This is a genomic window from Limnothrix redekei LRLZ20PSL1, assembly GCF_043235035.1.
Taxonomy (GTDB): Bacteria; Cyanobacteriota; Cyanobacteriia; order CACIAM-69d; family CACIAM-69d; genus CACIAM-69d.
In genome coordinates, this window is the sequence record NZ_JAZAQF010000078.1 from 115344 (window position 1) to 173014 (window position 57671).

The 57671-nt window shown below is 53.3% G+C and carries 46 protein-coding genes and 1 other RNA gene (2 of these 47 cut by a window edge); 23 read left to right on the forward strand and 24 right to left on the reverse strand.

Features of this window, described 5'->3' with window-relative positions; translation table 11 throughout:
• Positions 1–500, reverse strand: partial view of a glycosyltransferase family 2 protein gene (locus VPK24_RS13210; RefSeq protein ID WP_393014010.1) — the 5' portion only. Its footprint begins 463 nt before the window's first position; 500 of the gene's 963 nt are visible here — the first part of the coding sequence; the start codon lies at positions 498–500; the stop codon falls past the left edge of the window.
• A 315-nt stretch (positions 501–815) separates the two neighbouring features.
• Complete coding sequence (locus VPK24_RS13215; RefSeq protein ID WP_393014011.1) at positions 816–1772, reverse strand: RNA polymerase sigma factor, RpoD/SigA family; 957 nt, start codon at positions 1770–1772, stop codon at positions 816–818.
• Between the two features lie 477 nt (positions 1773–2249).
• On the opposite strand from VPK24_RS13215, the gene glgA reads away from it, so the two are divergent.
• The 4 genes from glgA (at position 2250) to VPK24_RS13235 (ending at position 6390) form a co-directional block, all read left to right on the forward strand.
• Positions 2250–3701 (forward strand): glycogen synthase GlgA, encoded by a 1452-nt coding sequence (glgA, locus tag VPK24_RS13220; protein ID WP_393014013.1) that lies wholly within the window; start codon positions 2250–2252, stop codon positions 3699–3701.
• Positions 3702–4036: 335 nt separating this feature from the next.
• Positions 4037–4273, forward strand: a complete 237-nt coding sequence (locus tag VPK24_RS13225; protein WP_393014015.1) for a photosystem II protein, Psb35-related — start codon at positions 4037–4039, stop codon at positions 4271–4273.
• Positions 4274–4557: 284 nt separating this feature from the next.
• A complete protein-coding gene (locus tag VPK24_RS13230) occupies positions 4558–5571 on the forward strand; it encodes a hypothetical protein (protein ID WP_393014016.1) in 1014 nt (337 codons plus the stop codon).
• Positions 5572–5688: 117 nt separating this feature from the next.
• On the forward strand, positions 5689–6390 hold the full coding sequence (locus VPK24_RS13235) for a diacylglycerol/polyprenol kinase family protein (RefSeq protein ID WP_190355238.1): 702 nt from the start codon (positions 5689–5691) through the stop codon (positions 6388–6390).
• A gap of 57 nt (positions 6391–6447) precedes the next feature.
• Here VPK24_RS13235 and VPK24_RS13240 read toward each other — a convergent pair whose 3' ends face one another.
• Entirely contained in the window at positions 6448–6708 is a 261-nt protein-coding gene (locus VPK24_RS13240) for a Mo-dependent nitrogenase C-terminal domain-containing protein (protein ID WP_099532533.1), read from the reverse strand.
• Positions 6709–7896: 1188 nt separating this feature from the next.
• Here VPK24_RS13240 and VPK24_RS13245 point away from each other — a divergent pair.
• The gene (locus VPK24_RS13245; RefSeq protein ID WP_393014018.1) at positions 7897–8634 is read left to right on the forward strand and encodes an HAD family hydrolase; all 738 of its coding nucleotides are present in this window, start codon (positions 7897–7899) and stop codon (positions 8632–8634) included.
• Positions 8635–8668: 34 nt separating this feature from the next.
• Here VPK24_RS13245 and VPK24_RS13250 read toward each other — a convergent pair whose 3' ends face one another.
• The 6 genes from VPK24_RS13250 to VPK24_RS13275 form a co-directional block, all read right to left on the reverse strand.
• Positions 8669–8863 (reverse strand): hypothetical protein, encoded by a 195-nt coding sequence (locus tag VPK24_RS13250; RefSeq protein WP_099532535.1) that lies wholly within the window; start codon positions 8861–8863, stop codon positions 8669–8671.
• A 197-nt stretch (positions 8864–9060) separates the two neighbouring features.
• Positions 9061–9624 (reverse strand): peptide deformylase, encoded by a 564-nt coding sequence (gene def, locus VPK24_RS13255; RefSeq protein ID WP_393014021.1) that lies wholly within the window; start codon positions 9622–9624, stop codon positions 9061–9063.
• 129 nt (positions 9625–9753) lie between these two features.
• Positions 9754–10110: a hypothetical protein gene (locus VPK24_RS13260; RefSeq protein ID WP_393014023.1), complete on the reverse strand. Its 357-nt coding sequence runs from the start codon at positions 10108–10110 to the stop codon at positions 9754–9756.
• Positions 10070–10258: a hypothetical protein gene (locus VPK24_RS13265; RefSeq protein ID WP_393014024.1), complete on the reverse strand. Its 189-nt coding sequence runs from the start codon at positions 10256–10258 to the stop codon at positions 10070–10072. Before VPK24_RS13265 ends, VPK24_RS13260 begins: the two co-directional genes overlap by 41 nt.
• Positions 10259–10276: 18 nt before the next feature.
• On the reverse strand, positions 10277–10717 hold the full coding sequence (locus tag VPK24_RS13270) for an HHL1-like protein (protein ID WP_099532538.1): 441 nt from the start codon (positions 10715–10717) through the stop codon (positions 10277–10279).
• Positions 10718–10779: 62 nt separating this feature from the next.
• Positions 10780–11964 (reverse strand): anhydro-N-acetylmuramic acid kinase, encoded by a 1185-nt coding sequence (locus VPK24_RS13275; RefSeq protein WP_393014026.1) that lies wholly within the window; start codon positions 11962–11964, stop codon positions 10780–10782.
• Between the two features lie 156 nt (positions 11965–12120).
• Between VPK24_RS13275 and VPK24_RS13280 the strand changes: the two genes are divergently transcribed.
• Positions 12121–12924, forward strand: a complete 804-nt coding sequence (locus VPK24_RS13280; RefSeq protein WP_190355234.1) for a RecB family exonuclease — start codon at positions 12121–12123, stop codon at positions 12922–12924.
• On the opposite strand, the gene VPK24_RS13285 is transcribed toward VPK24_RS13280, so the two are convergent.
• Complete coding sequence (locus tag VPK24_RS13285) at positions 12921–14189, reverse strand: ferrochelatase (protein ID WP_393014204.1); 1269 nt, start codon at positions 14187–14189, stop codon at positions 12921–12923. The genes VPK24_RS13280 and VPK24_RS13285 overlap by 4 nt on opposite strands.
• A 359-nt stretch (positions 14190–14548) precedes the next feature.
• Here VPK24_RS13285 and VPK24_RS13290 point away from each other — a divergent pair, with 359 nt between their 5' ends.
• On the forward strand, positions 14549–15124 hold the full coding sequence (locus VPK24_RS13290) for a hypothetical protein (protein ID WP_393014029.1): 576 nt from the start codon (positions 14549–14551) through the stop codon (positions 15122–15124).
• 50 nt (positions 15125–15174) lie between these two features.
• Here the strand turns inward: VPK24_RS13290 and VPK24_RS13295 are convergent, their stop codons facing one another.
• The gene (locus VPK24_RS13295) at positions 15175–16209 is read right to left on the reverse strand and encodes a CHAD domain-containing protein (protein WP_393014030.1); all 1035 of its coding nucleotides are present in this window, start codon (positions 16207–16209) and stop codon (positions 15175–15177) included.
• The gene (locus VPK24_RS13300) at positions 16110–16922 is read right to left on the reverse strand and encodes a TIGR00297 family protein (protein ID WP_393014032.1); all 813 of its coding nucleotides are present in this window, start codon (positions 16920–16922) and stop codon (positions 16110–16112) included. Before VPK24_RS13300 ends, VPK24_RS13295 begins: the two co-directional genes overlap by 100 nt.
• Positions 16923–17070: 148 nt before the next feature.
• On the opposite strand from VPK24_RS13300, the gene VPK24_RS13305 reads away from it, so the two are divergent.
• From VPK24_RS13305 to VPK24_RS13315, 3 genes are all read left to right on the forward strand, one after another.
• The gene (locus VPK24_RS13305; protein ID WP_393014034.1) at positions 17071–17544 is read left to right on the forward strand and encodes a VOC family protein; all 474 of its coding nucleotides are present in this window, start codon (positions 17071–17073) and stop codon (positions 17542–17544) included.
• 202 nt (positions 17545–17746) lie between these two features.
• Positions 17747–19852: an ATP-dependent zinc metalloprotease FtsH gene (gene ftsH, locus VPK24_RS13310; RefSeq protein ID WP_393014036.1), complete on the forward strand. Its 2106-nt coding sequence runs from the start codon at positions 17747–17749 to the stop codon at positions 19850–19852.
• 263 nt (positions 19853–20115) lie between these two features.
• Positions 20116–20430 carry a hypothetical protein gene (locus VPK24_RS13315; protein ID WP_393014038.1) on the forward strand — a complete coding sequence of 105 codons (315 nt, stop codon included), beginning with the start codon at positions 20116–20118 and terminating at the stop codon, positions 20428–20430.
• A 27-nt stretch (positions 20431–20457) separates the two neighbouring features.
• Here the strand turns inward: VPK24_RS13315 and VPK24_RS13320 are convergent, their stop codons facing one another.
• The 4 genes from VPK24_RS13320 to VPK24_RS13335 form a co-directional block, all read right to left on the reverse strand.
• A complete protein-coding gene (locus VPK24_RS13320) occupies positions 20458–20973 on the reverse strand; it encodes a hypothetical protein (RefSeq protein WP_393014039.1) in 516 nt (171 codons plus the stop codon).
• 423 nt (positions 20974–21396) lie between these two features.
• Positions 21397–21493, reverse strand: an RNA gene (ffs, locus tag VPK24_RS13325) — signal recognition particle sRNA small type.
• An 82-nt stretch (positions 21494–21575) separates the two neighbouring features.
• Entirely contained in the window at positions 21576–23363 is a 1788-nt protein-coding gene (locus tag VPK24_RS13330) for a peptide ABC transporter substrate-binding protein (protein ID WP_393014041.1), read from the reverse strand.
• A gap of 24 nt (positions 23364–23387) precedes the next feature.
• Positions 23388–23561 (reverse strand): hypothetical protein, encoded by a 174-nt coding sequence (locus tag VPK24_RS13335; RefSeq protein ID WP_393014043.1) that lies wholly within the window; start codon positions 23559–23561, stop codon positions 23388–23390.
• Between the two features lie 338 nt (positions 23562–23899).
• On the opposite strand from VPK24_RS13335, the gene VPK24_RS13340 reads away from it, so the two are divergent.
• Complete coding sequence (locus tag VPK24_RS13340) at positions 23900–25918, forward strand: GAF domain-containing protein (RefSeq protein ID WP_393014044.1); 2019 nt, start codon at positions 23900–23902, stop codon at positions 25916–25918.
• Between the two features lie 67 nt (positions 25919–25985).
• Here the strand turns inward: VPK24_RS13340 and VPK24_RS13345 are convergent, their stop codons facing one another.
• Together VPK24_RS13345 and VPK24_RS13350 are read right to left on the reverse strand one after the other, a co-directional pair.
• Positions 25986–27371 (reverse strand): aminopeptidase P family protein, encoded by a 1386-nt coding sequence (locus tag VPK24_RS13345; RefSeq protein WP_393014046.1) that lies wholly within the window; start codon positions 27369–27371, stop codon positions 25986–25988.
• 199 nt (positions 27372–27570) lie between these two features.
• Positions 27571–32985: a trifunctional serine/threonine-protein kinase/ATP-binding protein/sensor histidine kinase gene (locus tag VPK24_RS13350; protein ID WP_393014048.1), complete on the reverse strand. Its 5415-nt coding sequence runs from the start codon at positions 32983–32985 to the stop codon at positions 27571–27573.
• 618 nt (positions 32986–33603) lie between these two features.
• On the opposite strand from VPK24_RS13350, the gene VPK24_RS13355 reads away from it, so the two are divergent.
• The 3 genes from VPK24_RS13355 (at position 33604) to VPK24_RS13365 (ending at position 38064) form a co-directional block, all read left to right on the forward strand.
• Positions 33604–34002, forward strand: coding sequence for a DUF2358 domain-containing protein (locus VPK24_RS13355; RefSeq protein WP_393014049.1), 399 nt, complete (start codon positions 33604–33606; stop codon positions 34000–34002).
• A 184-nt stretch (positions 34003–34186) separates the two neighbouring features.
• Positions 34187–35377 carry a TRC40/GET3/ArsA family transport-energizing ATPase gene (locus VPK24_RS13360; RefSeq protein ID WP_393014050.1) on the forward strand — a complete coding sequence of 397 codons (1191 nt, stop codon included), beginning with the start codon at positions 34187–34189 and terminating at the stop codon, positions 35375–35377.
• Positions 35378–35673: 296 nt separating this feature from the next.
• Complete coding sequence (locus VPK24_RS13365) at positions 35674–38064, forward strand: fused MFS/spermidine synthase (protein WP_393014051.1); 2391 nt, start codon at positions 35674–35676, stop codon at positions 38062–38064.
• 49 nt (positions 38065–38113) lie between these two features.
• Here VPK24_RS13365 and VPK24_RS13370 read toward each other — a convergent pair whose 3' ends face one another.
• Positions 38114–40123, reverse strand: coding sequence for a peptidoglycan D,D-transpeptidase FtsI family protein (locus tag VPK24_RS13370; protein WP_393014052.1), 2010 nt, complete (start codon positions 40121–40123; stop codon positions 38114–38116).
• Positions 40124–40308: 185 nt separating this feature from the next.
• Here VPK24_RS13370 and VPK24_RS13375 point away from each other — a divergent pair, with 185 nt between their 5' ends.
• Positions 40309–41247, forward strand: a complete 939-nt coding sequence (locus tag VPK24_RS13375; protein WP_393014053.1) for an NAD-dependent epimerase/dehydratase family protein — start codon at positions 40309–40311, stop codon at positions 41245–41247.
• Positions 41248–41333: 86 nt separating this feature from the next.
• Here VPK24_RS13375 and VPK24_RS13380 read toward each other — a convergent pair whose 3' ends face one another.
• Positions 41334–42821: a protein kinase domain-containing protein gene (locus VPK24_RS13380; protein ID WP_393014054.1), complete on the reverse strand. Its 1488-nt coding sequence runs from the start codon at positions 42819–42821 to the stop codon at positions 41334–41336.
• Between the two features lie 443 nt (positions 42822–43264).
• Positions 43265–44254 (reverse strand): LysR family transcriptional regulator, encoded by a 990-nt coding sequence (locus VPK24_RS13385; RefSeq protein ID WP_393014055.1) that lies wholly within the window; start codon positions 44252–44254, stop codon positions 43265–43267.
• A 76-nt stretch (positions 44255–44330) separates the two neighbouring features.
• Here VPK24_RS13385 and VPK24_RS13390 point away from each other — a divergent pair, with 76 nt between their 5' ends.
• From VPK24_RS13390 to gmk, 6 genes are all read left to right on the forward strand, one after another.
• The gene (locus VPK24_RS13390; protein WP_393014056.1) at positions 44331–44579 is read left to right on the forward strand and encodes a hypothetical protein; all 249 of its coding nucleotides are present in this window, start codon (positions 44331–44333) and stop codon (positions 44577–44579) included.
• Positions 44580–45111: 532 nt separating this feature from the next.
• Entirely contained in the window at positions 45112–45855 is a 744-nt protein-coding gene (locus VPK24_RS13395; protein WP_393014057.1) for an NnrU family protein, read from the forward strand.
• A 143-nt stretch (positions 45856–45998) separates the two neighbouring features.
• Positions 45999–46349: a thioredoxin family protein gene (locus tag VPK24_RS13400; protein ID WP_393014058.1), complete on the forward strand. Its 351-nt coding sequence runs from the start codon at positions 45999–46001 to the stop codon at positions 46347–46349.
• A gap of 145 nt (positions 46350–46494) precedes the next feature.
• Positions 46495–47643 (forward strand): quinone-dependent dihydroorotate dehydrogenase, encoded by a 1149-nt coding sequence (locus VPK24_RS13405; RefSeq protein ID WP_393014060.1) that lies wholly within the window; start codon positions 46495–46497, stop codon positions 47641–47643.
• Positions 47644–47914: 271 nt separating this feature from the next.
• Entirely contained in the window at positions 47915–48307 is a 393-nt protein-coding gene (locus tag VPK24_RS13410; protein WP_393014062.1) for a plastocyanin/azurin family copper-binding protein, read from the forward strand.
• A 349-nt stretch (positions 48308–48656) separates the two neighbouring features.
• The gene (gene gmk, locus VPK24_RS13415) at positions 48657–49238 is read left to right on the forward strand and encodes a guanylate kinase (protein ID WP_393014064.1); all 582 of its coding nucleotides are present in this window, start codon (positions 48657–48659) and stop codon (positions 49236–49238) included.
• Positions 49239–49538: 300 nt separating this feature from the next.
• On the opposite strand, the gene VPK24_RS13420 is transcribed toward gmk, so the two are convergent.
• Entirely contained in the window at positions 49539–50957 is a 1419-nt protein-coding gene (locus tag VPK24_RS13420; protein ID WP_393014066.1) for a tetratricopeptide repeat protein, read from the reverse strand.
• Between the two features lie 697 nt (positions 50958–51654).
• Between VPK24_RS13420 and VPK24_RS13425 the strand changes: the two genes are divergently transcribed.
• Positions 51655–53985, forward strand: a complete 2331-nt coding sequence (locus VPK24_RS13425) for a diguanylate cyclase (protein ID WP_393014068.1) — start codon at positions 51655–51657, stop codon at positions 53983–53985.
• Between the two features lie 121 nt (positions 53986–54106).
• Here the strand turns inward: VPK24_RS13425 and VPK24_RS13430 are convergent, their stop codons facing one another.
• Both VPK24_RS13430 and VPK24_RS13435 read right to left on the reverse strand, forming a co-directional pair.
• A complete protein-coding gene (locus tag VPK24_RS13430) occupies positions 54107–54442 on the reverse strand; it encodes a cupin domain-containing protein (protein WP_393014070.1) in 336 nt (111 codons plus the stop codon).
• Between the two features lie 143 nt (positions 54443–54585).
• Positions 54586–55605, reverse strand: coding sequence for a histone deacetylase family protein (locus VPK24_RS13435; protein ID WP_393014072.1), 1020 nt, complete (start codon positions 55603–55605; stop codon positions 54586–54588).
• Between the two features lie 438 nt (positions 55606–56043).
• Between VPK24_RS13435 and VPK24_RS13440 the strand changes: the two genes are divergently transcribed.
• Positions 56044–57671: the 5' portion of a M1 family aminopeptidase gene (locus tag VPK24_RS13440; protein WP_393014074.1), read on the forward strand. It continues 1033 nt past the right edge of the window; the window shows 1628 of its 2661 coding nt (coding positions 1–1628); it begins with the start codon at positions 56044–56046; its stop codon lies off the right edge, out of view.

A 57671-nucleotide genomic window follows, 5' to 3' on the forward strand; every position in this document is an offset into this window, starting at 1 on the left:
AAGTGCGATCGACGAGCGGCCAAACTCGACAGTTCTAAGATGCCATGCTTGCGATAAAGCCGGAAATAAGTGGCGTGATCTAGTTGCCCCGTTGGCTCTGAAAATGGGCCCGTATCGGACATAGACACCACTCGATCGGCACTGATGGAATAGTGCTCAGCGGCAGCCAAATAAAGCACATCGTTCGAACGACCCACTAAGTCTTGAATGCGCTCCAAGTGGTTTGGTTTCCACCAATCATCGGCATCTAAAAAAGCAACCCAATCACCAGTAGCGGCAGCAATTCCTGCATTTCTGGCTCCTCCGGGGCCCAGGTTGGGTGTGTGCAAAATCTTGGTTGGCACTGGGCTGCGACGAAGGCACTCGATCGAGCGATCGGTAGAACCATCATCAACCACAATGACTTCGCTAGCTGGAATGGTTTGTTCGGCAATGCTTTGCAAAGCCTGATTGATCCATTGTTCGGCGTTATAGCAGGGGATAACAACTGAGAATTTCATGAAGAGTCACCAAATGAAGACGTAGAAAAACATTTGGTTAAGTACCACTTGATCCCAATCATAGATTTTGAGACCTTTTTCGCCTAGTCTCTTCATCAACACTTCATAATGACGATTTAACCTGGATGAAACTCATGTAGATTTAATATTTCCTTCGGATTTTGCTTCACGCTAAGAAACCCCGAGGGAGTCGATCGTCCCGTTCCCTATAAGGCCAAAAAATACGCCGGATCAACCTAACCCAGCGTACTATAGTAATATAAATGGTCGATTAAGAAGCGAACTCAAGTCCAGCAACAGGTGAACATCAAGCCCTTAACTGGCAAGGTATTCACGGATGTCCGCCTTATGCTTACGGAGCTTGGTGAGGGCCTCGCGTTCAATTTGACGGACACGCTCACGGCTAATTTGCAAGCGATCGCCAATTTTGGCCAACGTGAGTGCCTGACCGTCACTTAACCCAAAGCGCAGGGAAAGCACTTCCCGCTGTTGGGGGGTCAAGTCGGCCATGATGGTTTCAATGTCGCCGCGCAGGGAAGACTGGGTGGCAAATTCCTCCGGGGAGGGCCCTTCGTCTTCGAGCAGCTCGCCGAGTTCTGTGTCTTGGTTGTCGCCCACTCGCAAATCCAACGACAGGGGCTGGCGGGCCCGTTCCAGGTAATCCCGAATTTGCTTGGGAGAGAGGCCAATTTCGTCGCCCAACTCGGCAATGGTGGCGCTGCGACCCAGTTGTTGCGACAGGGTGCGCTGGGCTTTTTTGATTTTGTTCAGTTTCTCGGTGATGTGGATTGGGAGACGGATAGTGCGCCCCTTTTCCGCGATCGCCCGAGTGATGGCCTGACGGATCCACCAATAGGCATAGGTACTGAACCGATAGCCCTTGGTGGGGTCAAACTTCTCAACGCCGCGCTGCATCCCGATCGTGCCCTCTTGGATCAGATCCAGAAGGTCCACATTTCGCTTGATGTATTTCTTGGCAACGGACACCACGAGACGCAGGTTTGCTTCCACCATCTTGCGTTTGGCGCGATCGCCCTCGCGAATGGCGGCTTTCAGCTCATCTAGGCTCAAACCGGTGGCCGCTGCCCATTCCGCCAGGCCGGGTTCATAGCCCAGGCGCATGGTCAGCTTGTCCTTTTCCTCTTGCAGAACGTTGAGGCGTTGTACCTGCTTGCCCAAGACGATTTCTTGCTCGTGGGTGAGCAGGGGAACGCGACCAATTTCACGAAGATAGGCGCGAACGAGATCCGTAGCTGTGGGGTCTTTTTTCATGGCAGTTCGGCTCCGCGAACGACCGCTGGGCAACTGAGGAAACTCTATAGTAACGAATTTTGAAGCCGTTTTGCAGCTTTGACGGCAAGTTGGTAAAGAAATATCAAAACTCGAAATCATTGCGTTCTCTAATTTTAGGATACCCATCTTTGGCGAGGTGGTCTGCATCTTGAATCACAAAATCCTGAATTGCCCGTCATTGCGAGGCTGGCCAGGGTTTGACAAAACCAGAGCGATCGGGGAAACCAGCGGCTGAGATCGGGCAAAAATGTGCTGATTTTCGCAATAAGCAAGATGAATGGGCGCACAAAATCCGGTTTGCAAAATTCGTGACTGTCCGATGAGGGCCCATGGGTCGATCGGCTTCAGGGGATCGGTGGGGATCGGCAGCAATAAGCACTCCCAAAACACCGAACGGCTGGTAAAACAGTTACAGCCCTGCATAGCATCTGATCTCTATATAGAAGCGATCGCCCCATGAGAATCCTGTTTGTTTCCGCTGAAGTAGCTCCCCTGGCCAAGGTGGGTGGCATGGGCGATGTGGTTGGCTCGTTGCCCAAAGTGTTGCGGGCCATGGGCCACGATGTGCGGATCTTTATGCCGTTTTATGGCTTCATCGCTGACAAGTTAGTGGACGCGCCCAAGGAGCCGATTTGGTGGGGCGATGCCATGTTTCAGCGGTTTGCCGTCTATGAAACAACCTTGCCGGGAACTGATGTTCCCCTATACCTAATGGGGCATCCGGCGTTTTGGCCGCGGCGTATCTACTCTGGGGATGACGAAGATTGGCGGTTTACCTTGTTTGCCAATGCCGCCTCGGAATTTGCCTGGAACTATTGGAAACCCCAGATTATTCACTGCCACGATTGGCACACGGGTATGATTCCGGTTTGGATGCACCAATCGCCGGACATCTCGACGGTCTTTACGATTCACAACCTGGCGTACCAAGGGCCCTGGCGCTGGAAGTTAGAGCAAATGACTTGGTGTCCTTGGTATATGCAGGGCCACAACACCTTGGCGGCGGCGGTGCAATATGCCGATCGGGTCACCACAGTGTCGCCCACCTATGCCCACCAAATCCAAACCCCCACCTATGGCGAGCAGTTGGAGGGGTTAATGTCTTGGATTGGCGGCAAGCTGTCGGGAATTGTGAATGGGATTGACACGGAGGTTTACGACCCAGCCACCGATCGCGCTTTGGTCAAACCGTTCACGGCCGAGACGATCGAGAATCGCCGGTTAAACAAGGTGGCCCTGCAAGAGGAGATGGGCTTGGAGATCAATGCCAATACGTTCCTGGTGGGGATGGTGTCGCGGTTGGTGGAACAAAAAGGGGTGGATCTGATCATGCAAACGATCGATCGCTTCCTGGCCTACACCGATTCGCAGTTTGTGCTGCTGGGAACGGGCGATCGCTACTATGAAACCCAAATGTGGGAACTGGCGGCCCGCCATCCTGGCCGCGTTTCAGTCTTTTTGCTGTATAACGATGCCCTCTCCCGTCGGATTTATGCCGGGTGCGATGCGTTCCTGATGCCGTCGCGGTTTGAACCTTGCGGAATCAGCCAAATGCTGGCCATGCGCTATGGTTGCATCCCGATCGTTCGGCGGACAGGTGGCCTGGTGGATACGGTGCAACATAACGATCCCGTGGGCCAAGTGGGCACGGGCTATTGTTTCGATCGCTATGAACCGCTGGATCTGTTCACCTGCATGGTGCGGGCTTCGGAAGCCTTCCGGTTCAAGGCGGAATGGCTCAAGTTGCAGCAGCGGGCCATGGGCCAAGATTTCAGTTGGGAAAAATCTGCGATCGAATACGTGAAGCTTTACGGCAACCTGCTGGGAATCCCAGAATCGGAACTGGGGATTCTAACGCCCGTGGCGGAACCGGCCGCCCACGATCGCCTAGAGGCGGCCTTGTCCTAGGGTCTGATTCCGCTTCCCAGGCTTGCAACGTTCTTTAACAATTGGAGCCGGATTCTCAGAATTTGGGCTTTTTTTCCTCAGCGATCGGTCATGGCCGGTCGCTTTTTGATGGGCTGCATTGGGTGGTTTGGCGTGAAAAACCGGACTCTGAAGGGATCAAACTCGGCCATTGCCGTAACCGAAAATCCTTGAATGAGCGGGATTAGCTGACTTTGGGAACGGTGAGGCAATTCGGGGAAAACCGTACCGAAGGATTCGCTTGACAGATCGTAAACATGTTGTTACATTTATTTACATAAAGCAACAAAGCGTTGCGATCACCCCGAGAGGTTGTCATGGTTTTACTCATCGCACTATTTGCGATCGGCTGGGTTGCAGCCGTCGTCCTCGGAACCCAAGCCTACTTCCTGGGCGAGCAGACCAAACCGATCCACTCGCGCAACTGGAATTCTCAAAAATTTGAAACCCTGGCCCAAGCGATCACGGGTTCCTCGATCGATTATGGCAAGCGCCGCCCCGCCTATGCCTACGCCATGGATGCGTATACCAGCAAGCAGGTGACCCAACAGTAGGGGCAGGTTTTGAACTGCAAGCTTCAAAAGCCTTTAGCTGAATTTCAGCCGCGTTAATCGTCTCATTTTTTTTCTCCTCTCTCGACGGCTTCAGTCTTTGTGCTGAGCCGTCGTTTTGCTGTTTTGCTGTTTTTAATCCTTGGCTGATCGGGAAGCGATCGGGCGATGGGGCGATCAGGACTCATCTTGCCGCAATAGCCGATCATCGGTCATCACTAATTTCCGCCATTGCTAGCCATCCCGAAAGTTTTGTAGAGTCGTGATGGTTGATTGATGTGGCTGCTATGGTTTCTCATTGGTTGTTGGCAGACTCTTTGGCTCCCGCTTGGTCTCGATCGCGATCGGTGGCCCTCCGTCGTTTCACTGTGCTAGCTTTGGCGATCGCCCTGGGGGGTGGTTTGGCGGCCTGCGGTGGTTCCGCCAACAATGCCAACAATGCCAACAATCCGACGAACAATGGCATCGTCAACCAAAGGGCCGCTGCGCCCGCGGTGGCGGGTAACTATCCCGTGCAGCAGGCCAGCTACAACAACAGCACTGGGGAATATACCCTCATGTTGTTGAATGCGCCGCCGGGCATGAGTCCCTATCGGGTCAGCAACTTGCAAATGGCTCAGATTCCGGAAGCTGAAGCCAAAGCGGGCAAAACCAGCTATCTGGCCGTCAGCAGTCCCACGAGTCCTCCGGTGCTGCATCTGCTGCCGACTTTCAAGATTGAAATGTTGAGCGGTGAACCGACCCAAGTGCAACAGGCGGGAGTGCAACCCACCTACTGGCAACCGATGCAGCACGGTGGGGAGTTGGAAATTGACCTCGATTTTCATCAGCCCTACTACTACGTGCCACCGCCCTATCGATCGGGATCGGTGCTGACGGGATTTGGGGGCTATGGCGGAACCTATGAACAGGCCGCCGGGCAATACCAACAGCGCTACAACGCTCCCCCAGCGCCCGTGCAAAATCGCAACTTCCGCACCACCCAAAATTTGCGACCTTCGCCAGCAAACAGCCCCACCCGCAGCCCTAGCCCCAGTCCCACTTCCCGATCGAGTGGCTTTGGTTCCAACACCAGTGGTTCATCTCCGGCCGCAACGCCCAGCACAACCCCTGACTCCACCACAACCGCCACGCCGTCCAGCGCCACTCGTTCCCCCAGCCGCGATCGCAGCCGATCGACCGGGGCCGGCTTTGGCAGCAGCACCTTTCGATCGTCCGGTTCTTCCGCGCGGGAGCGATCGCGTAGCTCAGGATCTTCCAGTCGGCGCAGTGGTTTTGGCAGCAGTGGCCGTCGCCGCTAACTGAGTGGCGAGCGAAGCTGACCACGCGGTCGGTCAATCCTCAGCCCCCAGCCGGGGAAATCGGGAGCGCCGCAATCCAGGCTAGAGTGGATCGGGTTCGGCTGTGTTGCAACTCCCATGTCTTTTCTTGATCCTCACCTCAACCTCACACCGTCCTTGCTGGGGTCGATCGCCCTAGTAGCCGCTTGGTTGGGAGCCACTATCTTCACCGCCGAATGGCTCTATCGCCGCCAGGTTGCGGGGCCCGAAGTGGGGCGCAAAGTGGTACATATCAGCACCGGCCATGTGTTGCTCTTGGCCTGGTGGTTACAAATTCCTGCCTGGGTGGGGATCACGGCTTCTCTGTTGGCCGCCTTGGGGGCTTGGCTGTCCTATCACCTGCCCCTACTCCCCAGCGTGAACGGCGTGGGTCGCCGGAGTTTGGGCACGCTGTTTTATGCCATCAGCATTGGTCTTGTCATTGCCCTTTGCTGGCCGGCCGATCGCCCCCAATACGCAGCGCTGGGCATTTTGGTCATGGCCTGGGGCGATGGGTTGGCGGCCTTGGTGGGGCAGCGGTTTGGCCGCCATCCATATCAATTAGGCGGCATCACCAAAAGTTGGGAAGGCAGCGCCACCATGGCCATCGTTAGTTTTCTGGTGGCCGCCAGTATTTTGTTTAGCACCCAAGGGTTCAGTTGGCCGGCTGGGGCGATCGCCCTGGGAATTGCCGGGTTGGCAACGGGGTTGGAAGCCTTCTCCAAGTGGGGAATCGACAACCTCACCGTGCCCATTGCGAGCAGCGTGATTGCCCTGTTGGGCGATCGGCTATGGCTTTGATTGTTGGCTAGTTGGTGCGCTGGTTAGTTGGTGAACCGTTGATTAGCCCAGCGTTGGTTAACCCAAAGCCAGCAGATCCATGCCGCATTGGTCAACCAAATAGCAAGTGGCGCGGAATCGCAGCCCCATCAACTGTTCATAGAGCGGATTCAGCTTGCATAGGGGCGGAATCCGAAACAACAAGCGCCCAAACAACTTCACGTCCCGAGCGAAGGGGCATTGGCTGGGGATGAGGCGATAGATCAAAAGAGCCATTTCCCGATCGCGGATTTCAATGCGATCGATGCTGTCACGAAGGAATTGGAGAAGTTGGAACATCTGGAAAGTTGAAGAAAGCTAACAAATGACGCTGAAGCGTCGTGATTGCAGAGGGGGCACACCGAATTTGGGTGCTGTAGCCACCGACCAAAATTGACGAATGGGGGTAGCCGTTTTGGAAAAGCCGTTCAAGTCAGGTTGAGCAATGCTTCAGAGACTCAGCTTCAGAGGCTCAGGTGATGCCTCAACAGGTACAGCGGACAAGCTGCAAACCAAGATCCTGTTTGGCTGGGCACAAAAGCAACCGATTTGTTGCGAAAACCGATGAGGCTTTGGGGTAATTTCGCTTCGTGCGATCGAGATTTGACGTGAGAGCAGGCCATACTTCAAGGCTCATTGCAAGATACACTCCCCTTGCCTCGATTTCAGCTTAAAAAGTCTAAGCCAGACCCAGTTAAAGAAACGTATAAAATTTGCCGTTTTTGCGTAAAGACTTGGTGAAGTGGGGGTCTAAAAGCGTGACTTTTGGAGGGGTGCCCTGGAAATTGTTAAGGGCAACTTCATATTAGCATTATTTCTGAAATGTTTCGTAACAGTCCCGTCCATGACTCAAACGACCATCGGCCGCCCGATCGGGGCTGAGCCTCAAATTCAGGGGATCACGTCGGAGGAGCATCCCCCCGATCGATCATGGCCAAACGCGCAATATTTGGCCGTTTAGGGCTGGCTCCGCAGGTGCATTTGGGCAAATCAGCGCCAGACTCTGGGGGAGTTACTGCCAAATTGCCATTTCATTGAGTGCTAATTTATGCCAAATTTTGAACCGTTTTTAATAACTCGAACTCGATATGAATTTTAGTGATGAATGATCATCGTGGATTTTGAGCATCAGTGACCGTTGTGAATCGTGCTGCTGTGTTCGAGCAATCGGGGATGGCTGCAAGTGATTGTCGCGATGATCGGCAGTGGCAATCGGGAATCGAAGCCAGCCTATGATGCAGAAATTCTGTCGGGAACTGCTTAAAAATTAGGGTTATTGAGAATGAAAATAAGCAATCTTGGATCAAGCCATTGAATATTTCGATGAACGATCGGTGATCATAACGACCCTTTCAATTGACGAACGGGGTGAATTGTCATTAGATAGATTTCATTACAACTCTTAACAAACCTAAGGACGAGCCAAGGCAATCAGTTTGCAAATTGATTGCGAAATTTGCTTGTCCATCATCAGGTCACTAGTGGCATATGAGACTGATTACGGATTTCGACGGCCCGATCGCGGATGTTTCAGAACGGTATTACCAGGTCTATCAATACTGTTTGCGGGAAATTGCTCGATCGGGTCAGGAAATCCACCGTTTGTCCAAGCAGGAATTTTGGAACCTGAAACGGGCCCAAGTCAAAGAGGCTGAAATTGGTGTGCGATCGGGCTTGGATGGAACCCAAGCGGATCAATTTGCCCAACTGCGGCGGGACACGGTTCACCGTATGGAATATATGCCGCTGGATCAACCGGTTCCCGGTGCAATCCAAGCGCTGGAGCGGGCCCAAGGCATGGGCTGGGAACTGGTGGTAATGACGATGCGCCGGGTGCGAGAATTGGATGAAGCGCTGGAGCGGTGTGGCTTGGCTCGGTTCTTCACACCCGATCGCCGCTATTGCCTACCGAATGATTATGTGAAAACCCGCGACGTGGAAGACAAGCCCAAACTCATGGCCAAGGCCATGGGCGAGTTGCCGCCCGCAGCCCTGACCTGGATGGTGGGAGATACGGAGGCGGATATTGCAGCGGCTCGATCGGCTCAAATCCCGATCGTGGGTGTGCTCAGCGGGATCCGCGATCGGGATCGCCTGGAAGGGTATGAACCCGACGCGATCGCCCCAAACTTGGCCGGAGCGATCGACTACATCATTGCAAAAACGAACCGAGCCACCAAAACAACGCTCCCGCGCGAAGGCAGCCTGCCGAGAACTGGCTCTTAGGGGCTAGGGTTGCGGGCGATTGGACGGGCTAGCCCTAATCCTGCTGGGCGTTTTTGATGGCCCCAAAGAAACTGGCGATCGTGACAGGGATGCTCAGACCCAGAATGGTTCCTGTGGTGACGGTTCCTAACTCCGGTTCGCCAGACGTGAGTTCAAACACACAGCCCACCGCTGCGATCGCGGCAACGCAGGCGATCGCCAAAAATAAGCCACTCTTAGGAGTCAGCATGGGTTTTGATTTGCTCCGAATCTTTGCTGAAAATTTTGGACTGAATTAGCCTGAATTGGCTCGAAATCGCTTTCTTGAAATCGCCTTGCCAATACCCCCTCCAGCCTGAAGGCATGGGGGGATTCTGGCCCTAGCTCAGCAACTGAAGTTGCTCGACTAGACCACGGTGTGAAATCAGTTGGCGCGGCTCCTCCGCATTAGCGAACAGGACGCACATCGCCATAGGCAAAGCCTTTTTCCTTGAGGGCTGTGGTCAAGGCCAGCTCGTTTTCGACCCGATCGACAAACATCACCCCATTCAGATGATCCATTTCGTGCTGAATGGCGCGGGCCAAAAGTCCATCGGCCTTGAGGGTGCGCGGGCGGCCCGTTTCGTCTTTGTAGGCCACTTCAATTTGGGTGGGGCGTTCCACATCCAAATAGACTCCCGGGATGCTGAGGCAACCTTCTTGGTCGCATTCCAGGGGGCCGCCTGCGGACTTCACCACGGGGTTGATCAAAATTAGGGGTTCCACATCGGCCTTGTCTGGCTCGATGTCAATCACAATAATTTGCTTGTCGATCGCCACTTGGGGAGCCGCAAGGCCAATGCCATCAGCGCTGTACATGGTTTTCAGCATGTCTTCAGCGATTTTGCGCACTTCAGCATCCACTTTGGCCACGCGCTTGGCCGGACGACGCAGCACCCGATCGCCCAGGGTGTGGATTTCAAGGGGCGGATTCTTTAGCTTTTTCTTCTCAACCAATACTTTCGCGGTCATGGGTGGGGCGGTCTTTGGCGGTTACCTTTTTGCCTTCCCATCCTATCGAAAGATTGGATGTTTCCGTGGGCTGGTGCTCAGGGTTGCGGCTGGATCGCAATAGCACCTGATCCATACCCAAGCAGCCACCTAAGCGGCGGCCGGCGGATCAAAGCGGCCGCGACCACAACAGGGTTCAATGCCCATCCGATCGAGCAGTAGCTCACTCACCGCATTGGCGATCGCAAATTCACTGAAAAAGCTTCTGGAGAAGTCAAACCCCTGCATTTCCGTCAAAATCGCGATCGCAATGCCATCAATATCATCCTCGCCTTCCATGCGTTGACGGATATAGGCATTGGCGGCTACGCGGGCAATTTGGCTGTTCACGGCCTCGGGAATATATTCCGAGTCGAGGAGGTTTGCGAGGGACTGCTCCAGCCATTGGCGTTCGCGGTCTAAATCTTCAACGGGGGCCAAAATGACGGGCGGAACGGGTTGGGCCATGCCGATCGCTCTCCTGGTGAAAGAGTCCAATGCTTCTGTAGGCCACCATCTTAGCCAAATTGCGTTGATGGTCGATCCTGGGGGCGATCCCAGTGGTGGTCACTGCCCGATCGCCCCAGGTCGTGAGGCCGGTTTGAACCTGTGCCATAGGCTAGGAAATGAGGATCTAGGAGCGGCGGGCCGTGAACCGACTGACCAAACTGCCCAGACCTTCCCGCACTTGGTCGATCGCCCCTTGGAGTGGCCCAGGCAAAACCGATGTGGGTTGAACCGCAAGGGTAATCGGATCGTCCTTGTAGGCCTTAATCCGATAGCCATATTCCAAATTTCCCTGCTGTTTTTTCAGACGCGGAAAAAGACGGAACGCCCCTTGGCGCAGGTCATTTTCATTGGCAAAGATGGCCTGGTTAATTTGATTACTGCGGTTCACCGCCAAGGCCCCAACCGGGTACCAGGGTTTCTGGTCTTTGACCCGCACGTAAACTTCAAATTCCGGCATTCCCTTCGATCGCATCTCATCAAGCTGACTGGCGGCGGCGGCGCGGCGATCGTTCGATTTTGCTTTGGGTTGGGCTTTGGGCTTGCCGAATCCGGTGGGGGTTGCCAAGGGTGGGGCCTCCAGGGGAAAACTCAGATTTGAAATGTTTTGTTACGAACCTGCCATCGAGTTTACCCTGCGCTGGGGGCGGGCCACACCTCGCCGAGGGGTACGGATTGCCGTGCTCCCGTGGCGGCGGGCAGGTTGCCGGGGCGATCGAGCAGTCGCCAGTAGCCCAAAACCGCAAAGGCGATCGCCTCCTTGCTGCTGGCACAGAGTCCCCATTGATCCGTGGTTTCCAGCGGGATTGATCCCAAATGCTGTTGCAAACGGGCCCAGAGGGTGCGGTTGCGACTGCCGCCCCCACAGACCAAGACCCGATCGGGCAGTTGGGGCAAGTGGTTGCGGTAACTGTCGGCAATGGAACGGGCCGTCAGTTCCGTGAGGCTGGCTAACCAATCGGCATCGGACAGGCCCAAGGCGATCGCCGCTTGACGGCTGCGGCCCAACCAATCCGGGCCAAAGTGCTCGCGTCCTGTGGACTTGGGCGGCTCCTGACTAAAGAAGGGATCCGCCAGCCACTGGGTCACCAAGGGATCTGAAATTTGTCCTTGGGCCGCCCAGGCTCCATCGCGATCGAACGCTTGGGCCCCGTCCGTTAGATGTTGTACCGCCAAATCCACCAACACATTGCCCGGCCCCGTGTCCCAACCCCAAACGGCCCCCTCCCACGCCGTCAAATTGGCAAACCCCCGCCGAGCCGGGAGATAGGTCACATTGCCAATGCCGCCAATATTTTGCACACAACGACATTCCTGCTCATCTCCCAACAGGTAGGCATCCACCCGAGGCACCAACGGCGCACCCTGGCCCCCCATGGCCAAGTCACCCACCCGGAAGTTACTGATGGTGGTGATGCCGCTCCAGTGGGCGATCGCGCTGCCGCGACCCAACTGCAAGCTGTAGCCCAAGGGTTGTTCATCGGCCGCTTGGGGTGGGCGATGGAACACCGTTTGTCCGTGGGAACCAATGAAACGAATGGGTTGTGAATCCGGTTGGGCTGTTTGGATCGTTTTGGCGGCCGCCGCAAATTCCCGGGCGATCGCGTCGTCCAACTGGGCCATGGCCGCCATGGACAGGGATTCACCGGCACAAACCGCCAAAATTTGCGATCGCAAGGCCGCTGGATAGTCAAAGGTTTCGGAACGTAGCAACTTCACCTCCAAGTCCGTTTCCGTCCCCGACAGTTCCACCAATGCCGCATCGATTCCATCAACGGAGGTGCCGCTCATTAACCCGATCGCTCGCATTCCCATGGCCATTTTGGAGATCTTAAAATTGAAGCTATGCCTTAAATCTAAGCAAATCTAACCGAAATTAAGCATCAGCTCCTAATTCTTTTTACTCTATAGATTCTGTGGTAGATTCTGCGATCAAAAATTCCCGGTTTTTCTGAAGCCCTTTGAAGCCAAATGTCCTATCGACTCTCACCGGCCAAATTAACCACCTACCAAACCTGTCCCGCTCGCTATCAATTTCGCTATGAATATAAGATTCCGACGGCGGGTTTTGGAGGCGCGGCCCTGGGGCGATCGCTCCATGGGGCACTCACGCGAATTTACCGCGATTGGGACTATAGCTATCCCCAAAAACCAGGACTCAGTTGGATTGACGCTTGCTGGACTCAGGAAACCGCTGGCCTGACGGAGCGCCAAATTGCCGAGGGCTACGATATTTTGGTGCGCTATTTCCATCACTGGATTGAACCGAGCGATCGCTTCCTTAAACCCCTGGCCACGGAGGCAAAAATTCAAGGTCGATTACAAATCAATGACTTGGAATTTGCCCTCACGGGTCGGCTCGATCGCCTCGATTGGTTTGATTTGGATTCCCTTGAGCTAATTGAGTACAAAACCTCACGGCAATTTGTGGAGCCAGATTTCGATCAGCTCACGATGCAAGTGGGCCTCTATGCGATCGCCATCAATCAACAATGGGAACGAGAGTTGAAATACATCAACCTCATTTTTTTGCGGCCCGGAGAATCGGTGCGAATTCCCGTCACTGAAGAACGGCTAATCGCAGCCCAGGCGGTGATTGCAGACTTGGCCCAGCGATTACGAACCGATCGCGCCTGGGAACCCAATCCCGGAACCCATTGTGATCAGTGTCATTACAAACAATATTGCCCAGCCCAAACCACCAGCCCCGAGCCAATTCCAACACCAAATCATCCCGCTTCAATTCTGCAACTGTCGCTGAATTTGAAACCTTAATGACGGGAATGTTGATGATGAGCGTGATCATGGGAATGGCCATGATGATGGCTGTGGTTGCCACCATGATCATGACTGTGATTGTCCCCATGATCATGACCGTGATCATGACCGTGATCATGGCTATGGCTTTGGTGGTGATGATGCTCGGAATCGAGGCTGGAGCGATCGAACCCGGCGAAATGAATCACAGCGCTGGTTTCTGCCAATAAATCCGTAATTAGAGGATCGACCCAATCCGCTGCCATGGTCAAAAACTCAGGGTGATCATTCACGCAGGGTAATTGTTGATAAATCACCTCAGGATATTGACGCTGGAGCGCTAGGAAAATATGGTCCACATCCAGCAATGTTTCATGGTTTTCGGTAGCAAACCCGATCGGGGCCATCAAAATTGCCTTGGCCCCCAGTTCAATTAAATTGCGAGCAGCCAATTGAGCATTGGGCTGTGTCCAATCGATCATGGGCGTATCGTGATTGAGCCAGCCGATCGAAATCAAGGGATAGCGAGTGATCAGCTCCCGACGCACTGATTCATACAGGGCTTGGCTTTCGGCAATTCCTGACACAAACCCTTTGGCTTCGTGGGGACAACCATGATTCAGCAGCACAATCCCAATTTGCGACGGCAAAAAGTGCGATCGCCAGTCCTGATCAATTTTTTCGCTCACCAACTTCGCCAGCAGTTGAATATAACTAGCCTGGTCATAAAACGATGGGAAATAGCGCATCGATCGCACCCAATGGGTGTCGCCATCGGTTAACTGACTCAGGGCCCGGTTGACCTGCTCAATGGCAATCCCACTGGTAAAAATGGAGTCCACCACCAGTAAGGGATAAATCAGTAACTTGCTAAATCCCTGATCGCGAATTTCTGCCAAAACTTGCTCTGGCAAATGGGGACGACAAAAGTTAAACGCCTTAAACACCGACACTCGATCGCCCCAACGTTGCCTGAGTGCTTGCTCAATCCCCGATCGTTGGCGCTCAAAAATTGCATTGTGGGGGGAAATAAATTGACCATGTTGGTGACTCCACTCATGCAAATCAAAGGCCGCCAATAATTTCGCCAGGGGTGGATAAACCCATTGGGGAACCGGAGCAAACTTGGCAGTCAACAGGTTCAAAGCCTGTTCGTTGTAATTGGCAAAATCCGCGTAGGATTCCACTTCGCCATAGCCCATCAGCAAAACGGCTACCCGATCGTCGCCGGGCCCGATTTCGACTTCTGATGGGTCGATCGCGCTGATTGGGGTTGCCATCAGGGGGGATTGACCTTCAGCCTTTTGGGAAGACGCAGCCACAGCAAATGCCTCGTGGGGGGATTCATTTCTATTATGAAAGCGGAATCAGATTTCAGTTGGTCAATCGGAACCAGTTGAGGGAAATTCTTGAAAAGAAGACAAGTTTCTTTGGAGATCTTGAGCAGAGTCCTTCGCTTTTTGTAATGCTTAGTCATTAAACGCAAACATTAATGGAAAATTAAGTAACAATCTCAATGAAAAATTCAAATAAGTATGCAAACGCTTGGAGCGCTGGCAATCGTTGCAATGGGATAGATCAAGCCCCTGATTTTCAACTCCATGACCCTCAAAATGATGCTCCAGTGACTTGCGAGGCTCAAGTGCCAGGACATCAGCCCCAGCGCACCCAGGCCGCCATGCCAATTTGTTGCATTTGTCCCGGCTTTGCGGATCGATCGGCAACGGAACAGTTTTTAGCAGCCACCTGGAAACCCGCCTGGCCCCAGCCCTTGGTGATTTGGGACGCTACCTATCAGGGCGATCGGGTGCTGGAGGCGCTGCGGGCGATCGATCCCCAACGGGCGATCGGGCTAATTGGCTTCAGCGCGGGTGTGGTGGCAGCCTTGGGAGCCGCTCAGGCTTGGCAGCGACGCGGTGGGCGAGTGCGGGCGGTGTTTGCCTGGGATGGTTGGGGGGTGGCGCTGCCGGAGGGACTACCAATTTATCGGTTCAGCCACGATCAATGGACGCACCGCAGTTCCGCTTGGTTGGGGCCCGGGCGGGCGCAGTTTTGGGCTGATCCACCCTTGTCCCATCAGGCTTTTTGGCGATCGCCCGATCGCGCCTGGGGGTGGTGGTCTGTGCCCGATCGGGCCCCCAGCCGCACGACGGCCGCCGCCATGCTGCAAACCTATCTCCAAGGTTGGTATGGTCTGGGCGAGGATGGCACAGCTTAAGGGATCAATTCCTTGTGAGGCTTGAAACGACTAAGGCAGTCAGCCAATGGCTAGGAGTTGAGGCACGGACGATTTACTACGTCTCGGATGCGTTCCCGTTGATTGGGGCGATCGAACTGTTCCTGGAGCTTCAGCCAGCTTTCCCAGGCCCGATCGCGCTGTTGTTCCAGCAAGCCAGCCCAAACGGGCGCATCGGTGGCCCACTGAATCCCGATCGTTTTCACCAAAAAGTTTTCCAGCACCGCGATATCCTGCAAATCGCCCAACACGGTTTGGATATCACCAATCGTGCCGAGCAATTGTTCGTAATCACTGCCATAGAAATCGGTAAAAAGGGCCATTTGATAGCGCACCCGCTTGGCCACCTTGCGCAGGTCATGGATCACCGCCCACTCCAACAACGAAAGATCCGTGACCGATCGCCCTTCGGTTTGCACCAACCAGCCGGGATGCATTAACCAGTGGGACAAAATGGGCAACAGCAAATCGGGAACCACCACCACGGCGGGCCAATCGGCGGCGGGTCGCAAGCGCGGTTGGGCAATCCAACGATCGAGGGCCGTGTTGATGGCGGGCCATTCGCGTTTTTGCAGGGTTTTGCTGACGCGACCGAAGGCTTTTTGGCGTTGGCCGGCCAACTCTTCGCGAACCGTTTGCAAAAGGGGCTGCTCTTCCGGGGGCAGGTTTTGCAGGTAGCGATCGCGCAAGGCTTCGTCCATTACGTCCAAATCGCGCAGTTCCCCCAAAATTCTGGCCACTTGCCCCACGGCCCGCTCGCTGGCCCGTTTGGGCAGGTCAATGGCCACGGCAAAACCCACAATGGCCGATCGCAGCCGTCGCAGGGCCACGCGCATTTGGTGTAGTTCTTCGGGATCCTGGTCTTTGAGGACGGCGGCCTCGTGGCGACCGGCCTTAGCCCAATGCTTTTCGATCGCAGCTTGGGCCGTGGCCCCGAGGCTGCGGGAGTTGGGGTCGGCGGGCGAGTTTAGGGGCTGATCGGGCTGATCGCCGGCCACCCGATCGCGATCGCCAGCAGAGCCGCCAGCAGGGTTTGCAGACCGTTCACGACTTCGTTTGTTAACCATGGCTGCTGCTCCTGCCAAGTCGCGCCCACAATACTTTCCACTGTTGTAGCCAGGAATGCGGCGATCGCGCATCCCAAAATTCCGAAGGGAGAAATTAAGCCTGCACCCCAGGCCACAAGGGCTTGGGCGATCGAGGCGGCAAAACCGGCCAGGGTTCCTTCCAGGCTGACGGCTCCTTCGGTTCCCGGCGGCACAGGCTGGAAGGAAATCACTGAAAAGGTGCGCCGGCCATAGGCTTTGCCAATTTCACTGGCGCAGGTGTCGGAGAGTTTGGCGCTGAAGCTAGCGGCATAGGCCAAACTGAGAAGGGGGATCCAGGTTTGGGTGATCGCCTGGTCAGCGGCTAAGGACAACAGCCCGATCGCCCCGGCACAGAGGGCCCCACCAAGGGCCGATCCCCAAACGTTTTCCGGGCCCCTTGCGCCCGATCGTTTCTCGGCAATGCCAGCGGCTTCCTTGCGGGCCAAACCCACCCGAGTGACGGCCGACCCCGCCAAAAAGTAGAACCCCACCACGGCATAGCCTGGCCAGCCCATGCAACCCCACACCAGCACACCCAAAATCCAAGCATGGACAATGCCGGCCGGCGTGAGCAGTTTTTTGGGGGCGATCGCCACTAGGGTGAGCAGCAGCGTGTTCAGCACCGCGGCCGTGAGCCAAGGGTGTTGGGTCGCTTGCTGGGTAATGGGCGTTGCGATCGCGCTGAAATCCACGGCAGTCTTTTCCTTCAGACCTCTCCTGCCATGCTATCAGGTGGATGGTGGTTCCCTCTGGCTCTAACGATTTCTCTAAACCGTTCTCATCATGATCACTTCAACAGCGATAACTTCGGCAACCGGGGCTGCAGCTACTCCCACAAATTTGGAAGTAACTCCCACGGGTCAACCCTTCGGTTCCGAAAATCCCCGGGCGATCGCCCTGTTTCACTTAGCCTTTCCGGTGGCCGACCTGGCCCAAACCAAAGCCTTTTATATTGACGGGCTGGGTTGCACCGCTGGACGCGAGGGGCCCAACTCGCTGATTTTGAATTGCTATGGCAACCAAATTGTGGCCCACGTGAGTCCTGGGGCCTGCCAACCGCAAAAGGGGATCTATCCGCGCCATTTTGGGTTGGTGTTTGCGGCCTTGGCTGACTGGCAAGCCTTGATTGATCGAGCCGAGGCCAAACAACTCACCTTTGAACAGCCCCCGCGCCGTCGGTTTCCTGGGGAGCAATTGGAACATTACACGGCGTTTTTAGCCGATCCGTTCCACAATCTGCTGGAATTTAAGCACTATGTCCATCCTGAGGCGATTTTTGGGGCCGTTGATGACCAACGGGTGGGCGATCGCTAAAGGTCTGGGGATTGCGAACGCTTGCCCCGATCGAACGCTTGCCCCGATCGAAGATTGCCCCAATCAGTCGATCAAACGCAGATTAACGATCAAACGCAGATTAAACACTGACCTGGAGATCGAACCGGGCTGTGCTAACCGCCAAGGGCCTAGACGGAGCAAGCTAGACTAGAAACAGTCCACACCGCCAGCAGCTTTCAGCATGATGCGCTTTTTTGGAATGGGATCTCCCTCGGAATCATCGCACCACACCGCTAACCGATCGCAGGCCGATCGAACCGGTGGGGGGCATCCCGGTTCATGGATCCTACCCACCCGATCGCGCCCTCGTCGGCGACGGGCGATCGCCTCGGCCCTGCTGCTGTTTAACCTGTTGACGGTGACCGCGCCCGCCTTGGCCCAGAGTCAGCCGAGCGATCGCTCTTCCTCGGAAGCGATCCCCACGGTTGGCCAATCCGCCAACCAATCCGCCAACCAGCCTGCCAACCAGCGCCGCGGCCGCGTCCTCACTTACGGCGACCTGATGGAGAAGTTGGAGGCGGGCCAGGTCAAGCGGATTGATCTGTTTCCCGCAGAGCAACTGGCCCGGGTTTTTTTGGATCAAAATGGTCGCGCCAGCTCGCCCTACGAAGTGACTCTGTTTGAGCGCAACCCGGAATTGATCGAAATTGCCCGGGCGAAGGGGGTGGAACTCTCAGTGCAAGAGTCGGTCGATCGCACCGCGGCCCTGAGCCTCATTGCCAATTTGCTGTTTGTGGGGTTGGTGATTGCCCTGCTGGTGAACATTGTGCGCCGCACGGCCAACGCTTCGGGCCAGGCCATGAACTTTGGCAAATCCCGCGCCAAGTTCCAGATGGAAGCCAAAACCGGCGTGACCTTTGATGATGTGGCCGGTGTGGAGGAAGCCAAAGAAGAACTCCAGGAAGTGGTGACCTTCCTGAAGCAGCCGGAACGCTTCACGGCCGTCGGGGCCAAGATTCCGCGCGGGGTGTTGTTGGTGGGGCCACCGGGAACGGGCAAAACCCTTTTGGCCAAGGCGATCGCCGGAGAAGCGGGCGTGCCTTTCTTCAGCATGTCCGGTTCGGAATTTGTGGAAATGTTCGTGGGAGTGGGTGCGTCTCGGGTGCGGGATTTGTTCCGCAAGGCGAAGGAGAGCGCTCCTTGCATTGTGTTTATTGATGAAATTGATGCGGTAGGTCGCCAACGGGGCGCGGGTATTGGCGGCGGCAACGATGAACGGGAACAAACCCTCAACCAACTGCTGACTGAGATGGATGGGTTTGAGGGCAACTCTGGGGTGATTATTATTGCCGCCACGAACCGCCCCGATGTGCTGGACTCGGCCCTGATGCGACCGGGCCGGTTCGATCGCCAAATTACCGTTGATTTGCCCAGTTACACGGGGCGGCTGGCGATTTTGCAAGTCCATGCTCGCACCAAAAAGGTTGAAGAAGGGGTGTCGATCGAGGCGATCGCCCGGCGCACTCCCGGTTTTGCGGGGGCCGATTTGGCCAACTTGCTCAACGAGGCGGCGATTTTGACGGCCCGGCGACGGAAGCCGGCCATCAGCCTGGAGGAAATTGACGACGCGATCGACCGGATCACCATTGGCCTGAAGTTGGCTCCTCTGTTGGATAGCAAGAAAAAACGCTTGATTGCCTATCACGAGGTGGGCCATGCCCTGTTGATGACGCTGCTGAAGCATTCTGACCCGTTGAATAAGGTGACGATCGTTCCCCGATCGGGTGGCATTGGTGGGTTTGCCCAACAGGTTTTCAATGAAGAAATGGTGGATAGCGGTCTCTATACCCGTGCTTGGATTCTCGATCGAATTGTGATGACCCTGGGGGGACGGGCGGCCGAGCAGGAAGTGTTTGGCGATTCCGAAATCACCGTCGGAGCCAGCAACGATCTGAAGGTGGTCAGCACCTTGGCCCGCGAAATGGTCACTCGCTATGGCATGTCTGATCTGGGTACGTTGGCCCTGGAAAGTCAATCGGGCGAGGTGTTTTTGGGACGAGGTTGGATGTCGCAGCCGGAATATTCCGAAGAGGTGGCCGCCAAAATCGATCGCGCCGTGCGAGAAATTGCCGTCAACTGCTACGAAACAGCCTGTCAGATTCTACGTGAGCATCGAGAATTGCTCGATCGATTGGTTGATCAACTGCTCGACGAAGAAATGATTGAAGGGGATGAATTCCGCAAAATTGTTCGCGCCTATGTTCCGATTCCCGACAAGGATTACCCGGAGGATCGACAAATACGTCAAGCCAGCAATGTCGGCAACCCGGCTGCGGCCAGGGTTTAGGGCCGCGATCGCTCTGGATCGATCGCCCTGAATTGATCTCGATCTCTTTGGGTTGATCGCGTTGGGTTGATCGCGTTGGGTTGATTGCTCTAGATCGGTTAATCAAAATCGATTGCTTTGATTCGATCGCGTGGGTTTGATCTCGATTAATCGTCCCGACTTGCTTAGTTTGCTTGGCCTGAATGGATTGATTGAAATCCAATGCGATCGCTGCTCGACGCGATCGCCTCTCCTCGCTTCCCAATTCCCCTTTGCCAAGAACCATGCCGATCGAACAGCCTGCCCCGTCCCCGCAAACGTCTGTGCAAATTGGCCCCTACCAAGCCATTACCCAGCCGGGAGGGTTTCAACTGCAATCTTTTTCCACCGATCAGATCTATCGGTTTGCTGGAGCGGGAATGCCCACCAGCAGCATCAGTGAACCGATGGTGGATTTAGTGACCAGCTACATTGCCCAATGGGAACACCTTGTGTCACCCAACGAGCGATCGGAAACCATGTCATTTCGGGAAGTGTGGCAAGAGGCCGCAGATTACTTTGAGGCGATCGAGGGCATCGAAGAAGGGCGGCGCGGCTAAAGGCTCACCAATCGTTGAGGTAACCACTCAACGGGTTTCCCCTGAGCGCCGCCGATCGTGGGGCGCAGGCGGTGGCGCAGGAGCGGCGTTTTGCTCCAGTCCCAACAGAATTTCTGCCCATAGCGCGTTGGGGTCTGCGAGATCGGACGTTTCGGCCGCTGGTTCCATTCCTTGATCCAAGGGGTGATCGCGGTTGCTTTCCTCACCCTGTGCCACCTTGGAATTTTCAGAGCTTGCAGAATTCTCGGAATTTTCGGAATCTTCAGGATTAGCGGGAGCCTGGGGATCTTCGTCCTGTTGGTGCTGGCTGTCCATATAGCGCTCAATATCCTCGATCGCAGCCTCCAAGTCCTCCAGGGTAATTTCCTGGTTGGCGGGAGGTGCGGTTTCGGCTGCGGCCTGGGGGCTGGGGGCTGCTTCGGTTTCCACCGTGTCAAGGGCGGCCGCATCTTCAGGATCGGTCAGATTTTCCCGTAGGCGTTCGAGGGCCTCTAAGAAGGCCTGTTGGGCCGCCTGCCTGGCCCCATGATGCCGCTCCATCATTGTTAATTACGCTCCTAGTGGCTGTGCGATCGCGAATCCCCGCGCCCTGACACTGGTGATTGAACTGGGCTGCCGCTGAGATGCTCCCGATCGATCGGCTGCCAAAACCAGTACCTCAGCCTTCGCTAGGACTGTCTCGGTTTCAGTTCAACAGGCTGAATACTTCAATCCTATGCAATTCAGGTCTGTGGTTGTTGGATTCATCAACAACTCAGGAAATTCGCCCGTTGGTTTATGTATCCCGCGACTTATCCCGCAATGCGTCCCGAGATATATCCCGAGATATATCCGGCGATCCATCTCGCGATCGATCGGGGTACTTTACAAGATTAAATACGAACAAAAAATAAGTAGAAGCAATAAGTAGAAGCAATCAGCAAAAGCAATCAACAGAAGCAATCAGCAAAAGCAATCAACAAAAAAAGAGACCCGGAGACCGCGCCTATCTCAAGCATCCCTTAGTGCTGCTGCCTTCCGGCTCTGACACGGTTCGGGCGTTGGGATCGCGCGGGTCCAGGTCGCAATAACCATACCATGAAGGGCCCCCGTTAACGCAAGGGCAAGGAACCCGCCGGTTTCTGAACCCGATTGATAGACAGGAGTTAAGGACGCTTCCAGGTGGCGATGTTCCAGGTGTCGCTGTCCCAAGGGGTGAGATCCACGCCCTGCAATCGATCGCTGACGGCTCCCACTTTGGCCCGGGCAATGAGGGGAATCAGGGCCACATCCTGAATCAGTTGGTCATTGAGGGCAATCATGGCCGCCTGCCGTTTGATGGGATCCAATTCCTGGTCTGCTTTGATCCAAGCTTGGTCATAGGCTAAGTTGCAATAGCGGGTGTAGTTATTGCGGTTCCAGTCGTTGGCTTTGCTGGCAATTTCGGCGCAAGTCCACCACTTTAGGTGTGCGCTGGGATCCGGGGAGGTGTTGCCGGTGGTGTAGAGCTGCAAATCGGCTTGGAAGCGGTTTATGGTGTCGGCGTTGGCTGGGTCGCCGGAGAAGAAGGCTCCGGCATCCACGGACTTCAGTTCCACGCCAATCCCGATCGACTCCCAAGCTTGCTTCACAATTTCCTGGGTTTTCTGGCGCAGGGGATTCACCGAAGTGACAAACAGCACCCGCATTTCCACGCCGTTTTTGTCGCGAATTTGGTTGCCGTTGGTGTCTTTCCAACCCGCTTGATCCAACAGTTGGGCTGCTTTTTGCAGGTTGAATTCCACTTGGTTATTGGGTGAGGCAAACTGCTGGGGAGCGATGATCAGATTAGCCGTGGGATTGCCGGTGGGGCCATAGAGTTGCTGGGCAATGGTGGCGCGATCGACCGCGAGGGCAAAGGCCTGGCGCACGGTTTTATCCGTGAAGAAGGGGTGGGGAAACTGCACGCTCGATCGCTCCCCGTCGGCAGTGGCCCGGTTGGGGTCAGTGAAGTTAAAGTGAATCCGCTCTGATTGGGCCCCGGTCACGGCCAATAGTTTGCCCTTGCCACCGCTTTCCAGTTGTCTCAAAATCGGCGCTTCCACCTGCGGATTGTAGGCATAGTCGGCATCGCCGGTTTGCAGCACGGCCCGGGCTGCCGAGGTGGCATCGCCGCCGCCTTTGATTTCCACCTGCTCGAAGGCGAGGCTGGCCCGATCGCGGTAGCTGGGGTTGGGTTTGTAGACGATCGAATCACCCGGCTTAAAGGACTCCACTTGATAGGGGCCCGTCCCGATCGGCTTTAGGTTGGCCGGTGCTTCCTTGGCCCTGGCTCCCACATAGTCCTGAAAAATGTGTTTGGGTAAAATCATGCCGTTGTAGCCAGTGAAGGGCTGAGACCAACTGGCCGTGGGCGCTGTGAATTCAATCCGCACCGTTTGCGGATCGATCGCCCGCACTGATTTCACCAGGGCGTAGTCCGTGAGGGTGGCCGCGCCGGTTTTAGGATCGCTCAAAAACTCATAGGTAAAGACCACATCCTCAGCGGTGAAGAGTTTGCCATCGGCCCACTTCACGCCGGATTTCAGTTTCCAAGTGACCGATCGCCCGTCCTTGGCCACACCACCGTTGGCCAGGGTGGGTTCTTCTGCCGCCAAAAACAAAACCAATTTGCCCGTTTTGTCGTAGCTGGCGAGGGGTTCATAGGCCAGGCGCGCCCCGTCAAAATCCTTATGTCCTGTGGCCAGGTGGGGATTCAAAATGGTGGGGGCTTGCCAATAGAGCAACTTCAGGGTTTTATCCGCCGGGCCGCTGGCGCTGGGACGGTTGGCGGAGTTGGTGGATGCGCCGCCGCCACAGCCCCCCACTAGCAAACTGGCCACCAGCCCGATCGCCCCTAACGACTGACGCAACTGGGGCGATCGAGCCGGAGCGATCGCCCTTGTCCATTTCCGAGGCCAAAACAGGTTAGGCATGAATCGCCACCAGACACCACAACATCAATCGAAAACCACAATAACAGCCAACAATAATCCGTTCGCCTTGGTCTGTCTCGGGCGATCGATTAACGTCCCCGCCATGCTCCCGCAACGTCCCCGCAATGTTCCCACCGCTCCCATAGCTCCCATAGCTCCCATGGCTCCGTGGCCGGCCGCCGCCGCCGCCCAAATCATTTCCTGAAATCACTTCTAGAATGAGATTAGGGAAATAAAATTCTGCGAAAACCAATCCTAATCAACAGCATTTGAATCGGGTGAATCGCGAAACTTTTTAACCAAGCTCTTGATCACCGTGGACTGACCCGGAACAATGAAGGATTCGGGATCTATCAGGGATCGACCTTGAACGCTGTTTGTCGTTGCAGGGTGCGGCGGAAAACACCATGAATGCCCAGTCATCCGAGAGGGTGCCTGAAGATTCAACAGCGCTGTTGAATGTTTCTGAATGTTTGGCCGGATGGCAAACCACAAACCAATCAGAGGACGCGTCAGATCCTGAAGCTTGGAGGCTTATGGAAAATCAAGCGAGTCCAGGGTTATTGCCGGTGACCCTGGAGTTGTATGAACGGGCGATGGCTTCGGCCAGTTGTGGCATTGCGATCGCCGATATGAGCCGGCCCGATCGCCCCCTGATCTATTGCAACGAAGCCTTCGAGGCCATGACAGGCTACCGCCGGGAAGAAGTGTTAGGGCGTAACTGTCGGTTTATGCAGGGGCCTGACACGGATCCGGTGGCGGTGGAGCAACTCAGCCAGGCCATTCGCCGGGGTGAGGCCTGCGAAGTGGTGTTGTTAAATTACCGCAAGGATGGTCGGCCCTTTTGGAATCGCCTCTCGATCGGCCCCGTGCATGATGCGGCGGGCCATTTGACCCACTACATCGGTGTGCAAACGGATGTGACCGAAGCGGTGGAAGCCCGCAAGCGCCAAAATCGACAATTGCAAGAGGAACAACTCCTGAGCGGTGTGACCCAGCGCATTCGCCAAGACCTAGACTTGACGGCAGTGTTGAGCACGGCGGTGAATGAGGTGCGCCAACTGCTGCAGACCGATCGGGTGGTGGTCTATCGCTTTAACCCCGACTGGAGCGGCATGGTGGTGGCCGAATCCGTGGGCGAGGGTTGGGATGCGTCGTTGGATGTGACGATCGAGGACACCTGTTTTCAGGTCAGCCGCGCCCAGGATTACCAACAGGGACGCATTAGCGCCATCAGCGACATTGAAACGGCTCCCCTGAGCGAGTGCCATCGTAATTTGCTGCGTCGGTTCCAAGTGCGGGCTAATTTGGTGTTGCCCATTTCTGACCATGGCCGGCTCTGGGGTCTGTTAATTGCTCACCATTGCCAAAATCTGCGCCAGTGGCATCCTAACGAAATTCATTTGTTGGAACGGTTGTCCCATCAATTGGCCGTGGCCGTGTTGCAGGCGGAATTGTATGAACAGGCCCAAGCGGAAATTCGACGGCGACAGGCAGCGGAGGACAAGCTCGCGGATAAGGCGGCTCAATTGGAGGCGGCGTTGCAGGCCCTGAAGTGGCAGCAGGCCCAGTTGGTGCAGGCGGAACGGTTGGCGGGGCTGGAACAGTTGGTGGCCGGGGTGGCCCACGAGGTGAACAATCCGGTGGCCTTCATTGCGGGCAATTTGGCCCACGCGGGGCACTATATCCAGGATTTGTTGGACTTGGTGAATGTCTACCAAGCGGAGTGGGCGCGATCGGGGATGGCTCCTTCGGCCGAGGTGGAAGCGTTGGTGGAAGAGGTGGATCCTGCTTATATTGCCGAGGATTGGCCACGAATGCTGCAATCGATGCGATCGGGCGTGGAGCGAATCCAAAAGATTGTTCGATCGCTGCGGGCTTTCTCGCGGTTGGATGAGGCAATTGTCAAGAGCATTAACCTCAACGAGAGTTTGGATAGCGCCTTGGTGTTGTTTCAAGGGCGGCTGAATGCCTTGCGCAGCGGTGATCAACTCCATTCGATTCAGCTCATTCATGAGTGGGGAGCACTGCCGGCCATCACGTGCTATCCGGGCCCGCTGAATCAGGCATTGGCGGCGCTGATTGAAAATGCGATCGATGCTTTGACGGTGGCGATCGAGTCGCCCCAATGGTTAGCTAAGGAGGAACGCCCCACCATTTGGCTGGCCACGGCCCTGGATCCGGCCAGCGGGCGAGCGGTAATTCAGATTCGAGACAATGCCCTCGGCATTCCGGAAGCGGTGCACGATCGCATTTTGGATCCTTTCTTTAGTACGAAGCCGATCGGGCAGGGGACGGGGTTAGGCCTGTCGATCGCCTACCAAACCATTGTGGAGCAGCATGGGGGCCGGCTTTGGTTTGAGTCGGAACCCAATCAGGGCACGACCTTTGTGGTGGAGTTGCCCCCTGCACCGCCTGCGCTGGAGGAGTCAGAATCGGCGGCGGATTTGCCCGATCGATTTCTGATTCGGGGTAATTTGGGTGATCGACCCATGCCGCCCATGCCGCCCAATGGTGGCGGGCGATCGATGCCGTCTCTGTTGCTGTTTAGCTAGGGGCTGGCTTCTGGGCTGACGGGTGCTTCAGCCCAGAAGCCAGACTTGAGGCTGACTTTTGAACCCGCTAAGCACCAGTGATCAGCGCGCAAATTTGGTCGGGATCCGTGGGTAAATCGGCCGTGAGCACCTCCGGCCCCGCTGCTGTGACCAACACGTCATCCTCAATCCGAATGCCGCGCACATCGGCAAATTGGGCCAACCGTTCCCAATCAACACAGTCGCCATAGCGATCGCGCCGAGCGGGGTCTTGCAGCAGGCCCGGCACTTGATAAAAACCGGGTTCGATCGTCACCACCATGCCCGCCTCCAGGGGGCGATCGAGCCGCAGGAAACACCAGCCAAACCGCTCACTGCGTTGGCGACCGGGTGCATAACCCGCGCGATCGCCCAGATCCTCCATGTCATGCACATCCAGCCCCAACAGGTGACCCACACCATGGGGAAAAAACAGCGTATGGGCATCCCGATCGACCAACTGCGCCGGTTGCCCCCGCAAAATGCCCAAGTCCACCAGGCCTTCCACCAACACCCAAGCCGCCTTGTGGTGGATGTCGCGGTATTCCACCCCTGGCCGCACCGCCGCCACCGCCGCATCATGGGCCGCCAACACCACCTCATAAATTGCCCGCTGCGTGGCGGAAAACTGCCCCGATACGGGCCAGGTGCGGGTAATGTCGGAAGCCCAGCCGCTGGACACCTCAGCCCCCGCATCCACCAACAACAAATCCCCCGGCGTGAGGGGGTGGTGGTAGCGCTCATTGTGGAGCACTTCGCCCCGGGTGGTGACAATGCTGTTGTAGGCGGGGCAAGCCTCCTGGGCGATCAAAGTGGCTTCGATGGTCGCCCGCACGGCCGCTTCCGTGGGGGCTTGGCGAGTGGCTGCGAGACCGGCCCGGTGGGCAGCCACCGCGATCGCCGCCGATCGCCGCAACTCTCCTAGGGCCATCGGATCCTGGGTCGATCGCGCCGCCACGATCGCATCCACCAGGGCCCCATCGGGGCCGTTCGCTTGCGCCGGTTGGGGGAGCGATCGCCCCAGTAATGTTTCTTGATGGGCCCGAGCTGCAGGCGACTGCACCGCAATGGTGGCTACCTCCGCCACCCGATCGCCCAAATAGCTCGCCAATTCCGCCAGGGGATAGGCATCCTCCACCCCCATTTGGGCCGCCAATTCCGTCCGCGAGGGTTCCGGCCCATGCCACAGCGCATCATCAACCGTGGGCTGATCCCAAAACAGAATGGAGCGCCCGTCCAGGATCAGCAGCACGGCCCGCTCAAGGGCCAGGCCCGCAAAATATAGAAAATGACTACTGGCCCGAAAAGGATAGCGATTGGCGGGAAAATTCCGCGCCGCCCCTTGCCCAGACCACAGGGCCACCGGAAACGACACTCGATCGCTTAACCGGCGACGGCGATCGCGCAACCCATCGACAAAACTGTAATCACTCATATTCTGATCTCTGTTTCTGATCTATATTTCTAATCTTTGCTCGCTGATTGGCATTGAATTTCAGGCCATGGGGTCTGGGTGATTAATTTCAGGCGATTGGTTCCAGGCGATTGGTTCCAGGTGATTAGTTCTAGGTGATTAATTTCAGGCGATCTATGGGCGATCTGTGATCGAAATTCCCAACCGTTTCGCAAGCTGCTCAAGACCCATGAATGGGCAAACTTATCAGAAACTGCGACCCCTGGCCCAACTCCGATCTCACCATTAAGCTACCGCCATGTTTTTCCACCACAATTTGGCGAGTGATCGCCAAGCCTAACCCTGTGCCCTTGCCAACGGCCTTGGTGGTGAAAGTGGGATCAAAAATCTTGGCTTGTAATTCCTCGTTCATGCCCTTGCCATTGTCTTGAATGGTCACTTGCACGTGATCATCCACCCGTCGAGTGCCAATTGTAATGGTTTGCGGATGGGCAGCTAACGCCTCAAATGATTGCCCCTGCGCTAGTTCATCAAACATGTCGATCGCGTTGGCCAAAAGATTCATAAACACTTGATTGAGCTGTCCCGGAAAGCAATCGATTGCCGGAATGTCCCCATAGTCTTGAATGACTTCAATGGCGGGGCGATGTTCATTGGCTTTCAGTCGATATTTCAGAATTAATAATGTGCTGTCGATTCCTTCATGCAAATTGGCTTGAATTTTATATTCAGTATCTGCCCGCGAAAAGGTGCGCAGACTATTGCTAATGCCCTTGATGCGATCGGTTGCCAATTGCATCGATTTCAACAAAGTTGGCAAATCTTCACTCAGAAAGGCTAAATCAATCTCTTCCGCATTTTCCGCAATGCTGGGTTCAGGGTTGGGATAATGTTGTTGATAGAGTTCTAAGTGACCAATGAGATCCTGAAAGGAATCTTGTAAATTTTGAATGCTGCCGCTTAAAAAACCGATCGGGTTGTTGATTTCATGGGCAACTCCCGCCACCAAGTTTCCCAAAGATGCCATTTTTTCGCTTTGAACAATTTGTAGTTGAGATTGTTCAAGCTGTTGAGCATAGGTGCGTGCTTGCTGGTAGAGCCGAGCATTTTCCAGTGAAATCGCTGCTTGGGCACAAAGGAAATTCAGAACCAAGAGCCGATCGCTCGTAAATACATTTTTTGCAGCTTGGTTACTAAGATACAAAATACCCACCAATTGCGATTGATTGAGGATCGGTAAGCACAATATGCTTTGGGGCATCGGGCGATCAAGAAAAGCGTCCCCGATCGGCAAATGGGTTTGACCTTCATTAATCACCACCGATTCTCTGGTGTTTTTCACCCATTGGATTAGGGGTAAAGGTAGGGAATTTTCATCCTGAAGAGGAATCGTACAAAGCTTCGTCATTTCGGTGGAAGTGATCGCCCGCACTAACCATTCACCATCATGATCAGGAACTATCAAAATGCATTGGTCACCACCGGAATATTGCAAAATAATTTGCGTTAATTGTTGCAATAATTCATCCAGTTGGATGGTGCTAGCGATACTTTGAGATGCTCGAATGATAGCTGCCAAATCGAGCATGATATTAAGATTATTACTGCTGGAGTTTTGAGTAGCAGTGGAGTTATAGGTTGCTGTCGCAATGGAAACAAATGTTTCCAGAGGGTTCAATTTCTCGGAAGTCGATTCGAGAATAGGAGCAAGCAATTTAGGATAACGCTGTTCGATTTCACTAACCTTCGCCTTTGCACCCCACCGGGCATAGCAGTAATAGGCTTCTTGCATATAGCTGGCGGCGAATTTTTCCTTGTCCCAATCTAAGTAGAACTTAGCAGCCAACTCATTAGCCAGGGCCTCTTCCTGTAAAAATCTCTGTGCCTTGGCTCCATCAATAGCGCGATCGTACCAAATGCCTGCTTCGTAAAATTTTTCCAATACGCGGCACTTTTCTGCTTCTAACAAATCTGCCTTATGTTGATGATTAATCGGCGATTGCCTAGCCCAAGTGGCTAAGGCAGTTTGCTGTTGTTCTCCGAGAGACAAAGCCCGCGATCGCCCTAAGCTAGACTGAGTAGTGGCAGCCCTAAAGTAGGTTAATCCTGCATAGAAATGGAAAACCGGGATATGGATATGTCCCGTAATGATATACATACAAGGAGAACCTACATTGATATAATCAATAGCTCGTTCATAATGATCAAAGAGGTAAGCCAAAATTAATTTATAAATATAAGCAATTGCTAAACCAGATAGCTCATTTTTTTGTACATATTGGGGAAACATCACAGTCTCATCATAACTCTGACCAATTAGTCGATCAGGGTAATCAGTGTTGATCATTAAGCTTTGAATTGCCTGTTGTTGCATACAGAGATAACTTACGGGATTCTCTCGCTTCATTTGACTTAAGATGATGCAATATTGCTCCATCTCAGGTTCAATGTCGGTTAAGCAACAGCCAGAAAAAAGCTGATTACAAAAATAATTATTGATGCTATAGACTGCGTAAAGTAAATTGCCGGTTTCCATTCCCAACAAATAACCTTCCTTGAGCATAGGAATGGTCGATCGCAAAGAGTTATGGCGATGCTGAATAAAAATACTAAATAGAAAGAGGGTCATGGCTCGATATTCAGGAGCACTGAAGCGATCGAGTAACTCTAAGGATACCTTGCCAAACTGATATCCCTTTTCAAACTCGTTGTAAGAATTAGTCAGAACCAGGCCATAGCCACCATACCCAATCATGGAGACAGAGCTGTTGCCAAATTCCAAAGATAAGCTCACCATCCGCGCACAAACTAATGGAAAGAGTTCTATCTTCACCATGTAGATCGGTGCAAAAAGCGCCGCCATCAACTTCATGGCTGCTATGATCCGAGGATTAGTCATGGGAGAAAGATGCCCTAGATCTTCAATGACATAATCTTTAAGTTGCTGAGCTAACGCTTCAAGCACTTGATGACTCATGGTTGAGTCGGCTTGGGTAGGCAAAGCCACACCCAGTTCCGAAAGTGCATTGGCTCCGATCGCGATCGCCTCTGACATTTGGTTGCGAGTGGCGAGAGCGTTAATTTGAATTTTGTAGATTTCTACCTTGTCCAATGGAGTCTGAGCTGCCGTTAAAACCTGTTGATAATGATTGTCCATTTCGGCAATGTCGCCCATAAGGTATGCCACCTCGGCCGCTAAGATGTGCAGCTCTAAACTCAGGTGGTATTGTTTTTGCCAACGATCATTGGATAGGAGGAATAACCCCGTGTTAACAAAGTTGCTGGCGGCCGCATAGGCTGTTGCCATTTTGGCTTTTTGGGCAGCTTCCAAGTTACTTTGAGCCAAGGAAACCCGCTCTGCATCGGTGGTGAGTAAGTCTTGACCCAAATTTAGGTGATTAATAATATCAAATCGTCTATTTTCCAACTCTGAACCAGAGAGTTGAGTCTGCAAAAGTTGACCAATCGTCAGATGGGTTGTCGGTTTCTGGGCCGGATCAATCAGGGAATAGGCGGCCTGTTGGACGCGATCGTGTAAAAAACGATAGGTTGGATTAACCTGCGGTTCCTGCACCTCCCGATCGGCTGGGGTTAGTACCTCCGGCTGGAAAAATTTATAGACCTGACTGTTGGGTAAAACCAATCCCTCTTGCAATGATTTCCAAAGAGCATTAGCTGTTTCTGCGGCAGATTGTTGACCAATGATCGAGAGGGTTACTAAGTCAAATTGGTTGCCCAAACAAGCCGCTAGCTTCAAGACCGATCGAGTGGACTCAGGCAGCTTTTGAAGCCGCGCCGCCATAAACTCCACCACATCATCAGTCGTGGTTAGGGTATAGATACTGGAAATATCACATTCCCAATAGCAGGCTTCTCGGTTGAATGTAATCCAGCCTTCCTCGTGAAGTGATTTCAGAAACTGTGTTGTGAAAAAAGGATTGCCCTGGGTTTTCCGATTAATTGATTCGGTTAGGGGCAAGGCTCGATCGGGCGGGCAACGCAACGTATCAGCCACTAAACTATTGATGTGCTCTAGACTCAGTGGATGTAGCGTAATGGTATTAATGACCGCTCTTTCCTTTGCTAATTCCTCTAAGGTGACCATCAGGGGGTGAATGGGCGAAACCTCGTTATCACGATAGGCTCCCAACATGAGTAAGTGGGCACTGTCCCCCATCAAAACCTTCAAAAGTTGCAAAGAAGCTAAATCTGCCCACTGTAAGTCATCTAAAAAGATGACAAGGGGATGAGCGGGTCTTGTGAAAACTTGAATAAACTTCTGAAACAGAAAATTAAATCGGTTTTGGGCGGCTGTTCCGGACAATTCAGGAACGGCTGGCTGAGGCCCAATGATGGTCTCCAGCTCGGGAATGACTTCAATCAGAACTTGCCCACTTCCTCCCAATGCTTGCAAAATTGTGGCTCGCCATTGGTTTAATTGACTATCTGGCTCAGAAAGCAAATAGCTCATTAAATCGCGAAAAGCTTGCACAAAAGCCGAGAGGGGAACATTGCGATTGAATTGGTCAAATTTTCCCTTAATGAAATAGCCTTTTTGGCGAGTGATGGGCTTGTGAATTTCATGAATGACGGCGGTTTTGCCAATTCCAGAAAATCCCGCCACTAGCATCAGTTCTGTGCTTCCTTGGGCAACACGTTCAAAGGCTGCTAATAAACAAGCAACTTCCCGATCGCGTCCGTAGAGTTTGTCAGAAATCAGAAATCGATCACTTAAATCTCGAGTTCCCAACTCAAAAGGCTGAATTTGTTGAGTGGCCTCCCACTGTGTCCAACATTCCTCCAGGTCGTGCTTTAACCCCTTCGCGGTTTGATAGCGATGTTCTGCATTTTTTGCCATTAATTTAGAGACAATGGCTGCCACCATGGAAGGAATCGCGGGATTCACCTGGTCAAGCGCTGTGGGTGTTTTGGCAATGTGGCAGTGAATGAGTTTGAGGGGATCAGTTGCTTCAAAGGGGAGCCGACCACTCAGTAATTGATAAAAAGTGACTCCAAGGGCGTAAAAGTCTGTGCGATAGTCAATGCCACGATTCATGCGGCCGGTTTGCTCAGGGGCCAAATAGGCAATGGTCCCCTCAAGAATATTAGGGTTCTGGATTTCTTGAGTTTCTTTGGGCAGCACGGAAGCAATACTAAAATCAATAATCTTGATTGCTTTGGTGCTGGGCTGAATCAAAATATTGGCGGGTTTAATATCTCGATGGATAACACGACTTTGGTGTAAGTCATGGAGAATTTCGGATACCTGTAAGGCAATAGACAAAAAATCAGTTAATGAAATTGAGTATTGTTTTCGATAATTTTCTAGAGAAATGGCGCTGAAATCTTCCATCACCAAAGCATAACTATTGCCATAGACTTCTAAACTGTAGGGATGCACAATCCCCGTAATATTCAAAGACTTGGCAATGCTATATTGATTGCGAAATTGTGTCAGCTCGTTAAAGCTGGGATACTCATGGCAAAGAATTTTGATGACGACCGATCGCCCTGTATCTACCTGAATTGCGCGATAGACGGCCGTGCGAGATCCTGAGTAAAGCTGCTCAGTAATTTCGTAACCATCAAGGCTGGGCCACAAAGTGGGCGAGGTTTGTTGCAGTGGGCTAGTCATGGGCCACGGTCATGCAGTTGAGGGGTGGATTCAGCGCCTTAGTCACGACCCAAGCCTTGAGCGAGGCTGATTGGGTCATGGTCTTGAGTGGAGTTTGAAGAGCTTTGGGGCTTAACTTGACGACTGCTTGAGATCATGTTGGCTTAGCCCTGATCATAGCAATTGCAACGATAGGTTGCTAGATTAGTAGGCAGAAAATTGAATCAAAACTAGAAAAAAACAAGCTGAGCTGTGTTAGGAGAAGACTTTGAAGTGAGTTATCGAATGTTTTATAACTAAATAGTTATTTTAAGAATTATGGAGCAATTTGCTTTAAAATTGGCTCAAAAATGCAATTAAAAATTTATTGAGAAATTAATTTCAAAAGATTCAGACAGTAGCCATGATAAAAATCTATTATAAAAAATAACATTTTTAGATAACTTTATTTCACGAGGAGATTTGAAAGGTGATTTCAATGCTCACAAGCAATCAATTAATTGCGCAAACGGGATAGCTCTTTGACTGGTGCCATTGAGCTAGTTCCTTTGGTTCGTTGATTGATGAGATGAATTAGACATGGGCTTTGCTGCTTCAAATATTCTCTGAATTAACCTTGAGAATCAAATGCATAAACTGATGAGTATGGAATCAATTGTCGAAATTCTGAAGGCAGACTATCAGAAATTTCCCAAGGATCAAACATTTGAAATTTATGATCGGGAAGTTTATTTCAAAGATCCAACAAGTGAATTTCGAGGAATCGATCGCTATCGAAAAACAATCGCCTTTATTGATCAATGGTTCCAGGATCCTTGCCTTACGCTGCATGAAATTGCAGTGATGACCGATCGCACGATCCGCACGGACTGGACTCTGACCTGGACCACACCACTCCCCTGGAAACCGCGAATTGCGATCACAGGCTGGAGCGAGCTAGGCCTGAATTCTCAGGGCTTAATCAACTCTCACATTGATTATTGGCAATGTTCCCTCTGGGATGTGCTGAAACAGCATGTTTCTCGCGCAAGCGGTTAACCCCGTGGCCTAGTCGAACAGCTTCGGTTGTTCGGTTAGGGCCGGAATCCCCACGCCTTTAGGCTGGGGAGGATGTCAAAGATTGCACAGCCTACCTGAGACAGACTTCAAAAAGCTTTACAAAAAACGCCATAATGGAGGCGCACTGGGCGATCGTCTCCTCCGAAACAAAGGCAATTCCATCATGCGCGTAATTTTGATGACCGGCAAAGGCGGAGTCGGTAAAACTTCCGTTGCCGCAGCCACCGGCCTGCGCTGCGCCGAGTTGGGCTACAAAACCCTTGTCCTCAGTACCGATCCAGCCCATTCCTTAGCCGACAGCCTGGATTTAGAGTTGGGTCACGACCCGATTGCGGTGCGACCGAATCTGTGGGCGGCGGAGTTGGATGCCCTGGCGGAATTGGAAGGAAATTGGGGCGCGGTGAAGCGCTACATCACGCAAGTCCTACAAGCGCGTGGTCTGGAAGGTGTTCAGGCGGAAGAATTGGCGATTTTGCCGGGAATGGACGAAATTTTCGCCCTCGTGCGCATGAAACGGCACTACGACGAGGGTGAATATGAAGTTTTGATCATTGACTCAGCCCCCACGGGTACGGCCTTGCGGCTTTTGAGCCTGCCGGAAGTGGGCGGTTGGTACATGCGCCGCTTTTACAAACCACTGCAAAACATGTCTGTTGCCCTGCGGCCACTGGTGGAACCGCTCTTCCGCCCGATCGCTGGTTTTTCATTGCCGGATAAGGAAGTGATGGACGCGCCCTACGAGTTCTATGAACAAATTGAGGCGTTGGAAAAGGTCTTGACCGACAGTTCCCAAACTTCGGTGCGGCTGGTGACCAATCCAGAGAAAATGGTGATCAAAGAATCGCTGCGGGCCCATGCTTACCTGAGTTTGTATAACGTGGCAACCGATATGGTGGTGGCCAATCGGGTGATTCCGGCGGAGGTGAGCGATCCCTTTTTCGATCGCTGGAAAGCCGATCAACAGAAATATAAGGATGAAATTCACGAGAATTTTCGCCCCTTGCCGGTGAAAGAAGTGCCGCTTTTTTCTGAAGAATTGTGCGGATTGGCAGCGCTCGATCGCCTGAAGGAAACCCTTTACCCCAACAACGAAGATCCTGCTCAGGTTTATTACAAAGAAACGACCTTGCGCGTGGTGCAGGTGGACAACACCTACAGTCTGGAAATGTACTTGCCGGGAATTCCTAAGAGCCAGATTGAATTGAGCAAAACTGGTGATGAACTGAACGTTCGAATTGGTAACCATCGCCGTAATTTGGTGCTGCCCCAAGCCCTGGCAGCCCTGCAACCAACGGGCGCTAAAATGGAAGAAGATTACCTGAAGATTCGCTTTTCAGAACCCGCCAAGATCTAGCGTTGATTATCTGGTTTCTGTCACCTCAAATCCTGAAGGCTTAAAAGTCACGAACCTAGAAAATAATTTCCCTAGAAGATCGTGATCTTCGCAGATCGTGATTGTGCAAAAGTGCGGGGGCAAGGGGCTTAAGCCCCTTGTCTTTTGGGGAACTAGGTTAAGATAATTTGGGCTAAATAGGTGCTGAGTTAAGATCAAATCGGCTTGTTCGGTATGGGTGACAGCAGGATCAGAGTTGGCCAGAACTGGATAGGCAATAATTTGGTTTTATAAAACTTCCTTGGTTCACAAGAATCATGAAAAAAACAATATTTTCGGTGGCGCTCTTTGGTAGCGCTTTTTTACTATTTTGGGTGCAATTTATTGTTGCAAAAAGCTTGCTGCCCCTGTTAGGGGGAACGCCGGCTGTTTGGAATGTTTGCCAGGCTTTCTTTCAAATGATGTTGCTGGCCGGCTACGGCTATGCGGCTTGGTTGAGCGATCGCCCGTCGTTGCGCTCTCAGTTTTGGATCCATGGAGCTGTGGCGATCGGGGGCGGTTTGGTGCTTTGGAGGCAGTTCAACCAAGTATTTAGTCAATCAATCATTACTATCGATCGCCCCTTAATTACTCTGCTCCAAATTTTGTTTTTAGGGGTGGCTTTGCCATTTTTTGCCCTCTCAGCAACAGCTCCCTTATTGCAACGGTGGGTATCGCAAACTCGCTTGGATTTGGGCAAGAATCCCTATGTCCTTTATGCTGCGAGTAATGCGGGTAGCTTGTTAGGCGTTTTGGGATATCCAGGGGCCATTGAACCGCTTTTTTCCCTGATGGAACAGCGACAATTTTGGCAACTTGGCTATGGGGTTGAGCTGCTTCTAATTGGAGCCTGTGTGCTAATTACTTGGCGCGATCGCTGTTGGAGTACTTCGAGTGATGCAAATGATTTAGAACAGTTTTTGCAATCAAAACAACAATCAGGATCAGAAAATCTTGAAAACTTAGGAGATTTTAAAAAATTAGAAAAACTCGAAAACCTAGAAGAGTTAACAACATTACAAGAACAATTAACTACCCTCAGCAATACACCAGCCAGTTCAAAAAATGGCGCAGTGGTCAATCGCTTGACGTTTGCTTCTGAGTCGGACAGTTCGCCAAACAAACCCTTGGAACCCACTTGGCGCGATCGACTCCAATGGGCCCTATTTTCCTTCTTGCCGGCCAGCTTATCGCTGGGTGTCACCACCTATGTCACCACGGATTTAGCGGCGGTTCCCCTCTTTTGGGCAATTCCCCTCAGCCTCTATCTACTAACCTATATTGTCGCTTTCTCCAATTGGCGATGGAGCGCGATCGCTTATCCACTGGCGATCTCCAGCTTGCCATTGTTGGTGACTCCGTTGGTGTTTTGGTCGCGCTTGGATGGGGCCCAAAACTTGTGGGTCATGTTGCCGTTTCACTGGCTGGGATTTGCGATCGCGGCCTTTGTTTGCCATCAAACTCTGGCGCTAATTAAGCCATCCGTAACCTACCTGACGCAGTTTTATTTCTGGATTGCTCTGGGGGGAGCTTTGGGCGGATCGTTTAACGCGATCGCTGCGCCCTCCCTGTTTTCCACAACCCAGGAATATCCCCTGATTCTGATTTTGACGCTGCTGTCGGTGATCAACTCCCACCGCTTGCCCAAGTGGAGTTGGATCGCGATCGGGCTGGGGTTTGGTGCGCTGCTAGCAGGAATTAATTTCAATCATCTGGCAGACTATTGGGCCGCCTATTGCGTTGCTTTTGGCTTGCTGGCCTTGATTGGCTGGGCGCTGCAATTGCGCAAAACCAAGATCATTTCGGCAGGACTGGCCATTATTTTAATGATGCAATTTTCCGTGGGCTTACGGGGCGAGGTGCTGTTAATTGATCGCAGCTTTTTTGGAGTGAATCGGGTGGTGCGCGATCGCTCAAAACAAGTCATGTCCTTGCTTCATGGCTCCACACTCCACGGCCAACAAAGCTTGCTGCCCCAACGGCGCGATCGACCGCTCACCTACTTCACAGAAACGGGCCCGATCGGGGAATTTTTTGCGGGGTTTAATCAATCTCGGCGCGATCGGGTGGCGGTTTTGGGCCTGGGCATTGGTACGTTGGCCAGCTATGCCCAACCGGATCAGCAATGGACATTTTATGAAATTGATCCCACGGTGAAGTTAATTGCTCAAAATCCCGCCTATTTCAGTTTCTTGGAGCTGTCAAAGGGCAAGGTGACAGTGGAAATTGGGGATGGCCGTTTAAAAATGCAAACGGTGGGCGATCGCTCCCTCGATTTGGTAATTATGGATGCCTTTAGCTCCGACTCCATTCCCGTGCATTTAATTACCCGTGAAGCCATTGCCAGCTATCTCAACAAACTGACCGATCGGGGCTTGATTTTGGTTAACATTACGAACCGCTATCTTGACCTGTTGCCTGTCTTGGGAGCCATTAGCCAAGATTTGCGCTTAACGGCAATTCATCGCTGGGATTTGCGGGTTTTGGAAGCGGAAAAAGCAATCGGTAAAACCCCTTCCCATTGGGTGGCGATCGCCCGATCACCCCAGGATCTGAATTGGTTAATCGATCGCCCCCAAACCCAATGGCAACCGGTTCCGCCCCAACCCCCTAGCCAACTTTGGACCGACGATCGCTCCAGTTTGCTATCGGTGATTCGATCGCGCTAAATCCGTTCCCAAGTGGTAGGCAACTTGAGCGAACTTGATCCCTGAAAACCTATTGGGGCGGTAACCCATCGAGCGTAATAATCGATTCCAAAATTGGCTTAGCCGCCGGAGCCGCCACCACCCCGCCAGAACCACCCGGAGGTTCATCAAAAATGGTCATCACCACATATCGAGGATTTTCAACGGGAAAAATGCTGACAAAACTGGCAATCACAGCCCCGCGCCGATAGCCGCCTCGTTCATCTTGTTTTTGGGAAGTGCCGGTTTTGCCCGCAATCCGATAACCCGGAATTTGGGCCCGTTTGCCCGTGCCCTGAGATACCACGGTTTCCATCATTTTCAGCACCTCGCGGGTGGTGGCGGCGGAAAAGACGGACATCGGTTCCGGGTGGGCCGGTTGCCAATAGGGTTGCCCTTCAACGGTGCTGAGGCTGTCCACAATGTGCGGCGTAACGAGTTTTCCCCCATTGGCCAGGGCTGCGATCGCCCGCACCAGTTGTAGCGGTGTGATGGCAACCCCTTGGCCAAAAGAGGTGGTGGCACGGTCAATTTTGGAGGCTAAAAAAGTCTGGCGATCCTTAATTTGACCAGGGGTTTCAAAGGGCAAATCAACCCCGCTAGCTTGATTAAAACCTAGGCGCTGTAAGTATTGATAAAACACCCCTGGATCTAATCGCAAACCAATCCGAACTGTGGCAACATTACTCGAAGTTTGGATGACTTTGCTCAGATTCAATTTTCCTAGTCGGGCAAAGTTGAAATTGCGAATGACGCGATCGCCCACTTGCACCGAACCATTGTCATCAAAGGTGTCATCCAAACTCAACACCCTCGAATCCAGCCCCATGGCCATCACCAGCGGCTTGAAGGTTGACCCCGGTTCGTACAAATCCGAAACCACCCAATTCCGGAAACGGGCAACATCCGCCTCTGAGTAGCGATTGGGATTGTAGTTGGGTTCACAAACCAAGGCCCGAATGGCTCCCGTTTGCACATCCAGGACGATCGCGGCTCCCTTTTTGGCGCGGCTGGCGGTCATTTGAGCCTGGACGGCGGCCCGGGCGGCCCGTTGTAATCGCAAGTCAAGGGTTAATTTGAGCTGTAAATCGTCTAAATAGGTCAACTGGTTCAGCCGATCGTTTTCCAGGCTGCCCAAGCGCGGCAGGGCATAGCCACCGGGGGCTCGTTCCAGGGTCACAGGGCTGACCGATCGCGCCAACAGTCGCCCCATGGAATATTCCAAGCCGGTCTTGCCTTGGCCGTCAAACAGGTTCACATACCCCACAATCTCCGCCGCCATCTCATCCTGGGGATAGACCCGGCCGGGCCGCTCATGCAACTCCAACCCGTCTAAGGCCGTGCGTCGGATCCGTTGGGCCTGGTCTTCCGTCAGGGACTCGTGGAGCCGAATGCCGCTGCGGCCCCGCTCCAGTTTTTGGGCCACCGCCGTCACCGGTTCCTGCAAAATCGAAGCCACAAGGGCCGCCACCACGGATTTGGGCTTGTTGAATAGCTTGGGGTGGGCGTAGAGGGTGTAAGTAACTCGATCGAGCGCCAGCGCCACCCCGCGTCGATCGACGATTGAGCGGCGGGGCGCAAAGGGTTTGACCGTTACTCGTTGTTGGGCGCGGGCCCGGTTGGTGAGGGTTTCGCCCTGAACGCCCTGTAGCCACGCCAACCGCAACACCAACCCCGCCACAGCCGCCAGCAAAATGCCGCCCACAACCGTCACCCGTTGGCGGGACGGGTTCACCTGGCGTGGGTCGGGCAACTGGGCGCGAATTTGCCGCCAGGTTTGCTCCCATTTTTGGGTCAGTGAGTCATCCTGATCGGGCGTTGGCCCCAACCAAGATCGAGGGCGCGATCGAGGGCGCGATCGGGCGCTGGGGCCCGGCTCACCGGAGCGATCGCCCCGTTTGCGAAATGCTTTGACGTTGAACGCTTCCAAGGGCCAATCGTCTCCTGCCCCTTGCCAATCGGCCGCCGATCCAAAGCTGCGGCGCGATCGCGCATCCCGATCGCCCGAGGCAGCATCTTCAGCGGGGTCAAACCGACTCATGGGCAGGCACAATCAATCGCAAGCGGTAACAGATCAAATCTTAAGGGGCGGTGGAGCGTTTGTGTGGGGAATAAATCGATAAAATAGCCTCGTCGCTGTGGTCTCAAAGCTTCCGGGCTATTTCTTTCCCCAATTTCGTTTTCCAAGCGATCAATACTCCATTTTTTGAAAGGTGTAAGGGATTTATGCGTGTTTTAGTGATGGGTGGAACGCGGTTTATTGGCGTTTATCTGACCCGATTACTGGTGGAAAAAGGTCATGAAGTCACCCTGTTGAATCGTGGTCGCAAGCCCTCGCCTGTTGAAGGTTTGGAAGTCATTCAGTGCGATCGCACTCAAGGGGATGAATTGAAATCTAAACTAGCCCATCGCCACTTTGAATGGGTGTTTGATAATAACGGTCGCGAACTCAGCGACACGCAACCGCTGGTGGAAGTGTTACGCGGCAAAACCGAGCATTTTCTCTACATGAGTTCGGCCGGTGTTTACCTGAAAACCGACCAATTGCCCCACTGCGAAGCAGACCCCGTTGATCCCAAAAGTCGTCACAAGGGCAAACATGAAACGGAAAGTTATTTAGCCCACCATGATGAACCTTTCACATCGTTTCGACCAACCTATATCTACGGGCCCCTGAATTACAATCCGCTGGAATCTTGGTTTTTTGATCGGATTGTGCGCGATCGCCCAATTCCCATTCCCGGCAACGGATTACACATTACCCAACTGGGCCATGTGGCTGACTTGGTTAGTGCAATGGTGGCGGCTGCTGGTAACCCCAAAACCATTGGCAAAATCTACAACATTTCGGGCGATCGCTACGTCACGTTCGATGGTCTGGCGCGGGCCTGTGCATTGGCTGCCGGTAAAGATCCAGAGCAATTGCAACTGATTCATTACGATCCCAAGCAATTTGACTTTGGGAAGCGAAAGGCTTTTCCGATGCGCGTGCAGCATTTCTTTGCCAGCAATCAACAAGCAAAACAGGATTTGGGATGGCAACCTGCCTACGATTTGGTTTCTGGGTTGCGAGATGCGTTTGAAAATGATTACTTACCGTCGGGAGCCGATCGCGCGGAAGTGGACTTTTCGACTGATGAAGAAATTCTGAAAGCCTTGGCTTAAATCTGCCGAAAATTCTCGCGAAATCGTGGGGGGCAAGGGGCTTAAGCCCCTTGTCTGGTTATGTTGAGAATGGCCATGGATTTTGATTAGGGTCGAGAGCGACCTGTGAGCAGAAATCCGAGGCGAATGATGCAGGTGATGATAACGCAAACCAGCCCGATCGCCCCGGACAACATGATCAATTCCAACAGGGCTAAGCCGTTTCGCAACAGAGGAATCAGGCTGACTACCCCGATCGTGATCATCGGCAACAGCAACAAATCCCACCGCTCGATCGTCCGCGACTGTTGCAGCGCCACCAAAATAATCAGCAACCACAGACCCGGCACGGCCGCCTCAATGCCGAACAATTGCCCCAAACTTTGCCCAAGGTTCCAAATTAACGTGCCCTGAACACCGGTAAACAGGCTGTGGCTGATCCACTCGCGCGTGCTGAATGGTATGCCCGATCGCGCCTTGCCCTTGCTGGGTTTTGGAGAGGTGGCGGGTTGCGGTTGGGCTTGCGCTGGAGGATGGGGCGCAAGGGGGGCGGGGCCAGCGGCCACTGGCTGAGAAGTGCTGAGTTTGGGCGGCGCGCTCAAAATTTGCAAACTGGGCCGGCCCGCGCCGGGATTCACCAACGGCAAAATGGTCACCTGATCGAGCCGCGCCAGCACCTCTTGGGCCGAGCTGAACCGTTGATTGGGCGTGAGCTGCACCAGTCGATCGAGCACCACGGCCAACTCATCGCTGACCGTCACCCCCGATCGCCAGCGCCATTGGCCCTGAAACGAGTCATAAAGGGTTTCAGGCGCTTGCCCCGTTAACAACACCAGGCAAGTGACCCCTAAGCTATAGAGATCCGTGGATGGGAAAACCATCCCGCCGGTCACCTGTTCCGGTGGCGCAAATCCGGTGGAATAGATGCTGGTGGACTGGTTATTCGATCCTTGGGCCGCCAACCGCACGGAACCAAAATCCAACAAAAACAGCCGCCCGTCTCGCCGCCGCATCAGATTTGAGGGTTTGATATCTCGATGAATGGCCCCCCGATCGTGAATGAAATGCAGCACCTTCAGCACTTCTCGCAACACGATCCGCGTTTCTGCTTCTGAAAAAGGGCCCCGATCCGCTAGCTCTTCTTCCAGATTCTGCCCGTCAATGAATTCCTGAACAATGTAGAAGTAATCCTGCGTGCGATCGCCCGTTGGGGTGGGAACCGTAAGCGGAAAAAAGGCGAACAGATCCGGAATTTGGGGATGTTCATGGCCCAAAGATTCCAGCACCGCCGCTTCCTTCACAAACAAAGATTGAGCTAGGGCCAGGCGATCGCCCTGAAGATCGGCCGGCGGCAAAAACTGTTTCACCACGCATTTACGGGTTGCGGGGGTGTAACGATCGATAGCCAAATAAGCCGCTCCGAAGCCGCCCTGCCCCAACAGACGAATTGGCAAATAGCGACCGCCCAAAATTTGCGGCATCCCGCAGCGCGAACAAAACTTTTGTCCCACAGACACCAAGGTCTGGGGATGATCCAGATCGGGAAACTCGTTCCGGGGGCGATCGCACCCCGGCCTTGTGCAGTAAACCTCCATGGGGATTGCCTTCGGTCGCTGCCTCCAGTCTAAGCCAGGGCCCGCAACGGCCGGCAATTATTCCCCAGAAGGTCGATGGTTCAGATTTTTGATCAACTTTCTGATCAACCGGTTTTTGAGAGGTTGCTTGAAAAGCCAACATTGCTACTCTCTACGCCCCAGCGATCAACGTAGACAAGGGGCTTAAGCCCCTTGCCCCCACGACCATTGGTGCTTGGCCCGTGCCAAGAGATACTTTTCAAACATCCTCTGATCAAAATTTTGAAATTGGTTTCCGATTTGGTTGCCTATTGTTTTTTGATCACTTGTTTTCTAAAAATCGGTTAACCCAAGATTGATTAGTTCGAGATTAATTAACCCAAGATTGGTTCACCCAAGATTGGTTCACCCAAGATTGGTTGATTCCAGATTAATTAACCCAAGATTGGTTAATCCCAGATTGATTAATCCAAACTAATCAGCATTTCCGGTTCCGGAGAGCTAGGGACGCTCGGGGGCGGTGGATATAAATCAGCAGAAGCAAAATGGGGCAAAATGTCGCGAGTGAAGGCTTCTGCAGCCTTGGAGCGATAGCGGTTGGGGTTGGTAATCACCTTGAGGATTCGCTCAACCCGGAAGTTTTCAATTTGGCTGCGGTGGAGGTGGCCTAATTGCAGTTCTTTTTCAATCGCCGCTACGGAGACAAAGGCCGCGCCGAGACCTGCTTGAACTGCGTTTTTAATGGCTTCGATCGAGTTCAGCTCCATATCCACCTTGAGGCGGCGGGTGTCAATTCCCGACTGACTCAAAACCGTGTCGATTACTTTGCGGATGGTGGATTGGGAATCGAGAGCAATGAAAGACAACCCATAGAGATGTTCCCGATCGATCAGATCGATGTGGGCTAAGGGGTGCTGAGGCGGCAAAATCAGCGCCAGTTCATCGCGGGCATAGGCCAACACTTCCAATGAATCTTGCAGCTCGGCCGGCACTTCGCCGCCAATGATGGCCAGGTCGATTTGGCCATTCGACACGCTCCAAGAGGTGCGGCGGGTGGAATGCACATGCAACTGCACCCCCACTTCGGGATATTTGTCGTGGAACATGCCAATCATCCGAGGCAGCAGATAAGTCCCGGTGGTTTGGCTGGCCCCCACGATCAGGGTTCCGCCTTGGAGGTTTTGCAAATCTTTGATTGCCCGGCAGGTTTCCTGGCAAAGGGTCAGAATCTTTTCGCCGTAACTCAGCAGCATGTGGCCTGCTTCGGTTAGTTGGGCCCGGCGACCGCCGCGATCGAACAGGGGCACATCCAATTGGCGTTCTAGGTTTTGTACCTGCAAGCTCACCGCAGGTTGCGAGACATAGAGGCTGTCGGCGGCCCGCTTAAAGCTCCCTTCGGCGGCGATCGCCTTGAGGATGCGGAGTTGGTCAAGCGTGAATGGCAAATCGGACATAGACAGTACTACAGCCTGGAGAAAGCCATCGAGTGGAATGGGATGGAAATCGATCGGGAGTTGGCGAAGAAAGCCGTTGCTCCAAGGTGTCGTGGCGCGATCGTGTGAAACGGCACAGGGCGAAACAGCACGAGGCGAAACAACACGAGGCGAAACAACACAGGGCGAAACAACACAGGGCGAAACAGCCTTTTGGCGGAAGGTAGCACTGGGAGGAGTCCCCAACGATAACCATCAGGGCCCGGCCCAAATTCACGGACCCACCATCCTGGGGAAAGGGGGCGTGAATCGGGAGGCCACGGGGCGATCGAACCGTGGACGGTGAACCTTAGGCGATCGAATGGTGACAAATGATCGTCAACCTAGGATCTCATCTCGACCTAGCCGCACGATCGCCCGTTCTTCATTATTCTGAAGCAGACCCCCACCATTTGATTAAAAACATTTATGAGAAAATTTCGGTTCCCTGATAGACCCAGGATCAAACACAGCACCAATCCCTGCGGCGCACTGACCAAAAACCGGTAAATTCCTATCCTGGAGTGCTGAGGTCGGTTGCTATCGTCTTCCGGCCACCTTTGATGATCTCCAGCTATCTCTGGGGCTGTTTCCAGCCATCTCTGGGGTTGTTTCTGGTTATTTGCAGTAATTCCTGGGGCGATTTCCAGTGATTTCTGGCTTTTTCTGGTTATCTTTGGTTTTTTCCAGTCATCTTTGGTCCCTTTTGGTCATTTCGAGTTTTGCCCGTTTGGATCATTGATCCTCCCTCTGCCCTCACCGCCGATTGCGTGATTGATTGCATCATGATTTCCATTTTCTCCCTCGGATCTACTGGATCGATCGGCTCGATCGGGGCAATGAGTTCTCTCCTGGGTTTGGCCCCTTGGCTCACTCCCGCCTGGTTTCCCGCCAGCCATTGGATCATGCTGGGCTTGTTGGTGGGGTTTGCGGTTTTGCACAGCGGCCTGGCGGCCCTGCGGATCAAAGGCGAAGCCCTGATCGGTGCGCGGGCTTACCGGGTGTTGTTTGCCTTGGTCAGTTTGCCGGCCGCGGGATTGTTGATTACCTACTTTTTCAACCATCGCTACGACGGGATCCAACTTTGGCAACTGCAAGGGGAAACCTGGGTGCAGCCGGTGGTTTGGATCTTGTCGGCCATTTCATTTCTGTTCCTTTATCCAGCCACCTTTAACCTGTTGGAAGTGGCTGCCGTCGCCAAGCCCCAAGTTCACCTGTACGAAACGGGGATTATTCGGATCACTCGCCATCCCCAGGCGATCGGGCAAATTATTTGGTGCGTGGGCCATGCCCTTTGGTTGGGAACCAGTTTCATGATGGTGACCTGTGTCGGTTTGATTGCCCATCACCTGTTCGCAATTTGGCACGGGGATCGGCGCTTGTATGGCCGATATGGCGATGCATTCTTAAAAGTCAAGGAACGCACATCAATCATTCCTTTTCGGGCCATTTTTGACGGCCGCCAAACCCTTCAGCTTGCGGAATTTTTGCGCCCGGCCTATGTGGGGGTCACGGCCTTTGTGTTGGGATTTTGGTGGGCCCATCCGGCGCTCATTCGGCTGACAGCTAGCGTAAACTGGTAGGTATCGATCGCCGGGGACGGAGGACATTTCTAGATTAGTTTGCGTGACTAGCCTGCCTGAAATGTTTCAAATTCCCGGCGGTTTTTGATTATTTTGGTTTATTTCCCGTTCAGCATTTTTTAATATTTCTTTGCCGGTTCATAATGCTAGATACCATTGATGACTCCAGCTTCGATCGGGAAGTGCTACAAACGCCCGGTTTGGTGTTGGTGAACTTTTGGGCTCCTTGGTGTGGATTGTGTCGTCTGATTGATCCCCTCCTGAATAAGCTGCGATCGGACTGGGGCGAGTCGATCAAGTTGGTTAATGTCAATGCAGATAGCAATCTGAGATTAGCCAATTCCTATCGTCTTACCACCCTGCCGACGGTGATTTTGTTTCAGGATGGAAAACCGATTTTTCGGCTCGATCGCTTTGAAGGCAAAGAAGAGTTTTTGCGCCACTTAAACCGGGCTGTGAATCAAGTGGAATTGTCCCGATCGCTTACATCCTAAGCATTTTCCAAGCCGCCGTCGGTTCAAAGCCCCCTAAAACCGCCGATTGCGCCCTTGGCGACTTGATTGGCGACTTGCGCGATCGGGGTGGGTCTGCTTTGCTGTTGGCGAACTCAAGCCCGCATCAGCCTCCTGCTGCCGTTTTATGGATTGGTATCGCGTCCTTCGTCCGTTGGTGTTTTCGCCCTTGGCTCCTAGCCCCGAACGGGCCCACAACCAGGCCATGGAGTTGTTGCAAGGGTTGGCTCAGTTGCGGCGATCGGCCACGGGTCGATCGATGCTGGCCAACCTGCGCCATTGGTTTACTGCCCAAGCGCCAGAACTGGGCCAAACCCTGTGGGGCCTGCGGTTTGAGAACCCCGTGGGTCTGGCGGCCGGCTTTGACAAAGATGGAGTAGCCGCCGGGGCTTGGGAGCAATTGGGGTTTGGTTTTGCGGAGTTGGGCACGGTGACGCTCCATTCCCAGCCGGGTAACCCGCAACCTCGGCTATTTCGCCTGCTGCCCGATCGCGCCGTTCTGAACCGGATGGGATTCAATAACCAAGGGGCTGCGGCGCTAGCTGAACGGCTGGCCGCCCTTCGTCCTTCCCCCTGGGAGAATCCCAACATTCCGATCGGGGTCAACCTGGGCAAGTCCAAAATCACCGAATTGGAAGGGGCCGCCACCGACTATTTGGGCAGCTTCCAGCTGCTGAAGGATTGGGGCGATTATTTCGTGGTGAATGTGTCTTCGCCCAACACACCCGGCCTGCGATCGCTCCAAGATGCCGATCGACTCGGGGAAATTTTGGACAGCCTTCAGCAAGACAACCAAGGCCAGAAACCCCTGTTGGTGAAAATTGCGCCGGATTTGGAATGGAGCGCGATCGATGACGTGATTAGCCTTGCCCAGCGCTTTGGCCTAGCAGGGGTGATTGCCACCAACACCACCATCCGTCGCGATCAACTGCAAACCAAAACCCTGAAGCAAACGGGCAACCCAATCACCGCCGAAGCCGGGGGCATTAGTGGCCAACCCCTGCGCGATCGGGCCACGGAGGTCATTCACCATATCTATCGCCAAACCGCCGGCCAACTGCCCATCATTGGCGTGGGTGGTATTTTCAGCGCCGAAGATGCCTGGGACAAAATTGCCGCCGGGGCCAGCCTCGTGCAAATTTACACCGGCTTTATCTACGAGGGGCCGGGACTGCCCCGCCGCATTGCTGAGGGCTTGGCGGCCAAGCTGGCGGAGCGTGGCTGGTCATCCATTACCCAGGCGATCGGCTGTGGTCACGGTTCCTTGGAGCGATAGGCTCGATCAAGCTGATCTAACCCAATCGATCTGACCTAATCGATCTGACCCAATCGATCTAACCCAATCGATCTAACCCAATCGATCTGACCCAATCGATCTGACCTAATCGATCTGACCTAATCGATCTGACCTAATCGATCTGACCCAATCGGTCTGACCTAATCGATCAAATCGAATCGGCCAAAGGAAATTGGTCAAAACCAGCACCGTTGCTACGGGAGAGCGATAGAATTCAACCTGTAAAACCCCTTTCATGAGTTTTTGACCAATGAAAGCTTGGATGAAATCGATCGCCCGTCGCGCTAGCCTGCTGGTGGCTGCCGTCGTTCTGTTTGCTGGTGTGTTGTTCGCCGTGGCCCCCAGCGCCCTGGCCGAAACCCACAGCGTGGAAATGACCAACCTGCTGAAGTTCTCCCCTGAAACCGTGACCGCCAAGGCTGGCGACACGATCGTTTGGTCGAACCCCGCTGGTTTGCCCCACAACGTGGTGTTGGAAGATGCCTCGAAGTTTGACGCGGCTGAAGTGAAGAAACTGGGCCAACTGTTGGGCAAAGGCGAAGCTGGCTTCACCCTGCCGAGCGACCTGCCTGCTGGCACCTACAACTACTACTGCGCACCTCACCGTGGCGCTGGCATGGCCGGCAAGATTGTGGTTCAGTAACCACCGGCTAATTTATTAGGCTAATCACATTGGCTGACTACACTTTGTGGCAAGCCAGTTAGCCCCAAGAATGCGATCGAGCGATCGTGGAGAATACGACCACTGGCATAGGGCCTAAAGGGCTAAAGCCACGCTCAAAATCGCCAAAACTGACAGGATGATTGGGATCTAGGCTGATGGACTAGGAGCGACCTGGCTCCATCACTTGACAGGCTTTCGGTTGACGAGTTCTTGATTAATAGATTTTTAATTCACGAGGTTTCGAGTTTTTAGATCAGCTTTAAATCAGCATTGTTTTCCCTTGCTTGAGACCAGTATTAATGCATTTGAAGATCGGCACGCAAATCAAATGGCGAACGGAACGCTAACGGTATTAACAGGCCCCAGCGGCGTGGGCAAGGGCACATTGGTGAAGCTGTTACGCGAACGCCATCCCGATTTGTATTTATCCGTTTCTGCCACCACTCGATCGCCCCGTGACGGCGAAGTGGACGGGCAGGATTATTTTTTTGTGTCGCGCGATCAGTTCATGGCCATGGCCGAAGCGGGTGACCTGCTGGAGTGGGCCGAGTTTGCCGGCAATTGTTACGGAACCCCGCGCCAACCGATTGTGGAGCGTCTGGCTCGGGGCGAGCAGGTGTTGTTGGAAATTGAGTTAGAGGGAGCGCGTCAGGTCAAAACCACCTTTCCCGAGGCGTTGCGGGTGTTTGTGTTGCCGCCGTCGCTGGATGAGTTAGAACGACGGTTGCGATCGCGCGGCCAAGATGCCGAAGCGGCGATCGAGCGGCGTTTGGCCCGGGCCCGCGAGGAAGTGGCCGCCGCCGATGAGTTTGATCAGCAGGTGGTGAACGACGACCTAGACAAGGCGCTGATTCAACTGGAAGCGATTATGTTCTCCCCGATCGCAACCCCTGTGGCTGGCGAAAGCTGATTAAACCCTGCCGTTGCCATTTCCCAAAGCCAGTTCCCAGATTTTTCGTAAATCGAAATCATGGGTCTTTGGGACCCGTTTGCATTTCCCCAATCATCGTAGGGGTTGGGTCTCCCAACCCTAACCCGGTTCATCGCCGTAGGGGTTGGGTCTCCCAACCCTAACCCGGGCGATCGCCACAACCCTGTCCACCCCTGGGAACACCCAAGGATCACGGGAATGGGCGAGGAGACCTCGCCCCTACGACTGATTGTTTGAAGAACGAGGTCATCAGGGTTTCAGACGATTTGACGACAGGCCCTAATCCTCCGGGAGGTCATCCCGTTCCAGGTCATAGAGCACCTTTTCCAAATACCAATCTTCATCCATGTTGGGGTAATGTTCCCGGGCCCGATCGAGCAGGGTTTGCGCGATCGCTTCCTGGCCGCCAACCCGCCCCAACAGCCGCTGCCAAAGGGGATTTTGGGCCTTTTGGGGCAACCCAGGAGACAGATTCACCGGCTGTTGCAACATCTTGAGTTGTTCCAAGGTGGTGCGATAGCGTTCCCAGTCGTTGCGATCGCAAAACAAGCTAGCGGCGGTCTGGTAATCTTCGATCGCCTGTTTCAGGTTTTCTTGGCGAACGGCTGCTTGGGCCCGCAACAGCAAAATGGTGGGCCGATCGCCCCCCAACTCCAATGCTTGGTTATAGTCCCCGATCGCGGCGCTGTAGTTTCCCAGTGCCTGTTGGGCATCGCCCCGAGCCAGCCACAGCAGCGGGTTTTGGTCATCTTGGGCTAAGGCTTGATCTAAATCCGTCAACGCCCCTGTTCGATCGCCCATTTCCAGCCTGGCCCTGGCTCGGTAACGGTAGAGCGTGGCATCAGCCCCACCCCCTTGAATCGCCCGGTTGCAATCCGCGATCGCCCCTTGCCAGTTACCTTGCTTAATGCGCACCGCTGCCCGACAAGCCAGCGCCTTTGGATCCACAGGATCCAACTTCAGGGCCCAATCTAACTCCGCGATCGCCCCCTGTATATCTCCCGACTCTGCCCGGTTCAAAGCCTGGGCATAAAAGGCCTCTGGGCGCATCATCGCTCCCACGGGTGCGCCCGTATTGGGTGTGCCCGTGTTGGGTGTGCCCGTGTTGGGTGTGCTCGCATCGGACGCATCTGTACTGGATGTGCCCGTGGCGGCGGCCTGCAAACTGGCCAACGTGGGCGGTGCATTAAACGGGGGCAACGGTTCCGTCAGCACAGGCGGACTGGCGTTGGGTTGTAGTTGCTTCAGTAAATCCAAACATTGCCGGGCCCCCACGGGATCGCGGCGATCGAGATAAAGCTCCGTCGCCTTGCGCAAGCTGACGATCGCGGCGGTCAAATCTCCTCGCTTACGCAGGGCCGTTGCCTTCAGTTGGTGGGCCGCTGGATTTTGAGGATTGAGCTGCAGCAGATGGGCTAAATCATCCAACGCCCCATCAAAGTGATCCAAAACCACACGAACCAAGGCTCGGCCATAGAGAGCCGGTTGATAATCATTGGCCAGTTCGATCGCCCGCGAATAGTCAAAAGCGGCCTGTTGTAATCGGCCCATATCAAAATAGGCCAAACCCCGCCGGTAATAGGCTTCAGCCCAATGGGGATCCGCCGCAATGGCTTGGTCAAAGCAAGCGATCGCCGCTGCTTGGTCGCCTTGTTTTGCCTGCTCGATGCCCTCCCAGAAGGCCGCATTATCAGTCATTACGCCGCCTCGCTGATCACATACCAACCGCCGTCATTAGGGCAATCCTAGCAATTGGTAGAGAGCTTGCGGTGATTTGTATCAACCCATACGGATTTTGAGGCAAACTTTCCTGAGCTTTCGTCCCCAATGTCTCATCAACCGAGCTTGATCATGAACCTGATTATTAACAGGTCTTGATGAAGACCGGGCTAACCCACTCATAATAAATGCGGAGCCGTTGATTGCTGGTTAATTCTGCCGTGTTGCGGCTGGCCACTCGGCTTGATGGTTGCTGCAAGCTGGGCACCGCTCGATTCATCCGACAGTTGATCCCGCAGTCCATCAGGTAATCCACTCGGGGATTCAATGGAAATTCAGTAACGAGCACATCAGTTCGTGCATCTGGGCGCACATCTAGTGCATTGGGAAATGCATCAGGCGATTCATCAGGGTCTTGGGACGAATGGGTTAGGATCAGGTGATCGCACGCCTCGGTGTGGCGATAAACAGCCTTAGCACTGTTTGGGTACTGATTTTGGCTATTAATTTGGATATTAATCATGATCAACTAGCCCAGGCTCCCCGCTGACCCCTTAGAGATCGCTGGGGACGTTGCTCATGATTAACCGGCCCCATCCGTCAAAACACTGCACTACGGCTGCCGAAAACGATTTAAACGATTTCACCGATTCAGGCGTTTGCTTTATCCTATCCTGTGCTTGATTCTCACCAAATTATTCCCGCTGTCCGTTCCCTGTCCCTGGGCGAAGCTGGCTACCTTGCGGCAACGCAAGCGCTGGTGATTTCAGCGGACAAAACTATCGCAGACATGGTGCAGCATCTTCAGGGAATTCACCCATCGCAGATTGCTGAATCACAACTAATTGTGCTGGTGTTGCCGACGGCCCAGGGCGAGAAGCCGATCGGGGTGCTGACGGTGAGCGAGCTAACTTGGGCCGTGGTGACCCAGCGGGAATTGGCCACCTCTTCCCTCATGAGCCTGGCTAGACCGCCCGTGACCTTGCCCGCTCAGACCAATTTGCAAACTGCTTGGGACACGTTTCAAGCTCAAAAATGCGCCTGGTTAGTGTTGCTAGAGGAGCAGGGAGTTTTGGCGGGGGTCATTTCCCGTACTGCCTTGCTGGAAGCAGTGGTGGAACGGGGCGGCCTGGCTGGTCAGTTGCCAGAATCAGCCCCAGAATCAGATTATTCCCCGCTAATTTGTTCGCAGCCGGTGCATGGCTACTGGTCAGCCGGCTTGACCCATTTCCTAGGACAAGTGGGCGATGGGATTGCTCAGGTGGTGAACGATGGGGCTTGGGAATGGAACCTAACGACCGATCGCTTGGTGTTGTCGCCTCGGTGGAAGGCCCTGTTGGGCTATGGCCCCTCGGAGTTGGCCGATGAGTGGGCCACTTGGGAACAGCGGCTCATTGAGGAAGATCGATCGACCCTGAACAACCTACGGCAGGCGGTGCAGGTGAACCAGGCCAACTGCATTCAACTGATTCAGCGGTTTGAGCACCGCAACCAAAACATTGTTCATGGTCTGGTGCGGGCGGTGCGCCACAGTGCGGTCAACGGGGAAGATATCCTTTGGGGAGTCCTGACGGACATTAGCGAATTGGCCCGCACCCAACAAGAACTGGCGGATATTCTCGACAGCTCGATCGATGGAATTGCTGCCCTGCGCACGATCCGCAACGGGGCCGGGCAAATTGTGGACTTTTTGTGGACGGCGGTGAACGCCTCGGCCGAAATGGTGCTGGGGCGATCGCGCAATCAACTATTAAATCGACAACTGCTTGATCAAGTACCCCTTGTGCGCCAAGACGGCCTCTTTGAAGCCTATGTGCGGGTGGTGGAAACTGGCCAGGCCTTTAGTCGATCGCTCCGAATCGCCCAAGTTGACGGCCGCGATGCTTGGTTGCAGCTCACGGCGGTGAAATTAGGCGACGGCCTGACCCTGACTTTTCGGGATGTGACCCAAACCAAGCAGGCCGAACAGGTGCTTCAGGAAACCAATCAACAACTGGAGCGACGCATTGAAGAGCTGAAGTTTCGCAACCGCGAAATGGCGCTGCTGAGTGAAATGATTGATTTCCTGCAGGTTTGCGTGACCGTGGAGGAAGCCTACACGGCCGTGGCCGACCTGGTGCAAGCTCTGTTTCCCGGCTGTTCCGGGGCCCTGTTTACCCTGGAATCGACCCGCGTGGCCCTGGAGGCGGTGGCCACTTGGGGCCCTGACCCGATCGGGGAAACCCTGTTCTATCCCGATGATTGCTGGGCCCTGCGCCGCGGCCGCATCCACTGGGCCGAGCACAAACACACGGGGTTGCTCTGTCGCCATGCCCATCCCCTGGGCCCCCAAGCGGAATCCCTTTGTTTGCCAATGATGGCCCAAAGCGAAACCCTAGGCCTGCTGTATCTTTGCACCCCGCAGCACGATTCCCTTTCGGCTCCAAAACAACAGCTCGCCCGCACCGTGGCGGAGCAGGTGGCCTTAGCCATTTCCAACCTGCGACTGCGGGAAACCCTGCAACAACAAAGCATCCGCGACCCGCTCACCGGTCTTTATAACCGACGCTATTTAGAGGAAGCCCTGGAGCAAGCGGTTTGTCGGGCCCGGCGCGATCGCTCCCCGATCGGGGCGATCATTTTGGACATTGACCATTTCAAACAATTCAACGACACCTTTGGCCACGATGCCGGAGACTTGGTGTTGCAGGAAGTGGCGCAATTTCTGCAAAGTCGCATTCGAGGTTCCGATATCGCCTGTCGCTATGGTGGCGAGGAAATGACACTGATTTTGCCCGGAGCCACCCTCGAAGAAACGGTGCAACGGGCGGAGGTCATGTGCCAAGAGCTGAAGTATTTGTCCTTGCGTCACGGCGGGCAAACCCTGGGGGCAATCACTGCCTCCTTTGGGGTGGCCAGTTTTCCGCAACACGCGGTTACCGTAGCCACCCTGTTGCAAGCGGCCGATGCCGCTCTCTATCAAGCCAAATGGGCTGGACGCGATCGAGTTGTTGTGGCCCAAAGTTAAAAGAACCCAAGGTTAAAAGTCGATCTTGAAATCGATCTTGAAAGCAATCTTGAAAGCAACATCGCAGGGCTAATCAAGCCTCAAAAACAGCAATTCATCCCCTCTCATCAGACCGCAAATTTCAATAAAAAATTGCCAGCCAAATGGTTTCCACATCCGGGTCTGTCCAAGCAACCCGATGTTTTTGGTGAGCAGGAATATTGAAATAGTCGCCAGGCTTTAGCTCAACAATGCCCTCCGGTAGTTCCAAATGGGCATGACCTTGAAGCACCAAAACCCATTCGGATTGCGCTTGGTCGTACCAGAATTCGGGTTCCGATCGGTGTCCCTTCGATAAAATTCGCTCAATTTTGATCTCGGGAGTTTGCAAAATCGTTTCAAAAATCTCTTCGGGTAACTCGATTGGGATATTTTGGAAGAGGTTATTGATAGAAGCAACAATTTTAGAATCTGCCATATTGTCCAATAATTAAATTTGAAAATCACCATTAAATTCAGAAATCAAGTCAGAGATGAAGCCTAAAATTCGATGTGAATTTTGAAATCTAGTGGCTAATATCACTAAGCTCATTTCAATCGGTTGAGATTTGCTGATTACTACTAAATCAAATATTTAGCCAGAGTGTTTATATGATCACTGGCTGCCGATACTGTAATCGGTAATCGATATCCTCCACCATGACAAGATAGTACCGGGCAATTGAAATAATGGGCAGTCCGTAAAGTGATCTCGGTCAATTGCACAAAGTCTTCATTAGTCCAGTTGGTTGTGTCCTCTCCACAATCTTCTTGATGAGAGTCATATCCTGAGAAAATAGTGATCAAATCAGGTTTCCACGGTAAATAACTTAACCGTTCCTGAAATATTTTGATGCCTTTCTGACCCTCATAAAATTCACCCCCTAACCCATCTTCTGCAAGCGCACTGCGCGGAAAATTCTTGGGAATAATTGGAATATTGCAATGACCCACGCGATCGGCTTGTTCCGTAGTTCCCCACTGGAGACCAGAAGCCTTGGCCATGTAAAGATCTGCAGTGCTATGAATACTAATACAATAAACAGATGAATCATGGCTGAAAATTTCTTGAGTCCCATCACCATGATGAATGTCCCAATCAATGACAACGACCTTGGCGAAGTCATTCAGTTGGGCATAGCGTACTGCCGCCGCTAAAGGATTAAGTAAACAATATCCATGACCCCATTCACGATGGGCATGGTGACCAACCATACTAAAGCAATAAGCTCGCTGAAGAATGCCCTGTTTCATCCAATCAATGGCCTCTAGCATACCGCCCAAGCCATATAGATAGCCTGGAATCGCATACTCAAGTCCTTGACAGTCAGAACCAATGGCTGGCAGCGCAAGGCTGGCCTGATCCAATGGGCGATCGAGCGCTTTCAGAATTAGCTTTTTCAGATAGGCTTGACTATGGACACTGGCATAGTCTGCTAACCGAGCTTTCTTAGGAGGCAAGGACTGATATTGTGAACAGCTTTGAGCAAGTGCTTGGCAAACTTGCCGATAGTAAGGCAATGAGTATCTAGCAAATGTAATAGCTTGCAGTGGCTTGGAAAGGTTGAATGATTGAAGATGAAGATAGGTTGCGAAGCTCATCTTTGTTTATGATTTATGAATGTGAATGACGAGCAATATAGACTAAAAAATAACTTGAATAAATTTCAAATTTGAATTTGAAATTAAAAATAAAATTAGTCTAAAATTTTAAATATAAATATTAAATATTGATTAATTTATACTAAATTCTAAAACTAAATCATGATCCTGAAAAATTATTAAAATGAATCCAATTATCTCTTTGATTTAACAGCAGACTATAGGGATAGTAGCCTACTTTTCTTGAGTTTTGGGCAAATATTACAGGCTTCTAGGGATCAAACGTAGTCATTGTTATGTTAAAAATAACTACGGTAAGTCTGGGATGAGCCAATGATTATTGTGCCCAAGACCATCAGTAATTGGCCAAGCTGACTTAAATTTCTCAATTTGTCAGCAATTTTTTCGCTAGTCCATCGTAGTTAGGGGCAATCCACCATGTCGCGGAATCGGTTTTTGGAAGCATTTTGGGGTTTGAGTGCAAATGAAGCGCGATCGTTTCAACTTCCCGGAGCCAAGCCCCACTATCTCCCCGATCGCCCGGTGCACACGCAACATGTGGCCCTTGATTTGGTGTTGGATATTCCCAATTGCCAGGTCGCGGGAACTTGCTCGATCGACCTGTTGCCCGTACAACATGGAGTCGATCGCCTGGAATTAGATGCGGTGGCGATGCAAATTCAAGGGGTGCGAGTGGGCAAAACCGCCCAGAAATTTGAGTATGACGGCGAAAAATTAGCCATTACCCTTGCGGAACCAACCCAGCGTGATCGCCTCTTTAAATTAGTCATTGACTATCAATTAGATCGTCCCCAACGAGGCATCTATTTTGTGCAGCCCACGGCGGACTATCCCAATAAAAATGTGCAGGTTTGGACTCAAGGGGAGGATGAAGATTCTCGGTTTTGGTTTCCCTGCTTTGATTTTCCAGGGCAACTCTGCACCTCCGAAATGCAAGTGCAAGTGCCCAGTGGTTTGCTGGTGCTCTCGAATGGAGAGCTGATTAATCAGACCACTAAGAGCAAAACCACCACTTACCATTGGCATCAAAAACAGCCTCATCCGATTTATCTGTTTACCCTAGCCGTGGGAGATTTTGCAGAGATTAAGGATGAGTGGCGCGGCCGACCTGTGAGCTATTACACCGCTCAGAATCGGGCTTCGGAAGCCCAGCGCACCATGGGCAAAACGCCCGCGATGATGGACTTTCTCAGCGAAAAATTTGACTATGACTATCCCTATAGCAAGTATGGACAAGCTTGCATGGAGGATTTTATTTTCGGGGGTATGGAAAACACCTCCATGACCCTGTTAACTGATCGCTGTTTGTTAGATGAACGAGCGGCGATCGATAATCGCAATTCTGAAGCTTTGGTGGTTCATGAGCTGGCTCACCAGTGGTTTGGCGATTTGCTGGTCATTAAGCATTGGTCCCATGCTTGGCTGAAAGAAGGCATGGCTACCTATTCCGAAACCCTTTGGACTGAGCATGAATATGGATCGGAGGAAGCAGCCTATTATCGCCTGGGTGATCAACGGGCCTATTTAGGGGAAGATCGGCGGCGCTACCGACGGCCCATGGTGACCCATGTTTATCGCGAGCCGATCGAACTCTACGATTGCCATACCTACGAAAAGGGCGGCTGTGTTTACCACATGCTGCATCAGGAATTGGGCGATGATTTGTTTTGGAAATCGATTCAAACATTTGTCAAAAATCACGCCTTTGGTGCCATTGAAACGATCGACCTCTTGCGGGCGATCGAACAGGCAACGGGTCGCAATTTGTTGTTTCTGTTTGATCAGTACGTGTTTCGAGGAGGCCATCCTGATTTCAAAGTTGCCTATAGCTGGGATGGGGAAAATAACATTGCAAAATTGACCGTGATCCAAACCCAAGCTAAAGAAGGGGATTTGGAGACGCTGTTTAATTTAAAAATTCCGGTGGCCTTTGCAACCCTCAGCTATGAAGCAGCCAGCCTTGCTCCGAAATCGAAAAAGTCAAAAAAAGCGGCGGCCCCCGCCCCCAAGATCACGTTCAAAACCGTGAAGCTGGCCATTCACGA

Coding starts and splice junctions, on each gene's coding strand:
- VPK24_RS13420 (WP_393014066.1), bottom strand. CDS start 50,957: ATGACTGATAATGCGGCCTTCTGGGAGGGCATCGAGCAGGCAAAACAA.
- VPK24_RS13230 (WP_393014016.1), top strand. CDS start 4,558: ATGGTTTCTCATTGGTTGTTGGCAGACTCTTTGGCTCCCGCTTGGTCT.
- VPK24_RS13435 (WP_393014072.1), bottom strand. CDS start 55,605: ATGAGCTTCGCAACCTATCTTCATCTTCAATCATTCAACCTTTCCAAG.
- VPK24_RS13275 (WP_393014026.1), bottom strand. CDS start 11,964: ATGGGAATGCGAGCGATCGGGTTAATGAGCGGCACCTCCGTTGATGGA.
- VPK24_RS13335 (WP_393014043.1), bottom strand. CDS start 23,561: ATGATTTGGGCGGCGGCGGCGGCCGGCCACGGAGCCATGGGAGCTATG.
- VPK24_RS13395 (WP_393014057.1), top strand. CDS start 45,112: ATGAGTTCTCTCCTGGGTTTGGCCCCTTGGCTCACTCCCGCCTGGTTT.
- glgA (WP_393014013.1), top strand. CDS start 2,250: ATGAGAATCCTGTTTGTTTCCGCTGAAGTAGCTCCCCTGGCCAAGGTG.
- VPK24_RS13320 (WP_393014039.1), bottom strand. CDS start 20,973: ATGATGGAGCGGCATCATGGGGCCAGGCAGGCGGCCCAACAGGCCTTC.
- VPK24_RS13260 (WP_393014023.1), bottom strand. CDS start 10,110: ATGGCCCAACCCGTTCCGCCCGTCATTTTGGCCCCCGTTGAAGATTTA.
- VPK24_RS13265 (WP_393014024.1), bottom strand. CDS start 10,258: ATGGCACAGGTTCAAACCGGCCTCACGACCTGGGGCGATCGGGCAGTG.
- VPK24_RS13410 (WP_393014062.1), top strand. CDS start 47,915: ATGAAAGCTTGGATGAAATCGATCGCCCGTCGCGCTAGCCTGCTGGTG.
- VPK24_RS13250 (WP_099532535.1), bottom strand. CDS start 8,863: ATGCTGACTCCTAAGAGTGGCTTATTTTTGGCGATCGCCTGCGTTGCC.
- VPK24_RS13380 (WP_393014054.1), bottom strand. CDS start 42,821: ATGGAGGTTTACTGCACAAGGCCGGGGTGCGATCGCCCCCGGAACGAG.
- VPK24_RS13295 (WP_393014030.1), bottom strand. CDS start 16,209: ATGGTTAACAAACGAAGTCGTGAACGGTCTGCAAACCCTGCTGGCGGC.
- VPK24_RS13340 (WP_393014044.1), top strand. CDS start 23,900: ATGGAAAATCAAGCGAGTCCAGGGTTATTGCCGGTGACCCTGGAGTTG.
- VPK24_RS13430 (WP_393014070.1), bottom strand. CDS start 54,442: ATGGCAGATTCTAAAATTGTTGCTTCTATCAATAACCTCTTCCAAAAT.
- VPK24_RS13375 (WP_393014053.1), top strand. CDS start 40,309: ATGCGTGTTTTAGTGATGGGTGGAACGCGGTTTATTGGCGTTTATCTG.
- VPK24_RS13405 (WP_393014060.1), top strand. CDS start 46,495: ATGGATTGGTATCGCGTCCTTCGTCCGTTGGTGTTTTCGCCCTTGGCT.
- VPK24_RS13355 (WP_393014049.1), top strand. CDS start 33,604: ATGAGTATGGAATCAATTGTCGAAATTCTGAAGGCAGACTATCAGAAA.
- VPK24_RS13385 (WP_393014055.1), bottom strand. CDS start 44,254: ATGTCCGATTTGCCATTCACGCTTGACCAACTCCGCATCCTCAAGGCG.
- VPK24_RS13350 (WP_393014048.1), bottom strand. CDS start 32,985: ATGACTAGCCCACTGCAACAAACCTCGCCCACTTTGTGGCCCAGCCTT.
- VPK24_RS13370 (WP_393014052.1), bottom strand. CDS start 40,123: ATGAGTCGGTTTGACCCCGCTGAAGATGCTGCCTCGGGCGATCGGGAT.
- VPK24_RS13235 (WP_190355238.1), top strand. CDS start 5,689: ATGTCTTTTCTTGATCCTCACCTCAACCTCACACCGTCCTTGCTGGGG.
- ftsH (WP_393014036.1), top strand. CDS start 17,747: ATGATGCGCTTTTTTGGAATGGGATCTCCCTCGGAATCATCGCACCAC.
- VPK24_RS13315 (WP_393014038.1), top strand. CDS start 20,116: ATGCCGATCGAACAGCCTGCCCCGTCCCCGCAAACGTCTGTGCAAATT.
- VPK24_RS13345 (WP_393014046.1), bottom strand. CDS start 27,371: ATGAGTGATTACAGTTTTGTCGATGGGTTGCGCGATCGCCGTCGCCGG.
- gmk (WP_393014064.1), top strand. CDS start 48,657: ATGGCGAACGGAACGCTAACGGTATTAACAGGCCCCAGCGGCGTGGGC.
- def (WP_393014021.1), bottom strand. CDS start 9,624: ATGACCGCGAAAGTATTGGTTGAGAAGAAAAAGCTAAAGAATCCGCCC.
- VPK24_RS13225 (WP_393014015.1), top strand. CDS start 4,037: ATGGTTTTACTCATCGCACTATTTGCGATCGGCTGGGTTGCAGCCGTC.
- VPK24_RS13330 (WP_393014041.1), bottom strand. CDS start 23,363: ATGCCTAACCTGTTTTGGCCTCGGAAATGGACAAGGGCGATCGCTCCG.
- VPK24_RS13240 (WP_099532533.1), bottom strand. CDS start 6,708: ATGTTCCAACTTCTCCAATTCCTTCGTGACAGCATCGATCGCATTGAA.
- VPK24_RS13245 (WP_393014018.1), top strand. CDS start 7,897: ATGAGACTGATTACGGATTTCGACGGCCCGATCGCGGATGTTTCAGAA.
- VPK24_RS13400 (WP_393014058.1), top strand. CDS start 45,999: ATGCTAGATACCATTGATGACTCCAGCTTCGATCGGGAAGTGCTACAA.
- VPK24_RS13365 (WP_393014051.1), top strand. CDS start 35,674: ATGAAAAAAACAATATTTTCGGTGGCGCTCTTTGGTAGCGCTTTTTTA.
- VPK24_RS13215 (WP_393014011.1), bottom strand. CDS start 1,772: ATGAAAAAAGACCCCACAGCTACGGATCTCGTTCGCGCCTATCTTCGT.
- VPK24_RS13280 (WP_190355234.1), top strand. CDS start 12,121: ATGTCCTATCGACTCTCACCGGCCAAATTAACCACCTACCAAACCTGT.
- VPK24_RS13360 (WP_393014050.1), top strand. CDS start 34,187: ATGCGCGTAATTTTGATGACCGGCAAAGGCGGAGTCGGTAAAACTTCC.